The 57,671-nt window shown below is 68.6% G+C and carries 50 protein-coding genes (1 of these 50 running past the window's edge); 21 read left to right on the forward strand and 29 right to left on the reverse strand.

The annotated features are described in order from the left end of the window. Nucleotides 1–363 precede the first annotated feature (363 nt). Nucleotides 364–1,365, reverse strand: a complete 1,002-nt coding sequence (locus NM2_RS34645; protein WP_067677886.1) for an alpha/beta fold hydrolase — start codon at nucleotides 1,363–1,365, stop codon at nucleotides 364–366. 22 nt (nucleotides 1,366–1,387) lie between these two features. Between NM2_RS34645 and NM2_RS34650 the strand changes: the two genes are divergently transcribed. From NM2_RS34650 to pnuC, 3 genes are all read left to right on the forward strand, one after another. After that, a complete protein-coding gene (locus tag NM2_RS34650; RefSeq protein WP_067677889.1) occupies nucleotides 1,388–2,227 on the forward strand; it encodes an SDR family NAD(P)-dependent oxidoreductase in 840 nt (279 codons plus the stop codon). A gap of 185 nt (nucleotides 2,228–2,412) precedes the next feature. Continuing rightward, complete coding sequence (locus tag NM2_RS34655; RefSeq protein WP_067677892.1) at nucleotides 2,413–2,661, forward strand: S1 RNA-binding domain-containing protein; 249 nt, start codon at nucleotides 2,413–2,415, stop codon at nucleotides 2,659–2,661. 113 nt (nucleotides 2,662–2,774) lie between these two features. Continuing rightward, nucleotides 2,775–3,476: a nicotinamide riboside transporter PnuC gene (gene pnuC / locus NM2_RS34660; protein ID WP_067677895.1), complete on the forward strand. Its 702-nt coding sequence runs from the start codon at nucleotides 2,775–2,777 to the stop codon at nucleotides 3,474–3,476. 416 nt (nucleotides 3,477–3,892) lie between these two features. On the opposite strand, the gene secG is transcribed toward pnuC, so the two are convergent. Next, nucleotides 3,893–4,126, reverse strand: coding sequence for a preprotein translocase subunit SecG (gene secG, locus NM2_RS34670; protein WP_067677901.1), 234 nt, complete (start codon nucleotides 4,124–4,126; stop codon nucleotides 3,893–3,895). Between the two features lie 303 nt (nucleotides 4,127–4,429). On the opposite strand from secG, the gene NM2_RS34675 reads away from it, so the two are divergent. Beyond that, the gene (locus NM2_RS34675) at nucleotides 4,430–5,200 is read left to right on the forward strand and encodes an META domain-containing protein (RefSeq protein WP_084531867.1); all 771 of its coding nucleotides are present in this window, start codon (nucleotides 4,430–4,432) and stop codon (nucleotides 5,198–5,200) included. 41 nt (nucleotides 5,201–5,241) lie between these two features. After that, nucleotides 5,242–7,551 (forward strand): thiamine pyrophosphate-dependent enzyme, encoded by a 2,310-nt coding sequence (locus NM2_RS34680; protein WP_245718351.1) that lies wholly within the window; start codon nucleotides 5,242–5,244, stop codon nucleotides 7,549–7,551. 265 nt (nucleotides 7,552–7,816) lie between these two features. Here NM2_RS34680 and NM2_RS34685 read toward each other — a convergent pair whose 3' ends face one another. Continuing rightward, complete coding sequence (locus NM2_RS34685) at nucleotides 7,817–9,016, reverse strand: cytochrome P450 (protein ID WP_067678016.1); 1,200 nt, start codon at nucleotides 9,014–9,016, stop codon at nucleotides 7,817–7,819. Nucleotides 9,017–9,107: 91 nt separating this feature from the next. Here NM2_RS34685 and NM2_RS34690 point away from each other — a divergent pair, with 91 nt between their 5' ends. Next, on the forward strand, nucleotides 9,108–9,920 hold the full coding sequence (locus NM2_RS34690) for an SAM-dependent methyltransferase (RefSeq protein WP_218026050.1): 813 nt from the start codon (nucleotides 9,108–9,110) through the stop codon (nucleotides 9,918–9,920). Between the two features lie 283 nt (nucleotides 9,921–10,203). Here NM2_RS34690 and tpiA read toward each other — a convergent pair whose 3' ends face one another. The 8 genes from tpiA to NM2_RS34730 form a co-directional block, all read right to left on the reverse strand. Beyond that, nucleotides 10,204–10,989, reverse strand: coding sequence for a triose-phosphate isomerase (gene tpiA / locus NM2_RS34695; RefSeq protein WP_067677907.1), 786 nt, complete (start codon nucleotides 10,987–10,989; stop codon nucleotides 10,204–10,206). Nucleotides 10,990–10,991: 2 nt separating this feature from the next. Next, on the reverse strand, nucleotides 10,992–12,203 hold the full coding sequence (locus NM2_RS34700) for a phosphoglycerate kinase (RefSeq protein WP_067677910.1): 1,212 nt from the start codon (nucleotides 12,201–12,203) through the stop codon (nucleotides 10,992–10,994). Nucleotides 12,204–12,207: 4 nt separating this feature from the next. Further along, entirely contained in the window at nucleotides 12,208–13,227 is a 1,020-nt protein-coding gene (gap, locus tag NM2_RS34705; RefSeq protein ID WP_067677913.1) for a type I glyceraldehyde-3-phosphate dehydrogenase, read from the reverse strand. A 254-nt stretch (nucleotides 13,228–13,481) separates the two neighbouring features. Continuing rightward, nucleotides 13,482–14,459 carry a DNA-binding protein WhiA gene (gene whiA / locus NM2_RS34710; protein ID WP_174575719.1) on the reverse strand — a complete coding sequence of 326 codons (978 nt, stop codon included), beginning with the start codon at nucleotides 14,457–14,459 and terminating at the stop codon, nucleotides 13,482–13,484. Next, the gene (locus NM2_RS34715) at nucleotides 14,456–15,466 is read right to left on the reverse strand and encodes a gluconeogenesis factor YvcK family protein (RefSeq protein ID WP_084531878.1); all 1,011 of its coding nucleotides are present in this window, start codon (nucleotides 15,464–15,466) and stop codon (nucleotides 14,456–14,458) included. Before NM2_RS34715 ends, whiA begins: the two co-directional genes overlap by 4 nt. Nucleotides 15,467–15,498: 32 nt before the next feature. Continuing rightward, the gene (gene rapZ / locus NM2_RS34720) at nucleotides 15,499–16,434 is read right to left on the reverse strand and encodes an RNase adapter RapZ (protein WP_067677921.1); all 936 of its coding nucleotides are present in this window, start codon (nucleotides 16,432–16,434) and stop codon (nucleotides 15,499–15,501) included. Nucleotides 16,435–16,556: 122 nt separating this feature from the next. Beyond that, on the reverse strand, nucleotides 16,557–18,674 hold the full coding sequence (gene uvrC, locus NM2_RS34725; protein WP_067677924.1) for an excinuclease ABC subunit UvrC: 2,118 nt from the start codon (nucleotides 18,672–18,674) through the stop codon (nucleotides 16,557–16,559). A gap of 53 nt (nucleotides 18,675–18,727) precedes the next feature. Then, nucleotides 18,728–19,603 (reverse strand): LysR family transcriptional regulator, encoded by an 876-nt coding sequence (locus tag NM2_RS34730; RefSeq protein WP_067678020.1) that lies wholly within the window; start codon nucleotides 19,601–19,603, stop codon nucleotides 18,728–18,730. Nucleotides 19,604–19,674: 71 nt separating this feature from the next. On the opposite strand from NM2_RS34730, the gene NM2_RS34735 reads away from it, so the two are divergent. Further along, nucleotides 19,675–20,691 (forward strand): bile acid:sodium symporter family protein, encoded by a 1,017-nt coding sequence (locus NM2_RS34735; protein ID WP_067677928.1) that lies wholly within the window; start codon nucleotides 19,675–19,677, stop codon nucleotides 20,689–20,691. 6 nt (nucleotides 20,692–20,697) lie between these two features. On the opposite strand, the gene NM2_RS34740 is transcribed toward NM2_RS34735, so the two are convergent. Together NM2_RS34740 and NM2_RS34745 are read right to left on the reverse strand one after the other, a co-directional pair. Beyond that, complete coding sequence (locus NM2_RS34740) at nucleotides 20,698–22,593, reverse strand: CocE/NonD family hydrolase (RefSeq protein ID WP_067677931.1); 1,896 nt, start codon at nucleotides 22,591–22,593, stop codon at nucleotides 20,698–20,700. Between the two features lie 101 nt (nucleotides 22,594–22,694). Next, nucleotides 22,695–23,909, reverse strand: coding sequence for a winged helix-turn-helix domain-containing protein (locus tag NM2_RS34745; RefSeq protein ID WP_067678023.1), 1,215 nt, complete (start codon nucleotides 23,907–23,909; stop codon nucleotides 22,695–22,697). 145 nt (nucleotides 23,910–24,054) lie between these two features. Between NM2_RS34745 and NM2_RS34750 the strand changes: the two genes are divergently transcribed. Beyond that, entirely contained in the window at nucleotides 24,055–25,770 is a 1,716-nt protein-coding gene (locus NM2_RS34750; protein ID WP_084531868.1) for an FAD-binding dehydrogenase, read from the forward strand. Between the two features lie 118 nt (nucleotides 25,771–25,888). Here NM2_RS34750 and NM2_RS34755 read toward each other — a convergent pair whose 3' ends face one another. Next, nucleotides 25,889–26,572: an HAD family hydrolase gene (locus NM2_RS34755; protein WP_067677934.1), complete on the reverse strand. Its 684-nt coding sequence runs from the start codon at nucleotides 26,570–26,572 to the stop codon at nucleotides 25,889–25,891. Between the two features lie 76 nt (nucleotides 26,573–26,648). Between NM2_RS34755 and NM2_RS34760 the strand changes: the two genes are divergently transcribed. Next, a complete protein-coding gene (locus NM2_RS34760) occupies nucleotides 26,649–27,449 on the forward strand; it encodes an ABC transporter ATP-binding protein (protein ID WP_067677937.1) in 801 nt (266 codons plus the stop codon). Here NM2_RS34760 and NM2_RS34765 read toward each other — a convergent pair. Continuing rightward, the gene (locus tag NM2_RS34765) at nucleotides 27,446–28,921 is read right to left on the reverse strand and encodes an amino acid permease (RefSeq protein ID WP_067677940.1); all 1,476 of its coding nucleotides are present in this window, start codon (nucleotides 28,919–28,921) and stop codon (nucleotides 27,446–27,448) included. The two genes, NM2_RS34760 and NM2_RS34765, sit on opposite strands and share 4 nt — an antisense overlap. A 213-nt stretch (nucleotides 28,922–29,134) precedes the next feature. On the opposite strand from NM2_RS34765, the gene ggt reads away from it, so the two are divergent. Further along, entirely contained in the window at nucleotides 29,135–31,072 is a 1,938-nt protein-coding gene (gene ggt, locus NM2_RS34770; protein WP_084531869.1) for a gamma-glutamyltransferase, read from the forward strand. A 241-nt stretch (nucleotides 31,073–31,313) separates the two neighbouring features. Here the strand turns inward: ggt and NM2_RS34775 are convergent, their stop codons facing one another. The 4 genes from NM2_RS34775 to NM2_RS34790 all read right to left on the reverse strand — a co-directional run bounded on the left by NM2_RS34775 (nucleotide 31,314) and on the right by NM2_RS34790 (nucleotide 34,378). Beyond that, entirely contained in the window at nucleotides 31,314–31,820 is a 507-nt protein-coding gene (locus NM2_RS34775) for a PH domain-containing protein (protein ID WP_067677943.1), read from the reverse strand. A gap of 4 nt (nucleotides 31,821–31,824) precedes the next feature. After that, complete coding sequence (ribH, locus tag NM2_RS34780) at nucleotides 31,825–32,304, reverse strand: 6,7-dimethyl-8-ribityllumazine synthase (protein WP_067677946.1); 480 nt, start codon at nucleotides 32,302–32,304, stop codon at nucleotides 31,825–31,827. Between the two features lie 127 nt (nucleotides 32,305–32,431). Continuing rightward, nucleotides 32,432–33,682: a bifunctional 3,4-dihydroxy-2-butanone-4-phosphate synthase/GTP cyclohydrolase II gene (locus tag NM2_RS34785; protein WP_067677949.1), complete on the reverse strand. Its 1,251-nt coding sequence runs from the start codon at nucleotides 33,680–33,682 to the stop codon at nucleotides 32,432–32,434. 75 nt (nucleotides 33,683–33,757) lie between these two features. Beyond that, nucleotides 33,758–34,378 carry a riboflavin synthase gene (locus tag NM2_RS34790; RefSeq protein WP_067677952.1) on the reverse strand — a complete coding sequence of 207 codons (621 nt, stop codon included), beginning with the start codon at nucleotides 34,376–34,378 and terminating at the stop codon, nucleotides 33,758–33,760. Nucleotides 34,379–34,896: 518 nt separating this feature from the next. On the opposite strand from NM2_RS34790, the gene NM2_RS34795 reads away from it, so the two are divergent. Next, nucleotides 34,897–35,361 (forward strand): hypothetical protein, encoded by a 465-nt coding sequence (locus tag NM2_RS34795; protein ID WP_067678031.1) that lies wholly within the window; start codon nucleotides 34,897–34,899, stop codon nucleotides 35,359–35,361. 16 nt (nucleotides 35,362–35,377) lie between these two features. On the opposite strand, the gene rpe is transcribed toward NM2_RS34795, so the two are convergent. Next, nucleotides 35,378–36,031 carry a ribulose-phosphate 3-epimerase gene (rpe, locus tag NM2_RS34800; RefSeq protein ID WP_067678033.1) on the reverse strand — a complete coding sequence of 218 codons (654 nt, stop codon included), beginning with the start codon at nucleotides 36,029–36,031 and terminating at the stop codon, nucleotides 35,378–35,380. 225 nt (nucleotides 36,032–36,256) lie between these two features. Between rpe and NM2_RS34805 the strand changes: the two genes are divergently transcribed. From NM2_RS34805 to NM2_RS34815, 3 genes are all read left to right on the forward strand, one after another. Then, entirely contained in the window at nucleotides 36,257–36,679 is a 423-nt protein-coding gene (locus tag NM2_RS34805; RefSeq protein WP_067677955.1) for an ATP-binding protein, read from the forward strand. Next, entirely contained in the window at nucleotides 36,679–37,602 is a 924-nt protein-coding gene (locus NM2_RS34810; protein WP_439956957.1) for a SigB/SigF/SigG family RNA polymerase sigma factor, read from the forward strand. Before NM2_RS34805 ends, NM2_RS34810 begins: the two co-directional genes overlap by 1 nt. A 174-nt stretch (nucleotides 37,603–37,776) precedes the next feature. Continuing rightward, a complete protein-coding gene (locus NM2_RS34815; protein WP_084531870.1) occupies nucleotides 37,777–39,849 on the forward strand; it encodes an NAD(+) synthase in 2,073 nt (690 codons plus the stop codon). Nucleotides 39,850–39,882: 33 nt separating this feature from the next. Here the strand turns inward: NM2_RS34815 and NM2_RS34820 are convergent, their stop codons facing one another. Further along, entirely contained in the window at nucleotides 39,883–41,223 is a 1,341-nt protein-coding gene (locus NM2_RS34820) for a M1 family metallopeptidase (RefSeq protein WP_084531880.1), read from the reverse strand. After that, complete coding sequence (locus NM2_RS34825; protein WP_067678042.1) at nucleotides 41,223–45,080, reverse strand: Pls/PosA family non-ribosomal peptide synthetase; 3,858 nt, start codon at nucleotides 45,078–45,080, stop codon at nucleotides 41,223–41,225. Before NM2_RS34825 ends, NM2_RS34820 begins: the two co-directional genes overlap by 1 nt. Before the next feature lie 478 nt (nucleotides 45,081–45,558). On the opposite strand from NM2_RS34825, the gene NM2_RS34830 reads away from it, so the two are divergent. From NM2_RS34830 to NM2_RS34850, 5 genes are all read left to right on the forward strand, one after another. Further along, on the forward strand, nucleotides 45,559–45,834 hold the full coding sequence (locus tag NM2_RS34830) for a hypothetical protein (protein ID WP_157121503.1): 276 nt from the start codon (nucleotides 45,559–45,561) through the stop codon (nucleotides 45,832–45,834). Next, nucleotides 45,831–46,763, forward strand: coding sequence for an FAD:protein FMN transferase (locus tag NM2_RS34835; RefSeq protein ID WP_067677961.1), 933 nt, complete (start codon nucleotides 45,831–45,833; stop codon nucleotides 46,761–46,763). The genes NM2_RS34830 and NM2_RS34835 overlap by 4 nt, the downstream gene beginning before the upstream one ends. Before the next feature lie 24 nt (nucleotides 46,764–46,787). Beyond that, nucleotides 46,788–47,342: a ferric reductase-like transmembrane domain-containing protein gene (locus NM2_RS34840; protein WP_067677964.1), complete on the forward strand. Its 555-nt coding sequence runs from the start codon at nucleotides 46,788–46,790 to the stop codon at nucleotides 47,340–47,342. Continuing rightward, nucleotides 47,339–48,580 carry an NADH-ubiquinone oxidoreductase-F iron-sulfur binding region domain-containing protein gene (locus NM2_RS34845; RefSeq protein WP_084531872.1) on the forward strand — a complete coding sequence of 414 codons (1,242 nt, stop codon included), beginning with the start codon at nucleotides 47,339–47,341 and terminating at the stop codon, nucleotides 48,578–48,580. Before NM2_RS34840 ends, NM2_RS34845 begins: the two co-directional genes overlap by 4 nt. Before the next feature lie 229 nt (nucleotides 48,581–48,809). Next, complete coding sequence (locus NM2_RS34850; RefSeq protein ID WP_067677967.1) at nucleotides 48,810–49,052, forward strand: ferredoxin; 243 nt, start codon at nucleotides 48,810–48,812, stop codon at nucleotides 49,050–49,052. A 52-nt stretch (nucleotides 49,053–49,104) separates the two neighbouring features. On the opposite strand, the gene NM2_RS34855 is transcribed toward NM2_RS34850, so the two are convergent. The 6 genes from NM2_RS34855 to NM2_RS34880 all read right to left on the reverse strand — a co-directional run bounded on the left by NM2_RS34855 (nucleotide 49,105) and on the right by NM2_RS34880 (nucleotide 56,033). Further along, nucleotides 49,105–50,433, reverse strand: coding sequence for an RsmB/NOP family class I SAM-dependent RNA methyltransferase (locus NM2_RS34855; RefSeq protein WP_439956958.1), 1,329 nt, complete (start codon nucleotides 50,431–50,433; stop codon nucleotides 49,105–49,107). Between the two features lie 671 nt (nucleotides 50,434–51,104). Beyond that, nucleotides 51,105–52,028, reverse strand: a complete 924-nt coding sequence (fmt, locus tag NM2_RS34860) for a methionyl-tRNA formyltransferase (protein ID WP_067677970.1) — start codon at nucleotides 52,026–52,028, stop codon at nucleotides 51,105–51,107. Continuing rightward, the gene (gene def / locus NM2_RS34865; protein WP_067677972.1) at nucleotides 52,028–52,612 is read right to left on the reverse strand and encodes a peptide deformylase; all 585 of its coding nucleotides are present in this window, start codon (nucleotides 52,610–52,612) and stop codon (nucleotides 52,028–52,030) included. The genes fmt and def overlap by 1 nt, the downstream gene beginning before the upstream one ends. A gap of 90 nt (nucleotides 52,613–52,702) precedes the next feature. Continuing rightward, complete coding sequence (locus tag NM2_RS34870) at nucleotides 52,703–53,662, reverse strand: esterase/lipase family protein (protein ID WP_245718352.1); 960 nt, start codon at nucleotides 53,660–53,662, stop codon at nucleotides 52,703–52,705. Between the two features lie 165 nt (nucleotides 53,663–53,827). Continuing rightward, the gene (locus NM2_RS34875; RefSeq protein ID WP_067677975.1) at nucleotides 53,828–54,499 is read right to left on the reverse strand and encodes a PadR family transcriptional regulator; all 672 of its coding nucleotides are present in this window, start codon (nucleotides 54,497–54,499) and stop codon (nucleotides 53,828–53,830) included. Between the two features lie 100 nt (nucleotides 54,500–54,599). After that, nucleotides 54,600–56,033 carry a carotenoid oxygenase family protein gene (locus NM2_RS34880; RefSeq protein ID WP_067677977.1) on the reverse strand — a complete coding sequence of 478 codons (1,434 nt, stop codon included), beginning with the start codon at nucleotides 56,031–56,033 and terminating at the stop codon, nucleotides 54,600–54,602. A 67-nt stretch (nucleotides 56,034–56,100) separates the two neighbouring features. On the opposite strand from NM2_RS34880, the gene NM2_RS34885 reads away from it, so the two are divergent. Beyond that, nucleotides 56,101–56,829: a TetR/AcrR family transcriptional regulator gene (locus NM2_RS34885; protein ID WP_245718353.1), complete on the forward strand. Its 729-nt coding sequence runs from the start codon at nucleotides 56,101–56,103 to the stop codon at nucleotides 56,827–56,829. Nucleotides 56,830–56,836: 7 nt separating this feature from the next. Here the strand turns inward: NM2_RS34885 and NM2_RS34890 are convergent, their stop codons facing one another. Continuing rightward, the gene (locus tag NM2_RS34890; protein ID WP_067677983.1) at nucleotides 56,837–57,415 is read right to left on the reverse strand and encodes a TetR/AcrR family transcriptional regulator; all 579 of its coding nucleotides are present in this window, start codon (nucleotides 57,413–57,415) and stop codon (nucleotides 56,837–56,839) included. A gap of 72 nt (nucleotides 57,416–57,487) precedes the next feature. On the opposite strand from NM2_RS34890, the gene NM2_RS34895 reads away from it, so the two are divergent. Then, nucleotides 57,488–57,671, forward strand: partial view of an NAD(P)H-binding protein gene (locus NM2_RS34895; protein ID WP_067678057.1) — the 5' portion only. 662 nt of this gene lie beyond the right edge of the window; 184 of the gene's 846 nt are visible here — the first part of the coding sequence; its start codon is at nucleotides 57,488–57,490; its stop codon lies off the right edge, out of view.

Here is a 57,671-nt window from a genome sequence, read left to right on the forward strand (position 1 = left end):
GAGGCGGCGGGCGCGCGGCCGACGTACACAAGTCGTGCCCCCGCCGCGCCGGGGACCCTCACTCTCGGTGTAACCCCTTGTCCGGGCTGGTCTCGACACCACTCCGGCCGCACGGCTTGGTGGACCGCACCCGACATCGAATTCCTCTGTCCCCCATCGTCTTTCGACGCACCACCAAGGCCGGACCCGCCCATCCGGCGGCGACCGCACCTCGCGGGGCCCTGCCTGTTCCGGCGGATCCCGGGTCCCGGAATGCCCCCGCGGCACGGCGAGCGGAAGTCTCCTCACCTGTCGAGTCGAGCGGCATTCCGGTCACCGAGCCTGCGGGCCGTCGCCGCGGTTATCAGTTGTGCGCAGAGGTGATCAGGCGGATGCGGGATCGAGAGCACGCAGGTGCCGGGTGAGGAATTCGTTCACCGCGTCGGTACGTTCCCATTGCACGAGATGTCCCGCGCCCGAGATCTTTTCGACCGCGCGCAGATCCGGGACGTTCGCGCGGAGGGTGGCCAGCGGGTCACGGCCGCTGAAACCCTCCATATCCGGGTCGTTCTCGCCGTACAGGAAGTAGGCGGGGACCGGCACTGTGGTCGGGAGATCTGCGCTGAGCTCCCAGTTGCGGTCCAGGGCGCGGTACCAGTTCAGACCGCCGGTGAATCCGGTGCGTTCGAATTCCGTTACCTGGGCGTCGAATTCGGCCTCGGACAACCACGACCACGGCAGCGCGGGCGCGGTCGGCAGTGCGTCGAGATAGCCGATGCCGGGCGGATTCTTCCAGGTGTCCAGGTAGTGGTAGTCACCGCTGAGCGAGTAGTACACCCGGGCCAGGAATTCGCGCGGACGCCCGGCCAGTTCGGCGTCGGCGACACCGGGCGTCTGGAAATAGGACAGATGCAGGAAGTGACGTTCGGCCGCCTTCGTCCAGAATGCCGACGGCGGCTTGGGCGGACGCGGCGCATACGGATTGTTCAAGACGAACACCGCCGCGACACGCTCGGGCGCGCGCAGCGACAGCTCCCACACCAATTGTGCGCCGAAGTCCAGGCCGACGAAGACCGCGTGCGCGGCCCCGATCTCGTCCAGCAGGCCGAGCAGATCCCCGATCACGGCCTGATTCGTGGTGGCCTCGACTCCGTCGGGGGCTTCGGTGCGACCGTATCCGCGCAGGTCGGGGGCGATGGCGTGATATCCCGCCGTAGCCAGCGCGCCGAGCTGGCGAGCCCACACCGACCAGCCGTGCGGGAATCCGTGACAGAAGATCACCGGATATCCGGTGCCCTGTTCCGCGATGTGCATCGAGATCCCGTTCGTGCCCACCTGCCGATGTGTCGGCTCCACTCCGCCTCCATAACTAGAACGTGTTCTCATCTCAAGGTAGTGTCCTGAAGTCGTGAAAGGAATACTCGCCGGAAAGGTCGCGGTCGTCACCGGCGCCAGCCGCGGCATCGGCAAGGGCATCGCGCTGGAACTGGGTGCGGCGGGCGCGACGGTCTACCTCACCGGCCGATCGGCCACGCCGGGCCGCCTGCCGGGCACCGTGGCGCAGACCGCCGCGGAGATCGGCGAACTCGGCGGCATCGGGGTGCCGTACGTGTGCGATCACGCCGACGACGACGCGGTGCAGGCCCTGTTCGACCGGATCCGCTCCGACGACGGCCGCCTGGACGTGCTGGTCAACAACGTCTACAACGCCCCCGCCTCCTCGCGCTGGCTGGGCCGCCCGTTCTGGGAGGTGCCCCCGCAGGCGTGGGACGAGAGCTTCGACATCGGCGTCCGATCCCATTACGTGGCAAGCGTTTTCGCCGCACCGGCGTTGATCGAATCGGGCGGACTGATCGTGAGCATCTCCTCCCCCGGCGCGGAGCACTACACCCACAACACCGTCTACGGCGTCGCCAAGTGCGCGGTGGACCGGCTCACCGCCGATATGGCGCACGATCTGGCCGACACCGGCGTCACCGCGGTCTCGCTGTGGCCGGGCATCGTGAATACCGAACTGCTGCAGATGGTTCCGGCCGATGCGCAGGGCCGCCGGATGATCACGCTGCCCGGTGAGGGCACCTTCGATCTGAACGAGGCCGAGACACCGCGTTTTCCCGGACGCGCCGTCGTCGCCCTGGCCGCTGATCCGGATCGTCGCGCCCGCACCGGAAAGGCTTGGCGGGTACGCGATCTCGCCGACGCCTACGGTTTCACCGACGTCGACGGCCGCATCCCGCGACTGGGCTGAGATCCACCCCGGGCTTGACCGCCGACGCGACTTCGGCTTAGCCTTGCCCGCGTGACTGCCGGGTCGGCGACAAGCCGCGCACAGACAGGTTTCCCGGCCGCGAGGTGATCGCGGCGCGGGCCAGAGGCCCGCCCTCCGAACGCGTCCCGTTGTACTTCCAGGGACCGCGAGAGGAGGTGAATCACATGTCCCACGAACCAGTTTCGCCCCAGGAATGGGCGGCGTTCCGCGCTGCCCGCACCCCGGGTGGCACCCTCGCGGCGACCGTCGTCTCGGTCGTTCCGTTCGGTGCGTTCCTCGAGGTGGCCCCGGGCATCCACGGCCTGCTGCACACGCGGGAGTGGCGCGGCGAGCCGCAGGTCGGATCGACGCTGAACGTCCGGATCCTGCAACTCGACGACGAGAACCGCCGCCTGAGCCTGACCCAGGCGTAGTAGTGCGGGTGTGGGGCCGGAATGCGGCCGGCCCCACACCCGTTCAGCATAAAACCCGAGCACACCGCCACACTGCCAGGATGAGAATCCCGAGGCTCGGGGTTACAGGTGAGGTGAATCCTGTGTCAGCGCTGCTCGATGCCGAACTCCATGTCGCCGGGTCGACGATCCTGTGGCGTGAGGTCGTGGGCAACGGCTTCGGCCTTGCCTCCGCGATCGGCGGGATGCGGCGGCGGGTGTGGGCGTGGCCGGTCGGAATCGCCGGAAACGCGCTGCTGTTCACCGTCTTCGTCGGGGGCGTGTTCAATACCCCGCAGCATCTGAACATGGCCGGTCAGGCCGGACGTCAGCTGATGTTCGTCGTGGTGAGCGTCTACGGCTGGTGGGGGTGGTATCGACACTCCCGGCGCGAGACCGGACTCGAACATCGCGCCGTGGTACCGCGCTGGGCGAGCACCCGGGAACGCTGGATCCTGGTCGCCTCGATGCTTCTGGGCACCCTGATCTGCACCAGGCTGTTCGCCTGGCTCGGATCGTACGGACCGTGGGCCGAGGCGTGGATCTTCACCGGCTCGGTCCTGGCCACCTACGGAATGGCCCGCGGCCTCGCCGAATTCTGGCTGCTGTGGATCGCCGTGGATCTGGTCGGTGTGCCGTTGCTGCTGCGAGCCGGGTACTATCCGTCGGCGGTGCTGTATCTCGTCTACGCCGGATTCGTGGCCTGGGGTTTCGCGGTGTGGGTCCGGACCATGCGCCGCGATGCGGCCGTCCGGGCGGACACCCGGCCACGCGAGCCTCTCGGACTGCCGGATTAACGGTTCCCTGCCTGAAGGGCGGGGATTTCCAGCTCAGACCGCAATTTTTCGGTGGCCGCGCTGCAATCCCCGGGACACCGATCGCTCGGTACGCCGATGTGGGTGGTCGTCGGCGTGACCGCCGCACCCGCGACCCTGCTGTGGGATCTGATCGCCCGACGCTGGTCCGCCGAGACCGCGCTGATCTCCGCGGCGCTGTTCGGGGCGACGTCCACCGGAATCAACCACCATGCTCGCGATCTAGGTCGGCGGCGAACTTACCGGGCCCGGCGCCGCGGCCACGCTCACCGCGGGCTACGGCCTTGGTCAGGTCCTCGGTCCGCCGGGGGTGACTCCGATGCTGGGTGACGGATACGGGACGGCTTTCGCGATCGCCGCGGTGATTCTCGCCGTGGCGACCGCCGGTGCGCTGGTGATCAGGCGAACTTGATCTCCAGGCCGATGCCCAGAATGGCGATCAGCCAGATCACGCCGGTGAAGACGGTGATGCGGTCGAGGTTCTTCTCGACAACGGTGGACCCGGACAGGCTCGACTGCACGCCGCCGCCGAACAGGTTGGACAGGCCCCCGCCCTTCGCGCGGTGGAGCAGCACCAGCAACACCAGCAACACACTGGTGATCACCAGGAGGATATCCAGGAACATGCGCATGCCCGACAGTTTATGCACAACCCCGCGACACCCCCGCATCAGGTGATCCCCCGCACCGCGCTTCGCTCGCCCACACAACCGCAACACTGCGCCCGATATACATCCACACAGCACACACCTCCCCGTCGGGGAGCCGCTCGGGCGAGATTCTCGGCGACATCGCGACCGCGTCCGGTTCTGCCGCAGACCGCGCCCAGAAGTTCGGCGTAGGCCGATGCCCGATCAGGCGCAGCATCGCAATCGCGGCTCGGCACACACGCTCGATTGCCCGGGCGTCATGGTCCTCACCGGTACCATCGCGGCATGTCGGCCAAGGTGCTGTGGGGCCCGGTGGTGCTCGTGTGCGGACTGCTGGCCGCGTGTTCGGGCGGGTCTTCGGGACCCGGTCCGACGCCGATGGGACACACCTACATCTCCACGGAGGTGAAGGGGACGCCCATTCCGGGCGGCGGGCCGCTGACGCTGAGCTTCACCGACGGGCGGGTCTCGGCCGATGCCGGATGCAACAGCAGCAGCGGCCCGGTGACCTTCGACGGCTCGGCGCTGCGCGTCTCGCGGATGGCCACGACCATGATGGCCTGCATCGGCGACAGATCGGGGGCGGACGGCTGGCAGACCGCGTTACTGCAGTCCGCGCCGAAGTGGTCGCTGTCGGGCAGCACGCTCACTCTCACCGGACACGACGTCACCGTCACCCTGCGGGACAAACGGGTGCTGCACCCGGATCTGCCGTTGACCGGGACCACGTGGGTGGTCACGACATTGCTCCGGCAGGAGGGGCAGGTCCGGTCGCAGGCATTGGACGCCGCGCGACCCACACTCACCATCGCACCCGACGGCCAGGTCTCCGGCAACGCCGGATGCAACCGGATGACCGGTACCGCCGAGATCTCCGGTTCGGCGGTCACATTTCATCTGGCCACCACCCGGATGATGTGCGCCCCCGATGTCATGCAGGTCGAGCAGCAGGTGCTCGAGGCGCTGAACGGCACGACCGAGGCCACCGTGGACTCGGACACCCTGACCATCCACAATCGGGCCGACGACAACGGCCTGATCCTGCGCTCCGAGTGAAACCGCCACCCGGCGGCCCGCCGCGGGGCAGCATGGGGCGGGTGATCAACGAACGAGAGGCAGAACTCGATCGGCGGTTCCGCGCGGCGGTGGCGGCCGTGCGACCCGGATCTCCCCGCGCCGCAACCGAATCCGTGCTGCCGGGCAGCCCGCACACCGCGGGCGCGGTGCTGGAACTGTTCGACGCGCAGGCCACGAGCCGACATCTGGATCTGGCGGCCCGCGCGCTGACCGCCGCCGGACACGGGTACTACAGCATCGGATCGTCGGGGCACGAGGGGAACGCCGCACTCGCCGCGGCGCTGCGCCCGACCGATCCCGCGCTGCCGCACTATCGTTCGGGCGCGTTCTTCGTCCATCGCTGCCGCCGGGTCGGCGGCTCCGATCCCATCCGGGATGTGCTGCTGGGTGTGGTCGCCGCGGCCGCGGATCCGATATCCGGTGGGCGGCACAAGGTGTTCGGCAGCAAGGCCGCCGCGATCCTGCCGCAGACCTCCACCATCGCCTCGCATCTGCCGCGGGCGGTCGGGCTGGCGTTCGCGCTGGACCGGGCTGCTCGGCTGGGCAGATTCACGCCCTGGCCGTTCGATTCGGTGGTGGTGTGCACGTTCGGCGACGCCTCGGCCAATCATTCGACCGCGACCGGGGCGATCAACACGGCCGTGCACACCGCCCATCAACACGTCCCGATGCCGGTGCTGTTCGTCTGCGAGGACAACGGGATCGGCCTGAGCGTGCCCACTCCCCCGGACTGGATCGGCCGCGCCTACGGAACTCGGCCCGGTCTGCGATATTTCGACGTCGACGGCTCCGATGCGCTTGCGGCGCTGACGGTTTCGGCTGAGGCCGCGGACTGGGTGCGGGAGAATCGGCTCCCGGCCTTCCTGCGCTTGCGCACCACCCGGCTGCTGGGCCATGCGGGCTCGGATGTGGAGTCGGCGTATCGCCGCGGGGGCGATATCGCCGAGGAACTGCGCCGGGATCCGGTGACCGCGACCGCGCGCCTGCTGGTCGGCTCGGGCAGTATCGGCGCGCGGGAGATCATCGCCCGGTACGACGCCATCGGCGCCGAGGTCGCGACCGTCGCCGAGCAGGTCACCGGGGAGGCCACGCTCGATTCCGCCGCCGCCGTCATCGCGCCCCTGGCCCCGGATCATCCCGACCTCGTGCGCGCGGACGCCGTGCGCACCGAACCGCTGACCGACCCCGCACCGCCGCCGGGGGCTCGCATCTTCGACACCCGCAAGCGCGCACCGGCCGACCCCGCCGGTCCGGATCGCGCGAGCAATGCCGGTGCGTCCTCGAATCACGCTGCGACAGGGCAGGATTCAGCCGAGAGAACCCCCGCGACGACGCTCGCGCAGTCGATCAACCACACCCTGACGCAGTTGCTCGAACGCGATGGCGACCTGCTCGTCTTCGGCGAGGACGTCGGCCGTAAGGGCGGCGTCTACGGGGTGACGAAGGGGCTGCAACGCCGGTTCGGCGCGCGACGCGTCTTCGATACGCTGCTGGACGAGCAGAGTGTCCTGGGCACCGCCCTCGGTGCGGGCGCGGCCGGATTCGTCCCGATTCCGGAAATCCAATATCTGGCCTATGTGCACAATGCGCTCGATCAGATCCGGGGCGAGGCCGCCACGCAGCAATTCTTCTCCGCTGGACAGTTCCGCAACCCGATGGTCGTGCGCATCGCCTCCTACGCCTACCAGAAGGGTTTCGGCGGACACTTCCACAACGACGATTCCGTTGCGGCCCTGCGGGATATCCCGGGCCTGGTGGTCGCCTCCCCCGCCCGCCCCGACGACGCCGCGGCCATGCTGCGCACCTGTGTCGCCGCCGCCCGGATCGACGGCCGGGTCTGCGTCTTCCTCGAGCCGATCGCCCTCTACCACACCCGCGACCTGCACCAGCCCGGCGACGACGGCTGGCTGGCCGCTCCCGGCGACGCCCCGGTCGATATCGGCCGCGCCCGAATCCACGGCGACGGAACCGATCTCACGATCATCACCTTCGCCAACGGCCTGCGCATGAGTCTGCGCGTCGCACAACGCCTGTCCCAGCGGGGAATTCACGCCCGAATCCTCGACCTACGTTGGCTAGCACCACTTCCCGTCGAAGACATCCTGCATCACGCCCGCGCAACGGGCCGCGTCCTCATCGCCGACGAAACCCGCCGCAGCGGCGGCGTCTCCGAATCGGTCTGCACCGCCCTGATCGACGCCGGATTCACCGGCCCGATCACCCGCGTCACCAGCGCCGACAGCTTCGTCCCCCTGGGCCCGGCCACCGCACACGTGCTGTTGAACGAGGCCACCATAGCGCAGGCGGCCGCCGAACTGGTCACGGCATGAGCAATTCTCCGTAGCGCAACGGTGCTCGGATTCCGTGCACACCACCCACCCGAGCCCGGCAGCCGCCGGCACTACGGGTCGAGATCACCACGTTTGTACGACGGGAACCCGTATGCATCCGCATCACGGACGAATTCGCGGGTCATCCCGTCCATGCGGCGTACGAATCTCATATCCGATCGTCGGCGAACACACCATCGCGGCTCCACCGCTCCCGCACTCGGCGCACACCGCAGATCGTAGATCGCCGGAGCCGCAGATACGGTCAGCGCGCGGTGACGGTGGTGGGCAGGGCGGTGAAACCGCGGTTGTTCGAGGAGTGGATGCGGCGCAGGCCGGCCGGGTCCACCTCGAAGTCGGCGATGCGCAAGACGATCTCCTGCAACGCGATACGCAATTCCAGCAGCCCGAGATTCGAACCCAGACAATGGTGGCGGCCGCTGCCGAAGGCCACCGCGTCGCCCGTGTCACGGTCCAGATCGAACCGGTCCGGATTCTCGAACACTCGGGGGTCGCGATTCGCCGAACCGCTCAGCAGCAGGACGCGCGCGTCGGCGGGAATCTTCACACCGTGCACTTCCATCGGTTCGGTGGTGGTCCGCAGAATCACCTGATTCGACGGGTCGTACCGCATCGCCTCATCGATCCAGTCCTCGATGCGGCCCACCGGTGACTGGGACTGCCCGCCCAGCGCGATCCGGCGCTGATCGGGATGCCGCCAGGCCGCGTGCCACAGATTGCCCAGGGTCAGCATGGCCGTCTCGATACCCGCGCCGACCAGCAGGATCACCACGCCCACGATCTCCTCGGGGGTGAGCCGGTCGTCGCCGTCGGCCGCGTCGAGCAGGGCCGAGAGCAGATCCTCGCCCCGGTGCGCGGCACGTTCGGCGGTCAGCTCGGTGTAGTAGCCGACCAGGGCCCCGATCGCCTGCATGGCCTCGGGCCGCAGATCAGTGGACTCCTCCTCGGTGTACATGATCTCCATGCCGAGCTTGCGGACCATGGCCCGATCGGCCGCGGGCACGCCCACCAGCTCGGAGATCACCTCGGTCGGGTAGGGGCCGGCGAAGTCGGACATCAGGTCGAAACTGCCTCGTTCGAGCAGCGGCTCGAGCAGCCCGCGCGCGATCTCACGCAGCCGCGGCTCCAGGGACTGCACCCGATGCTGGGTGAACGCCCGCACCACCAGCCCCCGCATGCGCGTGTGCTTGGGCGGATCCATCGCCACGAAGGAGAAGAACCGCTCCGCCTGCGGTCCCCAGAAAGCGGGCTCCATCCGAAGGCCGTTCGCACTAGAGAAACGATCCGAATCGCGCAGGGCGGCCAGCACATCCGCGTGCCGGGACAACGCCCAGAAATCGTCCGTCTCGTTGCGGAACACAGGTGACTGCTCGCGCAGCTGTTCGTAATACGGATACGGATCGTCGTGGACATCGAAATCGTATGGGCTGTACTGCAACTGCATGAGGAAGCCTTCCGGACGGTGCGGCATTTACCGCTACCGGTTCACTATCCGAGCTGACATGATCACAGTAGTCGACAGGAAAGAGGACGTCGTGCAGTCTGAATTCGCACCTGCCGGAATCGATATCACCACCCCGCATCCGGCCCGCCGCTACGACTACTGGCTCGGTGGCGAGAACAATTTCGAGGCCGACCGAGAATCGGCCGAACTCGTCGCCGAGGCCTTCCCCACGATCCGCTTCGCCTGCCTGGAGAATCGCAAATTCCTGCGCCGCGCGGTCACCTATCTCACCGAGGAGGCCGGGATCCGGCAGTTCCTCGACATCGGGGCCGGGCTCCCCACCGCGGGTAACGTGCACGAGATCGCCCAGGGGATCGCCCCGGATTCACGGATCGTCTATGTGGACAACGACCCCATCGTGCTGATCCACGCCCGCACACTACTGGACAGCTCACCCGAGGGCGCCACTGCTTACCTGGATGCCGACGTGCGCGATCCGGCGAAGATCCTGTCCCATCCGGATCTGCTGTCCACCCTGGACCTGACTCAGCCCGTCGCGCTGATGCTGCTGGCGGTCATGCACTTCATCACCGACGAGGAGAAGCCGCACGAGTTGGTCCGGCAGTTGCTCGAAACACTGCCCCCCGGTAGCTATCTGGTGATGACCCACGCCACCGACGACCACCTCACCCAGGAGGATCTGACCGAGACCCGCAAGGCCAACGAGCGCAGCGGCATCCCGTTCCGATTACGGTCCACCGCCGAATTCGAACGCTTCTTCACCGGCCTGGACCTGGTGCCGCCGGGAATCAGCTCGGTGATGACGTGGCGTCCGGAGACCTGGCGCGCCCATCCCCGGCCCGAGGCCGTCTCCATGCTCAGCGCGGTCGCGCGCATCGGTTAGGCCGGGCCACTGCCCGGCGTCGTACAGATAGTGGCCGCTCCCATCGAGCGGGGACCGCATCCACTCGGCGAAATCGCCGGAAGTCGTGGCGTTTGACGGCGGTGTGCCGGTGACCGGCTGCATGGGCAGGTCAGCATCGGTCAGATGCTCGGCCACCAGCTCTGCGCGGGTCTCGACGGAAATCCCCACACCCTGAGCTGGGGCGAGATCGCCTGGGACGCAACGCAGGTCACATCTCGGCGGTTTCGGCCCGGTCGCGGGGATCGCGACCGGGCCGCATTCCTTACGGCAGCGGACCACCCGCGGCGATCGCCGAGAGGGTGGCGAACTCGTCACCCTTGAGCGAAGCGCCGCCGACGAGCGCGCCGTCGACGTCGGTCTGCGAAACCAGCTCGCCGACGTTCTTGGCGTTCACCGAACCGCCGTACAGCACCCGGACCGACGCGGCCACCTGCGGATTCGCCAGCTCGGCCAGCTCACCGCGGATCGCGCCGCACACCTCCTGCGCGTCGGCGGGAGTGGCGACCCGGCCGGTGCCGATCGCCCAGACCGGTTCGTACGCGATGACGACCTTGGCGATCTCGTCGGCCGTGAGCCCCTTCAGCGAACCGCGCAGCTGCTCGAGGTTGTAGGCCACGTGCTCGCTCACCTCGCGCACGCCCAGGCCCTCGCCGATGCACACGATCGGGGTGATCCCGTGCTTGAGCGCCTGCTTGGCCTTGGCCAGCACGGTCGCGTCGTCCTCGTTGTGGTACTGCCGGCGCTCCGAATGCCCGACCACGACGAACGAGCAGCCCAGCTTGGCCAGCATCGACGCGCTGATCTCACCGGTGTACGCGCCCGACTCGTGCACCGAGACATCCTGGGCGCCGAAGGTGACCAGCAGCCGGTCGCCCTCCACCAGGGTCTGCACACTGCGAATGTCCACGAACGGCGGAAGCACCGTCACGTCGACCTTGTCGAAGTACTTGTCCGGCAAGGCGAATGCGATCTTCTGCACCAGGGCGATGGCCTCGAGGTGATTGAGGTTCATCTTCCAGTTGCCCGCGATGAGCGGTTTGCGTGCCACCCTCAGCCCTCCAATACCGCGATGCCGGGCAGTTCCTTGCCCTCCAGATATTCCAGTGACGCACCGCCACCGGTGGAGATGTGCGAGAAACCGTCCTCCGGCAGACCCAGCGACCGCACCGCGGCGGCCGAATCGCCACCGCCGACAACGGTGAACGCGCCCTTCTCGGTGGCCTGCACGATCGCCTCGGCGACACCGCGCGTACCCGCGGCGAACTTCTCGAACTCGAACACGCCCATCGGGCCGTTCCAGAACACCGTGCGGGCCTCGGTCAACAGCGCGCCGAAGCGGGCCGCCGAATCCGGGCCGATGTCCAGGCCCATCCAGCCGTCGGGAATCTCGTTGGCGGACACCACCTTCGACTCCGCATCAGCGGCGAACTTGTCGGCCACCACGATGTCGCGCGGGAGGTGGATGACATCGCCGTACCGGTCCAGCAGCCCACGGCAGGTCTCGATCATCTCCTCCTGCAACAGCGAGGAACCCACCGGAAGACCCTGTGCGGCAAGGAATGTGAAGCACATGCCGCCGCCGATGACCAGGGTGTCGACCTTCGGGGCCAGCGCCTCGATGACCGCCAGCTTGTCCGAGACCTTCGACCCGCCCAGCACGACCGCGTACGGCCGTTCGGTGTCGGTCGTCAGCTTGCGCAGCACCTCCACCTCGGCCGCGACCAGCGTGCCCGCATAGTGCGGCAGCAGCTCGGCCACGTCGTAGACCGAGGCCTGCTTGCGGTGCACGACGCCGAAGCCGTCGGAGACGAAAGCGCCGTCGTCGCCGACCAATTCGACCAGGGCGCGGGCCAGCTTGCCGCGCGCGGCATCGTCCTTGCTGGTCTCACGCGGATCGAAACGGATGTTCTCCAGCAGCAGCACATCGCCGTCGGTCAGGCCCTCCGAACGCGCCAGCGCGTCCTGGCCGACCACGTCACCGGCGAGCTGGACGTTGCGACCCAGCTCCTGCGCCAGACGCTCGGCCACCGGCGCGAGCGACAGCGCCGGATCGGGCTCGCCCTTCGGGCGGCCCAGGTGCGCGGTCAGCACCACCTTGGCGCCCGCCTCGACCAGCGCCTTGATGGTCGGGACCGAGGCGATGATGCGGCCCGGATCGGTGATGACCCCGTTGTCCAAGGGGACGTTCAGGTCGGAGCGCACGAGCACGCCCCGACCCTCGACACCCTCGTCCAGGAGATCCTGAAGTGTCTTGACCGCCATTGTCTTACAGCGACTTACCGACGAGACCGATGAGGTCGGCGAGGCGGTTGGAGTAACCCCACTCATTGTCGTACCAGGACACGACCTTCACCTGGTCGTCGATGACCTTGGTCAACGGCGCGTCGTAGATCGACGAGTGCGGGTCGGTGACGATGTCGCTCGACACGATCGGGTCGACGTTGTACTTCAGGATGCCCTTCAGCGGGCCCTCGGCGGCGGCCTTGAACGCGGCGTTGATCTCCTCCAGCGAGGCCTTGGTGCGCAGGTTCGCGGTCAGGTCGGTGACCGAACCGGTCGGCACCGGCACGCGCAGCGCGTAACCGTCCAGCTTGCCCAGCAGGTCGGGCAGCACCAGGCCGATGGCCTTGGCCGCGCCGGTGCCGGTCGGCACGATGTTCAGCGCGGCGGCGCGGGCGCGGCGCAGGTCGCTGTGCGGGCCGTCCTGCAGGTTCTGGTCCTGGGTGTAGGCGTGGATCGTGGTCATCAGGCCACGCTCGATGCCGAAGCTGTCGTTGAGCACCTTGGCCAGCGGGCCCAGGCAGTTGGTGGTGCACGAGGCGTTGGAGATGATGTTCTGGCTGCCGTCGTACTTGTCGTCGTTGACGCCCATCACGACGGTCAGGTCCTCACCCTTGGCGGGCGCGGAGATGATGACCTTCTTGGCACCGGCGGCGAGGTGGCCCTTGGCCTTGGTCGCGTCGGTGAAGATACCGGTCGATTCCACCACCACGTCGACGCCCAGCTCGCCCCACGGCAGCGCCGCCGGGCCCTCCTTGATGGCCAGCGCCTTGATGCGCTGATCGCCGACCACGATGGTGTCGTCGCCGTCGAGCGAGACATCCTGCGGCAGGCGACCCAGGATCGAGTCGTACTTGAGCAGGGTCGCCAGGGTTGCGTTGTCGGTGAGGTCGTTGACCGCGACGACTTCGATCTCCGTTGTGCCGAGCGCCTTCTGCGCCTCGACCGCCCTGAAGAAGTTACGCCCGATGCGGCCGAAGCCGTTGATGCCTACCCGGACAGTCACGTTATCGCTCCTCAGCTTTCTGCGGATTCTTCTCCGTTGTCGATCCACCCTAATGCCCGGCCGTGATGTCACAGACACGCCCCTGGTCACGGTGAGAACGCCGGGCACCACCCCGTCCTCGCGACGCTGCGAGCACTCCCTGCGCAGAATACCGACCCGGACCGACAAGATATCGGGCGATGTACGTGAAAGTGACGAAAGCCGCCGTGGCGCAAAGGTGTTCGCACCACGGCGGCTATCGGTCAGCGTATGTCTCAGGCGTCTTCGAGCAATTCGGCGGTGACCGCGGACTCGGTGTCCGGAATGCCGAGCTCCTTGGCGCGGCGATCCGCCATCGATAGCAGCCGCCGGATACGGCCCGCGACCGCGTCCTTGGTCATCGGCGGATCTGCCAGCTGGCCCAGTTCCTCGAGTGAGGCCTGACGATGCTCCACGCGCAGCTTCCCGGCCGCGGCCAGATGGTCGGGCACATCGTCGCCGAGAATCTCCAGGGCGCGTTCGACCCGCGCGGCCGCGGCCACCGCGGCCCGGGCCGAACGGCGCAGATTCGCGTCGTCGAAGTTGGCCAGGCGGTTGGCGGTCGCCCGGACCTCGCGGCGCATCCGCCGCTCTTCCCAGGTCAGCCGGGTGTCCTGCGCACCCATCCGAGTCAGCAGCGCGCCGATGGCCTCGCCGTCGCGCACCACCACCCGATCGGTGCCGCGGATCTCGCGATTGCGGGCCTGGATGCCCATCCGGCGCGCCGCGCCGACCAGGGCCAGGGCGGCCTCGGGCCCCGGGCAGCTCACCTCGAGCGCCGAGGAGCGGCCGGGTTCGGTGAGCGAGCCGTGCGCGAGGAACGCACCCCGCCACGCGGCCTCCGCATCGGTGATGCTGCCGCCCACGACCTGCGCGGGCAAACCGCGCACCGGGCGACCGCGCACGTCCAGCAGACCGGTCTGGCGCGCGAGCGCCTCGCCCTCCTTGGACACCCGCACCACGTACCGGGACGTCTTGCGTAACCCGCCGGCGCCCAGCACGTGCACATCCGAGCCGTAGCCGTACAGCTCGAAGATCTCGCGGCGCAGGCGCCGGGCGATGGAACCCATATCCACCTCCGCCTCGACGATCACCCGCCCGCCGACGATGTGCAGCCCGCCGGCGAACCGTAGTAGCGCCGACAATTCGGCCTTGCGAGATGAGACCTGCGAGACGGACAGACGGCTCAGCTCGTCTTTCACCTCGGCTGTCATCGCCACGAGACCCGCTCCTTTCCACCCAACGCGGACCGCACATCCTGGCCCATGTGCCGTCCTTCGACTCGAAGCCCTGCTGATTCCGGCCGAGGCGCCCGGATCACCTGATCCAGTGCGGCGGCCAACTTTCCAGGGTGGTGCCGGTCCGTCCCCGCCTCGGCGACATCAGCGAAGGTTACTCGCGCACGCAGCTGTTCGGCAGCTCTTGCCACATGTTCGCGTTCCCTACCCTCGGGTACGGACCCGGAGTCCACCACCACGTGGTCCACCGCGAAATCCGGTGCGTGCTGGGACAATACATGTAAATGGCGCTCCGCGGAGAATCCGGCCGTCTCGCCGGGCTCCGCAGCGAGGTTGAGTACCAGCACTTTCCGGGCACGCGTGTGCACCAGAGCCTCGTGCAAGCCCGGGACCAGCACATGCGGGATGACGCTGGTGAACCACGATCCGGGACCCAGGATCACCACGTCGGCGTGTTCGATGGCCGAGGTCGCCTCGGGACTCGCCGGCGGGTCCGAGGGGATCAGGCGCACCCGCCGCACCTTTCCGGGCGTGGTGGCGACCGCGACCTGTCCGCGAATGCACCGGCTCACCCGGGGATCGGCCTCGAGCCCGGACACGTCGGCCTCGATGGTGAGCGCGGCCGGCGACATCGGCAGCACCCGCCCGGTACAGCGCAGCAGCGAACCCACGGTGTCCAGCGCGGCCACCGGATCGCCGAGCACCTCGGTCAGCACGGCCAGGATCAGGTTTCCCGCCGAATGCCCTGCCAGCGCACCTGTTCCGCCGAAACGGTGCTGGACGCTGCGCGTCCATACGCCGTCGGGCTCCTCGGCCAGCGCCGCGAGCGCCATGCGCAGATCACCCGGCGGCAACATGCCCAGCTCCGCGCGTAGCCGCCCGGACGAGCCGCCGTCGTCGGCGACCGTCACCACGGCGGTGACCTCCGAGGTGAGCCGGCGCGCAGCGGTCAGCGTCGCGTACAGCCCGTGCCCGCCGCCCATGGCGACCAGGGCCGGATTCGGCCCCTCCGCACTCACTCGCGCCCCAGGTCTCGATGCACCACGCGCACCGGGTCCGCGCTCGATTCGCCGAGTGCCTCACCCAGCGCTTCCGATACGGCCACACTGCGGTGCTTTCCACCGGTACAGCCCACTGCCACGGTCATGTAACGCTTCCCCTCTTGGCGGTAACCGTCGGTCGTCAGGTCTATCAGGTGGCGGCACGTCCGCAGATAGTCCTGTGCACCCGGGCGGGACAGCACGTATTCGCTGACCACCGCGTCCTGTCCGGTGTGCTCACGTAATTCCGGTACCCAATGTGGGTTGGGCAGGAAACGCAAGTCGAACACCATATCCGCATCCAGCGGTACTCCGTACTTGAAACCGAAGGACTGGATGGTGACCTGCAGTGCCTTGGGCGCACCGCCGCCGTACGCCTCCTCCAATTTGCGGTGCAGCTGATGCACCGACAGCGCGGTCGTATCGATCACCAGGTCGGCCGCCGTTTTCACCGAGTCGAGCCGGGCTCGCTCGGCGGCGATGCCCGCGGACAGCGTGCCGTCGGCGCTCTCGCTCTGCAGCGGGTGACGCCTTCGCGCGAAACCGAACCGGCGGATGAGCACATCGTCGGATGCCTCGAGGAACAGTACCCGGGTTCGTACACCCCCGGAGCGCAACTGCTCGGTGACCGCGGAGAGGTTACCGGTGAAGAAGCGGCTGCGCACATCCATCACCAGCGCGAGGCGTCGGATCGGCGGATCCGCGGAGACGCCCAGCTCGATCATCCGCTCGATCAGCTCGGGCGGCAGATTGTCCGCGACGTACCAGCCCAGATCCTCGAGCACCCGCGCCGCGGTGCCACGTCCCGCACCGGACAGACCGGTGACGATGACGACCTCGACCGCCCGGTCCGCCGCCGGATCGGACGCGGACGCCTCCGCCGCACTACCGTTCGATTCCACGCTGGTCATGTCCTACCGGATCCGTTGCTGGCGCTCATGCGATCATCCTGCCTTTTTCCCGTATCCAGCGCCCGATACGCACGCCGGGCGACATCGAGACGTAACCGTGCCATCCGATTGATAGGCGGCGACTATTCGCCGTGCAGGGCCGCGAGCACCGCCTTCGCTGTTGCCACCCCGATGCCCGGAACCTGTGTGATCTCCTCCACCGTAGCCTGCTCGAGCCGGGCGACGGACCCGAAATGCGTGACCAGCGCGGTGCGGCGCGTCTCGCCGAGCCCGGGGACCGCGTCCAGCGCCGAGGCCGTCATGCGCCGGGAGCGTTTGCTGCGATGGAAGGTGATGGCGAATCGGTGCGCCTCGTCGCGCACTCGCTGCAGTAGATACAGCGACTCGCTGTTGCGGGGCATGATGACCGGATCGGGCTCGCCCGGAACCCACACCTCCTCGAGGCGTTTGGCCAGCCCGATCACCGCGACGTCGGTGATGCCGAGATCGTCCAGTACCTCCGCGGCGGCCGCGACCTGGGGTGCGCCGCCGTCGACGACGTACAGATTGGGCGGATACGAGAATCTGCGGGGTTTGCCCGTCTTCGGATCGATGCCCGGCGTGGGGTTGTCCTCGGCCTCGAGCACCTCCAGATCGCGGCGCAGTCGCTGGAACCGGCGGCGGGTGACCTCCGCGATGCTCGCGACGTCGTCCGAGCGGCCTTCGCCCGCGGCCTCCTTGATCGCGTAGTGCCGGTATTCGGATTTGCGTGCCAGCCCGTCCTCGAAGACGACGAGGGAGGCGACCACATCGGTGCCCTGCACATGGCTGATGTCCACGCACTCGATCCGCAGCGGTGCGGTGTCGAGCTCGAGTGCGTCCTGAATACCTTGCAGCGCGGCCGATCTCGCGGTCAGGTCCCCGGCGCGCTTGAGCTTGTGCTGAGCCAGCGCCTCGGACGCGTTGCGCTGGACGGTCTCCATCAGGGCCTTCTTGTCCCCGCGCCGGGGCACCCGCAGTTGCACCGCGGAACCGCGCAGCCCCGAGAGCCAGCCCTGCACCTGTTCGGCGTCACCGGGCAACGCGGGCACCAGGACCTCGCGCGGCACGGCCGTCCCCGCGGGCTCGGCGCCGGTCTGCTCGGCGAAGGCGGCCTGCTCACCGTAGAACTGCATGAGGAACTGCTCGACCAGCGCGGCCAGTTCGCCGCTGGACTCCGTCGCCGGGACCGCATCACCTGGTTCGATGTCCCGGGCCGCGTCGTCACCGGGTTCCGCGGAATTCCCTCCGGCACCGAGGCCCGCGGATTCCTGATCGGCACCGCCGGAATCCCGGCCATCGCCGAGTTGCGCGGCATCCTGCTGGACCAGGTCGACCGCGTCACCCGATTTGTCCACCACCCAGCCGCGCTGACCGCGAACCCGGCCGTCGCGGACGTGGAAGATCTGCACCGCGGCCTCGAGTTCGTCGGTGGCGAAGGCGACCACATCGGCATCGGTGCCCGTGCCCAGCACCACGGCCTGCTTCTCCAGCGCGCGGCGCAGCGCCTGCACGTCGTCGCGCAGGCGGGCGGCGGTCTCGAAGTCCAATTCCTCCGCCGCGGCGTGCATTCGGCGTTCCAGCTCGCGGACCATGCGATCGGTCTTACCGGCCAGGAAATCGCAGAAGTCCTCGGCGATGCGACGGTGCTCCTCGGCGCTGACCCGGTCGATGCACGGCGCGGAGCACTTGTCGATGTAGCCGAGCAGGCACGGGCGGCCGATCTGACTGTGCCGCTTGAAGACTCCGGCCGAGCAGGTACGCACCGGGAACACCCGCAGCAGCAGATCCACCGTCTCGCGGATCGCCCACGCGTGCGCGTACGGGCCGAAGTACCGCACGCCCTTCTTACGCGGGCCGCGATAGACGAATACCCGCGGGTACTCCTCGTTCATGCTCACCGCGAGCATGGGGTAGGTCTTGTCGTCGCGGTAGCGGACGTTGAACCGCGGATCGAATTCCTTGATCCAGTTGTATTCCAGCTGAAGGGCTTCCACCTCAGTGGACACCACGGTCCACTCCACGCTCGCGGCGGTGGTCACCATCTGGCGGGTGCGCGGATGCAGCGCGGTGATGTCGGCGAAATACGAATTCAACCGGCTGCGCAGACTCTTGGCCTTGCCGACGTAGATGACCTGCCCGAAGGAATCCCGGAACTTGTACACACCGGGATCGACGGGGATGGTGCCCGGCGCGGGCCGGTACGTCGCTGGATCTGCCACGAAACCAGATTAGCGACGTGCACCGACAGGTGATCGGGCCGACTCCGGCGCGCTCATCCGGCGCGCCGGGGCAGGGTCGCGTGCTCACGCCGGGCGCCCGCCTCGATCGCATCGCACAGCGCCCGCTCCGGCTCGGATAGCCGGCTGCGACGGCGCAGCAGCACGAACTCCAGATCACCCAGCGTCGGCAGCCGATCGTCCGCGACCGCGAAAAGCCCTGCGGGAAGCAGACTTTCCGCATGCACGATGACGCCCAGCCCGGCCAGCACCGCCGCCCGCAGGCCCAGCTGACTGTCGCTCACGCACGCGATCCGCCAGGTGCGTCCCTCCCGTTCGAGCGCCTGCAGCGCCGCCTGTCGGGTCATACTCGGCGGCGGATAGGTGACCAGCGGCACCGGATCGGCGAAACCCGTCGCGCCCGAACGCGCCGCCCACACCAGCCGGTCGCGCCACAGCAGCTCACCGTGCTGTTCCCCCGGCCGCCGCTTGGCCACCATCAGATCCAGCTCCCCGGCCGCGAGCCGGGTCCGCAGCGTCTCGCTGAGCCCGACGGTCAGCTCCAGATCCACACCCGGATGGCTGCGCTGGAATTCCAGCAGCACATCGGGCAACTCGCGGGCCATCACGTCGTCCGAGGCGCCCAACCGGATCAGCCCGGACAGCCGGGACTCGGAGAAATAGCGGTCGGCGTGCGCCTGGGCATCCAGGATGCTGCGCGCGAAACCGACCATCGCCGCACCATCCGCGGTGAGCGCCAGATTGCGGGTGTCCCGGCGGAACAGCGCCCGCCCGGCCGCCTGCTCGAGCTTGGCGATATGACCGCTGACGGTGGACTGACGCAGCCCGAGGATGCGGCCCGCGGCGGTGAAGCCACCGGCCCGCTCGACGGCGAGGAAGGTGCGCAGCTGATCCGGATCGAACACATTCATCATGATATCCGTTCAGAGATATCGAATCGAACGACTTTCGCGATCATTCAGCCGGAACGTATCGTTCGTCTGTGCAGCTACTCGCCAAATTCCGGATCGACGCCTTCATGCTCGGCCTGCTCGCCGCCGTCCTGGTCGGCGCGCTCCTGCCCGCGCGCGGCGAGGCCGCCGACGTCCTGAGCTGGGCCACCAAGGTCGCGATCGGGATCCTGTTCCTGCTGTACGGCGCGCGGTTGAAGCCGCGCGAGGCGCTGGACGGGCTCAAGCACTGGCGACTGCACTCGAGCGTGCTGGCGGTGACCTATCTGGTCTTCCCGCTGATCGGGCTGGCGCTGCGCCTGCTGGTCCCCTCGGTGCTCACCGACGACCTGTACACCGGCGTGCTCTACCTGTGCCTGCTGCCCTCGACCGTGCAGTCCTCGATCGCCTTCACCTCGATTGCGCGGGGCAATGTGGCCGGTGCGGTGGTCAGCGCGTCGCTGTCCAATCTGCTCGGCGTGTTCGTTACGCCGCTGCTGGTCATGCTGCTGATGAACACCACCGGCGGGGCGACGGTGTCGGCGGGATCGATAGTGGCGATCGTGTTGCAGCTGCTGGTGCCCTTCCTGGCCGGGCAGTTGCTGCGGACTCCGCTGCAGGTGCTCATGCGTCACGCCACCGTCACCAAGGTGGTCGATCGCGGTTCGGTCTACTTGGTCGTCTACGCCGCGTTCAGCGACAGCATGGTGGAGCACATCTGGGGAGGCATTTCGGCGCTGTCCCTGGTGACGGTGGTCGCGGTGTGCGTCGTGGTGCTCGCCGCGGTGCTGTCCCTGACCACGCTCGCGAGTCGGCTGCTCGGATTCGATCGCGGCGATCGCATCGTCATGATCTTCTGCGGTTCGAAGAAGAGCCTGGCCAGCGGGCTGCCGATGGCCACGGTCCTGTTCGCCGGGCATGCGGTCGGCCTGATCGTGCTGCCGCTGATGATCTTCCACCAGATCCAGTTGTTCGTCTGCGCCTGGCTGGCCGGACGGTGGGAGCGCAAGGCCGACGCAGCGGAAGCAGCGGCCGCGCGCGAGGAACCGATCGCCACCGAGGCCGCCTGAACAACGCTATCTCGTTGCGTCCATGGGGAATCGGCTCGATGCCGCGCCGCCCGCCGGGATGATCGGCAGCACCACCGAGGACGGATGCGCCGCATCGTGCAGGATGGTCTGGGTCGCGATCTGCGTATCGGCACTGGCCCCGAAGGGCTGACCGGTGTTGGGATTCGGGGCGAACTGCGGATAGTCGCTGCTGGAGATCTCCACGCGAATGCGTGAACCGGCTTTCACCAGGTAGCTGGTCGGCCAGATCCTGATCGTGTACTGGTACGTCTGACCGGGCGCCGCGGGGGTTGGGTCGTCCAGCGAATCGCGGAACGGGGTCCGGATGATCCCGTTGTTCAGGTTGATCGTGGATCCGTCCGGCGCGACCGCGACCAGTTTCGCGGTGAAATCGGTATCCGGCGCGGTGGACGAGGCCCACAGTTTCACCTCGGTCGGCCCGGTCAGCTCGGTGTCGGCGGACATCGGGGCGGTGGTGTAGGTCAGCACGTCGGAGCGCTGTTCGACGACGTACTGGTCATACGGCCCCTGCGGCCCCGAGGACGCGCCGCAGCAGGAGTGCCCGCCGGCGCTGGGCACCGGATTCAGCGGATCGTAATCGTAGGTGTCCGGCGGTTGCGGATCCTTCGGCGGCTCGGCGCTCAGCGCGCCCAGCCGTCCGGACAGGCCGTTGGCGCCGCTGCCGGACAGGTAATAGGTGGTCCAGTGGGTGTTCGGCAGCGGCCACGCGGTCGCTGTCTTCCACTTGTTCGCACCCATCAGGAAGTAGTTCACCGTGGGCTGCCCGGCGACCCTGTTGTCCTGCCCCTTCAAGAAGTGGTCGAACCAGGCCAGCATCAGATCGTTCACCGGACTGTCCCCAGCGGGCCCGGCGGCGGCGAGCAGCGGCGCGGATACGCCGCTGCCCGGACGTCCCCAGCCCACGTGATCCCACGGTCCGATGACCAGCCGCTGATTGCTCCGGGCCCGCGGGGTGCCGCCGTCGTGCACCATCCCGCTGAAATTCTCGGTTCCACCGGCCAGGAACGCGTCGTACCAGCCCTCGAAATCGAGTACCGGAACCCGCACGTTCGGATAGCGGTCGCGAATGCTCCACTGCTTCCAGTAGTTGTCGCGCGCGGAATGCCGGATCCAGTCGAAGAACCACGGCGCGACCGCCGGATCGCCCGGGTGCATCGGCGGGAATTGTTGATACGGCCGGTATCCCATCCAGCGGGTGTACTGCGCAGCATCGGCCGCCAGCTGCTTCGCGGTGGCGGTGTCGCCGCGATTGATCGCGGCGGTCTCCGCGATCGTCCCCGTGGCCCAGGGCTCGACGAAGGCGAGCCGGAATTCCCCGCCCTGGTAGGTCCAGCCGTCGTAATAGTCCGAGGCGGTGTTCGAGGGCACGATGGTGACCAGGTGCGGTGGCGCGGTGACCGCCGAAAGCCATTGTGTGGCACCCACATACGACGATCCGTACATGCCGACCTTGCCGTTGGAGCCGGGCAGCCGCGCGGCCCACTCGACCGAGTCGTATCCGTCGTCGCGATCGTTGGCGAATTCGGTGAACGTGCCGCCAGAGGCCCCCTGCCCCCGAATATCCTGCACGACAACGAGATAGCAGTGCGAGGCGAACCAATCCGGGGTCTGGTACCGATACGGCTTCACCTGTGCTCCGGATTTGCCGTACTGGGTGCGCATCAGGATCACCGGCACCGGATCGGTGGTCTCGGGGCGGTACACATCGGCCTTCAACACGACCCCGTCGCGCATGGTCGCGGGTACGTTCTCCTGCTTGCCGACCGCGCATTTCCCGCGCCCCCGCGACGGCGGCCAGGCGCCGGACGCGGACTGCCCGCCGGAGGGGCCGCTCGTCGATCCGCCGCATCCGCTCAGGACCAGTATCGTGGCGGCCAGCATCGCGCCACCACGCAGAATTCGATTGCGCCGCGCCCGATTCCACGACATCCACCGACGTTAGCACCGGGCGGCGGCGGTCATGATCGGGTTCGGCCGACCGGTCACACCACTGCCGCGAGCAGACTCGCCAGATCCCCCCGCTCGCCCACCTCGATCGTGTCCAACTCCAGCCAGTCGGCGAGTTCGCGCAGCGACCGCGCCAGTTCGGCCGCGACGTACGGCGCGTCGCGATCCGGCTCGGCGAAGACACCGGGCACCAGCAGCCGCCCGGAGGACCGCTCGGCGCGCAGATCCACCCGCGCCACGAGCTCACCGTCCAGCAGGAACGCGAACACGTAATAGCCGTGCACGCGTTTGTGTTCGGGGGTGTAGATCTCGATCCGGTAGTGGAAGTCGAAGATCCGCTCGGTGCGCGGGCGGAAGAAGATCAGCGGATCGAACGGGCACAGCAGCGCGGCCCCGGTGACGCGCCGCGGGATGCGCGCACCGGCACGCAGATACGCCGGGCGATCCCAGCCGTCCACCCGAACCTGTTCCAGCTCACCGGAATCCATCAGATCCGCGATGGCGGGCTCGGTCTGGCTGCGGTGCAGGCGGTAGTAGTCGCGCAGGTCGGGTTCGGTACCGATACCCAGGGCCGTGGCCGATCTGCGGACGAGTTCGCGTACCGCGTCGGACTCATCGATTTCGCGGGAATGCACCTGCGGCGGCAGAACTCGCTCGGTGAGGTCGTAGTGGCGCTGGAATCCGACGCGCCTGCCCACCGACAACTCGCCGGTGGCGAACAACTGCTCGCACACCACCTTGGTGTCGCTGTAGTTCCAGCCCCAGTGGTCCTTGCTGCGCGGCCGGTCCAGCTCGAGATGCTTCTCCACCTCCCCCGCCGTGCACGCGCCGAACTCGCGCACCACCTCGAGCACGTCCTTGGGCAGTGACGGATTGCGTTCGAGCACCTGACGCGCACCACCCCACCGGCCATTGCGGTACCGGGTCATGCGCCAGCGCAGCAGCGGCCAATCCTCGACCGGCATCATCGCGGCCTCGTGTGCCCAGTACTCCACCAGCCGACGGGGACGTCGCGCGGAATCGCTCCAGGCGGCCTCGTCCAGCAGCGCGCGATCGTACGGGCCGATGCGGCTGAACACCGGCGCGTAGTGCGCCCGCACCACCGCCGACACCGAATCCAGTTGCAGCACCTGCGTTCTCTCCAGGACGCGCAGCACGGTCCGGCGATCGGGCGAGGCGGGGCGCGGCGCGGCGAAGCCCTGGGCGGCCAGGGCGGTCCGGCGAGCCGCGACGGCGGTCATGGTACGCACCACCGCACCATGCCACGTGGTACCGACAGATTTCGCCGGGACCGGTCACCACCTGCTCGAATCCTTTCGAGCCGCACCCCGGAACCGGCTACCCGCAACCACCGGTCTGCTAGGTTGGGAACAGTTCGATACATCCGTGTATCCGATGCGCGGCGACCCGGCCGCGCGCCCCCGACCCGGAGGAGTTCCCGTGGCATCGTCACCGCAGCCGGACGCCATCGTCATCGGGGCCGGTCTAGCCGGACTCGTGGCCACCTACGAACTCACCCGCGCCGGACGCCGGGTGCTGGTACTGGACCAGGAGAACCGCAACAACCTGGGCGCACAGGCGTTCTGGTCGCTGGGCGGCCTGTTCCTGGTCGACAGCCCCGAGCAACGCCGCCTCGGCATCAAGGACTCGCTCGAACTGGCCTGGCAGGACTGGCAGGGCTCGGCCGGATTCGACCGCGAGGACGAGGATCTGTGGGGCCGCCGCTGGGCCCGCGCCTACGTCGAGTTCGCCGCCACCGAGAAGCGGCAGTACCTGCACGATCTGGGCCTGCGGCTCACTCCCCTGGTGGGCTGGGCCGAACGCGGCGGTTCCACCGCCGACGGGCACGGCAACTCGGTGCCACGTTTCCATCTCACCTGGGGCACCGGTCCGGAGGTCGTGCGGGTATTCCTGGAACCGGTCCTGGCCGCCGAACGACTCGGCCTGGTCGAATTCGCCTTCCGGCACCGGGTGGACGAGCTGATCGTCGAGGACGGCGCGGTGGTCGGCGCGCGCGGCGCGGTCCTGGAACCCACCGATCTCGACCGCGGCAAGGCTTCCTCACGAAATACGGTGGGCGAGTTCGAATTCCGCGCACCCGCCGTGCTCGTCTCCTCCGGCGGCATCGGTCACAATCACGATCTGATCCGCCGCAACTGGCCCACCGAACGACTCGGCCCCTGTCCGGAGACGATGATTCCCGGCGTGCCCGCCCACGTCGACGGGCGCATGCTGGGCATCACCGAACAGGCCGGCGGCCGGATCGTGAACCGCGACCGCATGTGGCATTACACCGAGGGCCTGCACAACTGGGATCCGATCTGGCCCGACCACGCCATCCGGATCATCCCCGGACCGTCCTCGATGTGGTTCGACGCCAACGGAAAACGCCTGCCGGCACCGTCGTTCCCCGGCTTCGACACCAACGCCTCGATGCGCGACATCCTGGCCACCGGATACGACTACTCGTGGTTCGTGCTGAACCAGTCGATCGTGGAGAAGGAGTTCATGCTCTCGGGTTCGGAGCAGAATCCGGACATCACCGGCAAGGACCGCAGACTGCTGTTCGAGAGCCGTATCCGCAAGGGCGCGACCCCGCCGGTGGACGCGTTCCTGCGGCACGGGGTCGATTTCGTCGTCGCCGATACCCTGCCCGAACTGGTCGCGGGCATGAACAAGCTCGCCCGCGGCCCGCAGCTCGACCTCGCCGACCTCGAACGCCAGATCGTCGCGCGGGACCGGGAGGTGGCGAACAAGTACAGCAAGGACGCCCAGATCATGGCCATCGCCAACGCCCGCCGGGCCCTCGGGGACAAGCTCGCCCGCGTCGCGTCACCGCATCGCATCCTGGATCCCGCACACGGCCCGCTGATCGGCGTCCGGCTCAACATCCTGACCCGAAAAACCCTGGGCGGCATCCAGACCGATCTGGACTCCCAGGTGATCGGTTCGGACGGAACACCTTTCGCGGGCCTGTACGCCGCGGGCGAGGTCGCCGGATTCGGCGGCGGCGGCGTCCACGGCTACAACGCCCTGGAAGGCACCTTCCTCGGCGGCTGCATCTTCTCCGGCCGTTCGGCCGGACGCGCGATCGCCCGCCTGCCGCGCTGAGTCTGCGCACAGGCCGACGGCGCGACCGTCCCGGCCGCGGGTCCGGACTCTGCCGACGAGCTCGGCTACCCGCGGCAACCGCGTGGCCCCGGCGATACGAGCGGAGGCGACGCGGCGGTCAGAGCACGTCGTGCCTGGCCAGAGCGTCGAGCAAACCGGTCCGGCGATCGGCGGTGGGAGCCGGATCCACCCATTCGTAGGCGCAGCCGACCTCGATCGCGGCACCGTCGTTCTCGCGGCTGTCGCCGACCATCAGCGTCGCCTCGGGAGGCAGGCCGAGGCGGTCGAGCGTCCATTCGAAGATCGGCCGATCCGGCTTGACCGCGCCGAGTTCGAACGACAGCGCGTAGACCTCGACGTACCGGTCCCAGTCGTGCGCGAGGAAGGCCGGTCGGATGTCGAACGGGATGTTGCTGACCACCGCGACGCGGATTCCGTTGGCCGACAACGCCTCCAGCACCTTGCCGGTGTCGGGATAGGGCGTCCACAGCAACGGATCGACCATGCGCGCGTACAGCCGCTGAGCGGGATCGCCCTCGACGCCGCTCTGCCGCAACACTTCCCGATACACCTCGCGATGCCGGGCCGGTTCCAGATCCCGCTGCTCCCAGGCATGCTGGTGATGGGCGTCGAATTGCACCGCCTGATGAACCGGAGTGGTCATCCGGTCCAGGATCTCGGCCGATTCCGCCTCGTCGAAGGGACATCCGTCGGCCGTCACCAGATCGGGAGCCCAGCTCTCGTCGGCCTCGAGCCGGAACAACGTCCCCGAGAAATCGAACAGCACCGCGCGAATGGTCACGCCGCACAGCGTACCGAAGTCATCCCATGACCCAGATCACCTATCAGCTTGTCTGAGGACTTGTTACCGTGGACACATGGTCGACTCCCCTATCCTGCAGGTCACCGCCGTCGATTTCGTGCGCAACGGCAACGCGATCCTGTCCGATATCTCGCTCACGGTGCGCGCGGGCGAGCACTGGGCGCTGCTGGGCCCCAACGGCGCGGGCAAGACCACCCTGCTGAAGATGGCCGGGGCATTCGAACATCCCACCCGCGGCACGGTCGAGGTGCTCGGCAAGCGGCTGGGCCGGGTGGACATGCGCGAGTTGCGCACATCCATCGGACACGTGGATCCCCGGCACACCCTGCCGTATCCGCTGCGGGTGCATGAGGTCGTGCTGACGGGCCTGACCAATACCGCCGATCTGCAACAGCGCTGGACGCCGACCGCCGAGCAGATCGCCGAGGCGGACCGGCTGGTCGAGTTGCTCGGCCTCGCCCATCGCCGGGACGCCCGCTGGCCCACCCTGTCCCAGGGCGAACGCGGTCGTGCGCTGATCGCCCGCGCCCTCATGGCCGATCCCAGCCTGCTGCTGCTGGACGAGCCCGCCACGGGACTCGACGTGGCCGGACGCGAACAGCTCATCGACCGGATCGACCGCCTGCAGGCCGCGCATCCGGACCTGGCCTCGATCCTGGTCACCCACCACCTCGAGGAACTGCCGCCCGGCATCACGCACGCCATGCTGCTGCGCGACGGCCGCCGGATCGCCGCCGGACCCGTCGACGACGTGCTGACCAGCGAGAACATCAGCGCCTGCTTCGACCATCCGATCCGGCTGACCCGGACCGACGGCCGCTGGCAGGTCCGCAGCGACCGGACCGTCCCGGCCTAGCGGTCGGCCTCGCCGTCGATGGGAATGTTGGCGACGACGGGGAACTCCCCGGTGTACCCCGTACGCTGCCGCGCGATGACCAGCACCCGCTTGCGGGCGACGAACCAGCCGATGATCAGCGCCGGAACGATCACCACGAAACTGGCGACTGTCCACGTGCCGACCGGATAGTCGAATGCCGTCAGCACCAGCACGGCCGCCAGGAACACCAGCGTGAGAATCCCGGTGTAGGGCGCGCCGAACATCCGGAAGCTCGGGCGTTCCACCCGCCCGGCCCGCGCCCACCGCCACATCTGCAACTGACACAGCACGATCGTCGCCCAGCACGCGAGAATGCCCAGCGAGGCCACGTTCAGCACGATCTCGAACGCCTGCGAGGGCACCAGATAGTTGAGCCAGATGCCGAACAGCGCCACCACGGCCGTGAGCATGATGCCGCCGTACGGCACGCCCCTGCGGTTCATCCGGCCGGTGAACTTCGGCGCGCTGCCGTTCATCGACATCGAGCGCAGGATGCGCCCGGTGGAGTACAGCCCGGCGTTCAGACTGGAGAACGCCGCGGTGAGCACGACGAAGTTCATCACCGAACCGGCATGCGGCACACCGAGTTTGGAGAAGAAGGTGACGAACGGGCTCTCCCCCGCCGAATAGGCGGTGTAGGGCAGCAGCAGTGCCAGCAGCACCAGTGAGCCGATGTAGAACAGAGCGATCCGGATCAGCACCGAGTTGATCGCGCGCGGCATGATCTTCTCGGGGTTTTCCGTCTCGCCCGCGGCGGTGCCGACCAATTCCACTGCGGCATAGGCGAATACGACACCGGAGGTGACGGTGACCAGGGGTAGTATCCCGGTCGGGAACAGGCCGCCGGTGTGATTGATCACCCCGAGACCGGTGCTGTACCCCTGAACCGTGAAACGCCCGCCCAGGAACACCACGCCGACGCCGAGGAACCCGGCCAGCGCGACGACCTTCACCAGCGCGGCCCAGAATTCCAGCTCACCGAACCATTTCACCGAGATCAGGTTGATGCTCAGCACGATGACCAGCGCGATCAACGCCAGGAGCCACTGGGCGACGGGTTTGAACGCGCCCCAGTAGTGCAGATATGTCGCGATGGCGGTGGTGTCCACGATTCCGGTCATCGACCAGTTCAGGAAGTACATCCATCCCGCGACGAAGGCGGCCTTCTCACCGAAGAACTCGCGGGCGTAGGAGACGAACGACCCGGAGGACGGCCGGTGCAACACCAGCTCGCCCAGCGCTCGCAGAATGAAGAAGACGAAGATGCCGCATACGCCGTAGACCAGGAACAACCCCGGTCCGGCGCTGGCGAGACGACCACCGGCACCCAGGAACAACCCGGTGCCGATCGCCCCGCCGATGGCGATCATCTGCAACTGACGCGGTTTGAGGCTCTTGTGATAGCCGCTGTCCTCCGCGCCGAGGAAATCCTTTTCCCGTACCTGGGTCATATGACAGTTCGATCCTTAGCGTTCGATGGTCGAGGGCAGAGGTTACCCGGCCGATAGCCAGGTGGCGGATATCGGCCTCTACCGAAACAGCTTCCACCGAATGATACTGGTAACGATGGTAGATTGCGTCGGTACAAAAGTAGCCGAGCGGCAACGCAATTGGCTTCCCGCCGCTGGCAGGAGCCTCCTGCCCGATCCCGATACAGTCCGATCATGACGCATACCCGACACCTCACCGGCACAGCCGCGGCCACCCTGCTGCTCATCGCGGGTGTGCTGACAGGTTGCTCGGACCAATCCAGCGGCGCGAGCGGACCCTGTGCCGATACGCAGAACGGCACCCATATCGCCGCCGCCGCGCCGACCGCCTCCGGGGATATCGCCAACAACCCGGAGGTCGGGACCGGATACCGCACCGATATGACGCCGGTGCGCACCCGCACCTACGCCGTCTCGGCCGCGAATCCCCTTGCCACACAGGCGGCTTGCCGGGTGCTCGCCTCCGGTGGGACCGCCGCGGACGCGCTGGTGGCGGTGCAGACGGTGCTCGGCCTGGTGGAACCGCAGGCCACCGGCATCGGCGGCGGCGCGTTCCTGCTCTACTACGACGCCGCGACCAGGACCATCGACGCCTACGACGGCCGCGAGACCGCCCCCGCCACCGCGACGGAGAACTATCTGCGCTGGGTCAGCGACACCGATCGCACCACGCCACAGCCGAATACCCGCGCCAGCGGCCGATCCATCGGCGTGCCCGGCGTGCTGCGACTGCTCGAGCGAGCGCACGCCGACCACGGCAAGCAGCCCTGGCACGACCTGTTCACCCCGGCGATCGATCTGGCCGACCGCGGTTTCGCGATCAGTCCGCGGATGGCCGCCGAAATCGCCGCCTCCGCTTCGGATCTCGCCCGGGACGACAACGCCAAGGCATATTTCCTGCGGCCCGACGGCTCGCCGAAACCCGCCGGCACCACCATCACCAATCCGGCGATGGCCAAGACGCTGGGCACGATCGCCGACGACGGTGCGAACGCCTTCTACACCGGCCCGATCGCCCGGGACATCGTCGCGGCCGCCGCGACCACCTCGGGCGGGCGCACTCCCGGACAGCTGACCCTCGCGGATCTGAGCGACTACCAGGCGAAGAAACGCACCGCGATCTGCACGAACTACCGCACGCACGAGTTGTGCGGTATGCCCGGCCCTTCCTCCGGTGGCATCACCGTGGCCGCCGCCCTCGGCATCCTGCAGAACTTCGACATGGCTTCCCTCGCGCCACAGCACCTCGATCGCAACGGCGGAATTCCCACCGCCCGCGCGGTACACCTGATCTCCGAGGCCGAACGGCTCGCGTACGCCGACCGCGACAAATACGTCGCCGATCCCGACTTCGTCCCGCTCCCGGGAAACTCACCGGACACGTTGCTGAACGAGAACTACCTCAAACAGCGTGCGGCACTGATCGATCCGGCGCACAGCATGGGCACCGCGCAGCCCGGTGACTTCGGGCCGATTCCGGTGGCGGCCGGGCCGCAGCAGCCCGAGCACGGTACGAGCCACATCTCCGTGGTGGACCGGTACGGCAATGCCGCGACCATGACCACCACGGTCGAATCGGCGTTCGGCTCGTTCCACATCGTCGACGGTTTCGTACTCAACAATCAGCTCACCGATTTCAGCGCGAGTCCCACCGCCGCCGACGGCACCCCGGTCGCCAATCGGGTCCAACCCGGTAAGCGCCCGCGCAGCTCGATGAGCCCCACCCTGGTCTTCGACCGTGCTCCCGACGGATCCCGCGGCCAGCTCAGCTATGTCACCGGCTCGCCGGGCGGTGGGATGATTCCGCAGTTCGTCGTGAAAACCCTTGTTGGACTGCTCGATTGGGGTCTGGACCCGCAGCAGGCGGTATCCCTGGCCGATTTCGGGGCCGCCAACACGCCGGTGACCGGTATCGGCGGTGAGGATCCGGATATCGACGCCACGTCCAACGGCGATCACAACCCACTCGTGCAGCAGCTACGTGCGATGGGCCATCAGGTCTCGGTGGTCCAGCAGTCCAGCGGACTCAGCGCCCTGAAACGCATACCGGGCGGCTGGATCGGGGGCGCCGATCCGCGACGCGAGGGCGCGGTCGAGGGAGATGCCAACTGATCGGCCGCCAGCCTCCCCGGACCCTGGCCTGGAAATCAGCGTCCTCGGGATGGCGATAACGCATCGGGCAACACCCGCGCGGCCCGCCACCCGATGAGGCAGCGACCCGAGCGACGTCGCACTGGCCCATCCCAGCGGTTCCGCGACAGCTCGGCCCGGCCGAGCCGATGGCACCCGCCGCATCTGGGATCGGGAGTACCCGCAGGGGTTCCACATCGGCGTGAACGGTGGACGTTCGCGCTCACTCCCCCTGTTCGGCAGTGTATTTCGCGCCCAGCTCGCGGAAGCGGTCCATCGCCTGCGCGGCGTAGTCCTTGTCGTTGACCCGAATGGCCAGCATCGGCACGTACTCGTCGCCTGCCAATTCGAGCCTGGCCCAGGCCTTCTTGTCCGGAATCGACACCCCGCGAATGTCCTGCCAGTCGAACTCGTTGTCCCCCAGGATGTTACGCACGACCACGCCGCGCGCACCGACCCGCACGCGCGGCCGGGTCAGCAGGAGCACCGCCGCGGCCAGCAGCAGGCCGAACACGATGACCGCCACCTGATCCGCGCCGCGGAAATTCACCCCGGTATGACTGTGGTTCGACAGCACCCCGGCCAGGATGAACACGATCGCGATCACCGCGGCGACGATGCGGGAGGTCCGCACCGCACGACGCGGGCGCACCTCCAGATCCCAACCGGCATCGGCGGTTTCGCGCGCCGCCTGCGGTGTGCGCTTCCAGATTCGGACGACCGGCGTCATCGGATCAGACGGCCTGCCGCAGCGCGCGCAACGTCAGCGCCGCATCCAGAGCGGCCGCGGCGGCCTGCTCACCCTTGTTCTCCGCCGAATCGGGCAGTCCGGCCCGGTCCAGGGCCTGCGCCTCGGTGTTCACCGTCAGCACGCCATTGGTGACCGGGGTGCTCTCGTCCAGCGAGACGCGGGTGAGCCCGGCGGTCACCGAATCGCAGACGTACTCGAAATGCGGTGTCTCGCCGCGGATCACGACGCCCAGCGCGATCACCGCGTCGTGCGTGCGGGCCAGCGCCTGTGCGACGACCGGAAGTTCCATCGCCCCGGCGCAGCGCACCACGGTCAGCTGATCCACGCCCGCCGCTCGCGCCACCTGCTCGGCATTGGCGAGCAGGGTGTCGCAGATCGTGGTGTGCCACCGCGACGCGACGACGCCGACCTTCAGGTCCTTGGCATCGTCGAGATCGAAGGCCGGTACTCCGGTACCGCTCACGACTCCGCCTCGCCGACGCTCGGCTCCATCGTGCGCGGTGCGCGCTGTGCACATGATTCGCTGCGCTGCGCTACGCTCATCGGCTTCCTTCCTCTAACCTACAGCCGCACAACGCGGCCCGATGGTCCTACTGCGCGGTCTCGCCCAGGTCCAGGTCGTCGAGCCCGACCAGGTCGTGGCCCATGCGGTCGCGTTTGGTGCGCAGGTACCGCAGGTTCTCGGCGTTGGCGCGCACCGGCATAGGCACCCGTTCGGTGATGCTCAACCCGTAGCCGTCCAGGCCGACGCGCTTGGCCGGATTGTTGGTCAGCAGGCGCATCGAGGTGATGCCGAGATCGACGAGAATCTGTGCGCCGGTGCCGTAGTCGCGGGCGTCGGCGGGCAGGCCCAGTTCGATGTTCGCATCGACGGTGTCATGGCCGTTGTCCTGCAACTGATATGCCTGCAGCTTGTGCATCAGGCCGATGCCGCGGCCCTCGTGCCCGCGCATGTAGAGCACCACGCCGCGGCCCTCGGCGGCGACCATCTCCATCGCCGCGTGCAGCTGTGGACCGCAGTCACACCGCAGCGAACCGAACACGTCGCCGGTGAGGCATTCCGAATGCACGCGCACCAGCACGTCCTCGCCACCGTCCACCGCGACGTCGCCGAGCACCAGCGCGACGTGCTCGACCTCGTCGTAGATGCTCTTGTAGCCGACGGCCTTGAAACTGCCGTAGCGGGTGGGGATTCGCGCCTCGGCGATCCGCTCCACCTGCTTCTCGTGCTTGCGCCGCCAGGCGATCATGTCGGCGATGGAGATCAGTGCCAGCTCGTGTTCGTCGGCGAAGACCCGCAACTCCTCGGTGCGGGCCATATCGCCCTCGTTCTTCTGGCTGACGATCTCGCAGATGACACCAGCCGCGGACAGTCCCGCCAGACGGGCCAGATCCACCGCGGCCTCGGTGTGCCCGGGACGGCGCAGGACTCCACCCTCCTTGGCGCGCAACGGAACCACGTGCCCGGGGCGGTTGAACTGATCGGCCGTGGCCGACGGGTCGGCGAGCAGGCGCATGGTCCGTGCGCGGTCCGCGCCGGAGATGCCCGTGGTGACGCCCTCGCGCGCGTCCACCGACACGGTGTAGGCGGTGCCGTGCTTGTCCTGGTTGATCGAGTACATCGGCGGCAGACCCAGCCGGTCGCAGTCGGTGCCGGTCAGCGGCACACAGATGTAACCGGAGGTGTAGCGGATCATGAAGGCCACCAGTTCGGGGGTGGCCTTTTCCGCGGCGAAGATGAGGTCGCCCTCGTTCTCCCTGCCCTCGTCGTCGACGACGACGACCGCCTTACCCGCGGCGATATCGGCGACTGCGCGCTCGATGGTGTCGAACCTGGTCACGTCTGCTGTGCTCCGTCTCGATATGGATGCCAATTACAGTACGGCGTCGCCCGGCTGGGTTGTTCGCCACCCGAACTATCCGCGCTGCATGAGGCGCTCCACATACTTCGCGATGATGTCCACCTCGAGGTTGACCGTCGTTCCTACCGGGGCGGACCCCAGCGTGGTGAGCTCACGGGTCGTCGGGATGAGCGAGACCTCCAGCCAGTCGAGGTGACCAGGTTCACCCTCGGTATCGGTGCCGATGCCCGAGACCGTCAGCGAGATGCCGTCGATGGTGATCGAGCCCTTCTCCACGATGTAGCGGGCCAGCGCGTCGGGCACCGAGACTCGCACGACCTCCCAGTTCTCCTGCGGGCTCCGGGAGACGATGGTGCCGGTGCCATCCACGTGGCCCTGCACGATGTGCCCGCCGAGACGGCTGTCGACCGCGGCGGCGCGCTCGAGGTTCACCTTCGCGCCGAGGTCGAGTTTGCCGATGCCGGAGCGGTTGAGTGTCTCGCCCATCACGTCGGTGGTGAAGCTGTCCCCGTCGACGATGTCGACCACGGTCAGGCAGACGCCGTTCACGGCGATGGAGTCGCCGTGCCGGGCATCGGAGGTCACGAGCTTGCCTCGGATGGTCAGTCGCGCCGCGTCGGCCAGCGGCTCGGCCGCCACGATTTCGCCGAGTTCCTCGACGATGCCTGTGAACATGCCCGCTCTCCTTCTCACCCGGTGCTCGCCTCCACCAACGGTCCGGACCGTCGGCGATATTCCCTGCCGGGCCGGTGTGTTCTCAGCCTAACGAGGCCGGTTCGGCCGCGACACTCGCCGTCCCGCCCGACGGACTCCGGACCGCGACTCCGGCGAATCGGACATAAGCCGACGCCGCGCCCGGATGAATCCGTACGCTCCGGTTATTGCTGCGGAATAAATGGCCGAATCGGGAAATAGTTGCACGATTCAGGCGCTGATCGAGATGATCGTCGGCAATACGAATGCTTTCTCGTATCACCGGATCGATATAACCGTTCGGATAACAACTCGACCTTGCTGGTTACCCAATTCGCAACGCGCTGACACCTCGCGCTTGCGTTTCGAATCAATCGGAAGCAACATTGTTATGCAGTTGATTCCCATGATTCGTGCCACGTTCCGGCCGAAGGAAGGTTGAGGCCCGCAAGGGCTGGATCAAGGTTGAACGACTACACAGACGGGGGTGCGGTGTGACCATGATTCTCGATTCGACACTCGAAATTCGCTGTGTGCAGTACCGCTGTGAATCTCATCTGCCGGCATCGGTCGATCCGGCGTCGCATCACATCCTGCTCGAGGTCGGCTCGCGCTACGGCGCCATCACCATGCCCGCGGACCTCGGCGAACGCGTTCAGCGGCGACTCGACCGGGCCGGCGTCGCCGGACCCGTCGTCGACCACCCCCGCGCCCGCCGGTGGACGTTCATCACCGGTCCGGGCAGCCCGAGCACCTCGGTCTCGGCCGAATTGTTCCGGCTCTACGCGACCGTGGCCTGCGCGGGCAGTCCGGTGGTGCTGCCCTCGGCGGACGACGAGCGCACCGGATATCGCGTCTGGGTACAGCCCCCGGGCGAGGCCGATGCGGTGCCGCCGCTGGAGACGGTGATCGAGGCCGCCCGCGCCGAGTCCGGCGGATCGCCTCGACCCCGGTCCAGGTGGTAGCGATCCACCCGCGAAACTAGTTCCCGGCTTGGATGGCCTTGCGGCGCAAGGCTTCTACGGTCGCCGCGCGATCCGGGGTGCCGTACACCGCGGATCCGGCGACGAAACAATCCACGCCCGCCTCGGCGGACTGCTCGATGGTGTCCATATTGATGCCGCCGTCGATCTCCACCACCAGACGGAGCTCGCCGGAGTCCACCAGACGACGCACGGCGCGGGCCTTGTCCAGCACGTGCGCGATGAACGACTGGCCGCCGAAACCGGGTTCGACGCTCATCACCAGCAGAGTGTCGAAATTGCGCAGAATCTCCAGATACGGCTCGATCGGGGTGTTCGGCTTCACCGCCAGCCCGGCCTTACCGCCCGCCGCGTGAATATCGCGGGCCACCGCGACCGGGTCGTCGGTCGCCTCGGCGTGGAAGGTGACGTTGTACGCTCCCGCCTCCGCGTACGGCGGAGCCCACCGGCCCGGATCGGTGATCATCAGGTGGCAGTCCAGCGGAATGTCCGTCGCCTTCAGCAGGCTCTGCACCACGGGCAGGCCGATGGTCAGATTCGGCACGAAATGGTTGTCCATCACATCGACGTGCACCCAGTCCGCCCCCGCGATCTCCGCGGTGTCCCTGGCGAGATTGGCGAAATCGGCCGACAGGATCGAGGGCGCGATCATCGGGGCCGGGCGGTGGAAGTTCGTCATGGTGCGGGTGGCGGTCTCGGTGCTGGAGGTATCGGAGGCGGGCACAGCGCGAAGTGTAGCGGCCCGCGGTAACGTCCCCAGCCCGGCCGCCGCGGCCGCACAACGGTTTGCCTCGGCAACACGTTTGCGTCGTCGTCGAGTGCCGCAATTCGGGCACGGATTCGATTGTGGCCGGGTTATTTGGGTAGCCTTCACCTCGTGATCAATATTTCGGCGGAACAGGGACTGCGCGGCACCCCGGTGGAGATCGGCGTGGCCGCGGCCGTGTCGCAACTCCCGATCGTGCGCGGGCTCGCCGAAACCCTGGTTCTCCTCAGCGATTTCACCCTCGACGAGGTGGCCGACGTCCGGCTCGCGGTCGACGAGGTGTGCTCGACACTGATCGGTCTCGCGGCCCCCGACACCACCCTGCAATGCCGATTCTCGGTCGGCGAGACGGATCTGGTGGTGCGCGTGCGCGGTATCGCCGCCGCGGAGGGGTTACCCGATCAGCGCAGCTTCGGCTGGCACGTGCTGCGCACCCTCAGCGACGAGGTGCAGGCCACGCAGGACCCCTATGACCAGGCCGCTTTCGGCTACCCGACGATCGTGGAGTTCCGGCGGGCCCGGGGGAAGGCATAGTGACCGGCGAGGACACCGTGTTCGAATCCGGCGATGCCGTGGAATCTCGTGACCCGCAGGCTCCGAAGGACACGGCTGCTGCCGGCAGCCGGGGAGCCGACGAGCCCGAGGCGACCACGACCGAGGAGGAGGTGGCCGCCGACGAGGTCGAGGAGGTCACCCAGTCCGTTTCCGGATACGACGATGTCGCAATCCTTTTCGAGCGCCTCGCCGCCGCCGATGAGGGCAGCGCGCAACGCGGCGAGTTGCGTTCCCAGCTGATCAGCCGGTGTATCCCGCTGGCCGATCACATCGCGCGCAAATTCAGTGGCCGGGGTGAGCCCTTCGACGATCTCACTCAGGTCGCGCGGGTCGGTCTGGTGCACGCGGTGGACCGGTTCGACGTCTCGCGGGGCTCGAACTTCCTGTCCTTCGCGGTGCCCACGATCATGGGCGAGGTGCGTCGTTATTTCCGCGACAACACCTGGGCGATGCGAGTTCCCCGCCGGGTCAAGGAGACTCATCTGCGCATCGGTTCCGCGATCGACGCGCTGTCGCAATCGCTGGGCCGCTCACCCACCGCCAAGGAGATCGCCGCCGAACTCGACATCGATCCGGACGAGGTGACCCAGGCGGTCATCGCCGGTAACGCGTACCAGCCCAGTTCGATCGATGCGGTGTCGGTGGGCCGCGATACCGAAGCCTCGCTGCTGGACACCCTCGGCGAGGAGGAGTCCCAGTTCGACCGGGTCGAGGAATACGTGGCGATCCGGCCGCTGCTGGCCGGACTGCCCGAACGCGAGCGCCGCATCCTGACCATGCGCTTCTTCGAGTCGATGACCCAGACACAGATCGCCCAGCGGATGGGCATCTCGCAGATGCACGTCTCCCGCATTCTCGCGAAAACCCTTGCGCGCCTGCGGGAACAGACCTCCCGCGAATAGCGGTCCCCACGAATTGCCGGTTCGCCGACCGTATCGGTCCTCGTCCCGGCCCGAATCCGCCCGCGGCGCGGTGCCGCATCGGATGGTCGGGATCGACGCCGCGGTCGAGACAAGTCCGCTCGTGCCGTAGATTCAGGGCGATCATGATCACCGCGCCGAGGTGAGGTTGGTGAAATGCTGTTGCCGTTCGATTCGCTGTACCGGCACGGGTTCGCGCGGGTGGCGGTGGCCGTGCCGTCGGTGCGGGTCGCCGATCCGGCGTACAACGCCGAACAGACTCTCGGGCTCGCGCGGCGGGCGGCCGCGGACGGGGCGGCGCTGACGGTGTTCCCCGAACTCGGGCTGTCCAGCTACACCGCCGACGATCTGTTCCATTCCGATGCGCTCGATTACGCCGTCGAGCAGGCGGTGCGGCGGATCGTCCAGGAGAGCATCGGCATCGAGACGGTTCTCGTGGTGGGTGCGCCGGTGCGGGCGCAGGGGCGGCTGTTCAACTGCGGGATCGTGATCGACCGCGGCCGGGTCCTCGGTGTCGCGCCCAAGAGTTATCTGCCCAATTATCGTGAGTTCTACGAGAAGCGGCAGTTCGCGGCGGCGCGGGAGGCGATCGAGGATCGCATCACCGTTGCGGGACAACGCGTTCCGTTCGGGACGGATCTGCTTTTCACCGCGACGAATCTGCCCGGATTCGTCTTTCACCTGGAAATCTGCGAGGACGGCTGGGTTCCATTGCCGCCCAGCGGTTTCGCGGCCCTGGCCGGGGCGACCGTGCTGGTGAACCTGTCGGCGAGCAATATCGTCATCGGCAAGGCCGACTATCGCAGGCAATTGTGCGCCTCCCATTCCGCGCGCTATATCGCGGCCTATCTGTATTCGGCCGCCGGATACGGCGAGTCGACCACCGATATGGCCTGGGACGGCCAGGCCCTGGTCTGCGAGAACGGCGAATTGCTCGCCGAGGGTGAGCGTTTCAGCGAAGAGCAGCAGCTTGTGATCGCCGATGTGGATCTGCGCCGGCTGGCCGCGGACCGGCTGCGGATGACCAGTTTCGCCGATACCGCGCACGATCACCGGGAACGGCTGGCGGGCATGCGGCGCATCGATGTCGACCTGCCGGTGCCCGCCGACGCGGTGGCATTGCGGCGGGCCATACCTCGATTCCCTTATGTGCCAGCCGATTCCGCGATGCGCAACGAGCGCTGCGCGGAGGTGCATCACATTCAGGTGGCGGGCCTGAGCACCCGGCTGGCGGCGACCGGATCACAGCGCGTGGTGATCGGCGTCTCCGGCGGACTGGACTCGACGCTGGCGTTGATCGTCGCGGTGAAGACGATGGATCGGCTCGGCCTGCCGCGCTCGAATGTGCTGGCGTACACCATGCCCGGCTTCGCCACCGGTTCGCGCACGCGCACCGACGCGCATCGGCTGATGCGGGCGCTGGGCGTAACGGCGCACGAGATCGATATCCGCCCCTCGGCCACCCAGATGCTGCGTGATCTGAATCATCCTGCGGCCGAGGGCATTGCGCAGTACGACGTGACCTACGAGAACGTGCAGGCCGGGGAACGCACCTCGCACCTGTTCCGCCTGGCCAATCAGAACGGCGCGATCGTCGTGGGCACCGGCGATCTGAGCGAACTGGCGCTGGGCTGGTGCACCTTCGGCGTCGGAGATCATATGGCGCACTACAGCGTCAACGCCTCGGTGCCCAAGACCCTGATCAAGTATCTGATCGCCTGGGCCGTGCAAACCGGCGAACTCGGACCGGACGCGGACGAGGTGCTGCGCTCGATCCTGGCCACCGAGATCTCACCCGAGCTCGTACCCGTTGCGGCGCAGGATGATCCGGCGTCGCAGGATCAGCCCGGACAGAGTTCGGAGGCGGTGGTGGGCCCGTACGAACTACAGGACTTCCACCTGTACTACCTGCTGCGATTCGGCTATCTCCCCAGCCGCATCGCCTATCTGGCCCGGCACGCCTGGTCCGACCGAACGCGTGGCGCGTGGCCGGATCTGATTCCCGAGGCCGATCGTCACGAGTACGACCTGCCCACGATCAAACACTGGCTCGCGGAATTCCTGCGCCGCTTCGTGCAGACCAGCCAGTTCAAACGCTCCACGCTGCCCAATGCGCCCAAGGTCGGTTCGGGCGGTTCACTGTCTCCGCGCGGGGACTGGCGCGCACCCAGCGACGCCGTCGCGACCGCGTGGCTGGACGAGCTGGCCCGGAACGTCCCCGACGCCTGAGCCCATGTACCGTCCCCGTGACGAAGATCCGCGTTACCTCGTCGCGCCGGACGCGGGCAGCTCCGGCAGCGCGGTCTCGTACAACCACCGGTTCCACAGCGGCCGCAGCGATGCGGTGCTGTAGCGCCCGGCGAGATCGGCGAAGTCCTCGCTGCTGACCGTCGAATGCCGGTAGCGCGCAGTCCATTCCCGCAGCAACCCGAGGAATCCGGGATCGCCCAGGGACAGCCGCAGGGCGTGCAGGGTCAGCGCGCCGCGCTTGTAGACCCGGTCGTCGAACATCAGCCGCGGGCCCGGATCACCGACCACGATGTCCTGCGGCGAGCGGGCGAGATTCTGCCGCGCGGCGCGGGCCATCTGGTCCGCGCTCGGACCGCCGCTGGCCTGCGACCAGATCCACTCGGCGTAACAGGCGAAACCCTCGTGCAGCCAGATGTCGCGCCACTGCCCGACGGTCAGGCTGTTGCCGAACCATTGGTGGGCCAATTCGTGCGCGACCAGGCGTTCGGCTCCGCGCCGCCCGTCGCAGTGGTTCGCCCCGAAGATGGACATCCCCTGCGCCTCGATCGGAATCTCGAGTTCGTCGTCGGTGACCACGACCGTGTACGCCCCGAACGGATACGGCCCGAAACGTTCGATGAACTCGGCCATCATCTCGGGCTGGCGGGCGAAGTCGTGATCGAAGTTCGCCCGCAGCCGCGCGGGCAGGACCGCCTGCATCGGCACGCCCTCGTGCACCGAACCGACCCGGTACTTGCGATAGGGCCCGATCTGGATCGTCGCCAGATAGCTGGCCATCGGCTCGGGTTGGTCGTACACCCAGGTGGTCTGGCTGGCCTTGGTCTGTTTGCGGACCAGTTCGCCGTTGGCGACGGCGTAGTAGGGCGAGTCGGTGGTGATCGAGATCCGGTAGCTCGCTTTGGAACTCGGATGGTCGTCACACGGGAACCAGGACGCGGCCCCGTTGGGCTGACTGGCCACCAGCGCGCCCTCGGTCAGCTCCTCCCAGCCGACCTCACCCCACGGTCCGCGCACCGGGGCGGGCGTGCCCGTGTACTGGACCACGACGACCAGCGCGCCGCCCGCGGGCACCTTGTGCGCCGGGGTGACGGTGAGTTTGCCGCGATGGTGCGTGTACTTCGCCGCCTTGGATCCGTTGACGAAAACCTTGGTCACACCGAGGGATTGCGACAGATCCAGCGCGAACCGCGGCTGCACCGCGGTGGTCACGGCGGTGATCGTCGCGCGACCCGAGAGCCGGTTGCTGGACACCTTGTAGACCAGGTCCAGCTCGTACCTGGAGACCCGATAGCCGCGATTGCCGTTCTGGGGCAGGTATTCGTCGATGGGCGGTGCGTAGAACTTGTCCGCCATCAACGGCGCCCCTGCCGATCCGGCCACGGCGCGATCGGATTGCCCTGCCACCGGGTGGAATCGGGAACCGTATCGCCGCGCATCACCAGCGAGGCCGGTCCGACGGTCCCACCGGCCCCGATCCGGGCAGCGGGCAGCGCCACGCAGTGCGGGCCCAGCGTCGCCCCCGCCTCGAGTGTCACCGTATCCATGGCCATGATCCGATCATGAAACAGGTGCGTCTGCACGACACATCCGCGTTCCACCGTCGCGCCGTCGCCGAGCGTCACCAGATCCGCCTCGGGCAGCCAATAGGATTCGCACCACACACCGCGTCCGATCTTCGCGCCCAGGCCGCGCAACCAGATGTTCATCACCGCGGTACCGGTGGCCGCCCGCGCGAACCACGGCGCGGCAACGGTCTCCACGAAGGCATCCGACACCTCGTTACGCCAGACGAACGAACTCCACAGCGGATGTTCCACCTGGTCGATCCGGCCCACCAGCAACCATTTCGCCGTCACCGCGACCGCGCCCGCGAAAAGACCCGCGAAGATCAGGACCACACCGGAAACCAGTGCGGCGAACCAGTATCCGACCGTCGCGGCCAACCAGGCCAGCGTGAACAGCACGCCCAGGCCGATGCCGAAGGTCACCATCACGGGAATCAACCGGCAGGTCTCCACGATGCCGCGCGCCATCCGCAGCCGCGCGGGCGGATCGAACGTGCGCGCGGTGTCGGAGTCACCGGCGGTGCGCCGCAACCGGACCGGGGGGCTGCCCAGCCAGGACGAACCCGCCTTGGCTTTCTCCGGCGCGGCGGACAGGACCGCGACCAGACCGTTCTTCGGCACGCGGCGGCCCGGCGCGGTCATCCCGGAGTTGCCGAGGAAGGCGCGCTTGCCCACCTTCGCCTCGCCGATGCGCATCCAGCCGCCGCCCAGCTCGTAACTGGCGATCATGGTGTCGTCGGCGAGGAACGCGCCGTCCGCGACGGTGGTGAACTTGGGCAGCAGCAGCACCGTCGAGGCTTCCACGTCCTTGCCGATCGATGCGCCCAGCAGACGCAGCCACACCGGCGTCAGCAGGCTCGCGTACAGCGGGAACAGGAACGTTCGCGCGGAGTCCATCAGACGCTCGGTGGTCCACACCTGCCAGCCGACCCGGCTGCGGACCGGGTAGTAGCCGTCGTGCAGGCCGATGCTCAGCAGCCGCACCGCGATGACCGTCGCGACCGCGAAGACCGCCAGACTCAGCACCGTGGCGACCGGCAACATCGCGTACGCGTGTACGAGCGCGGCCGCACCCGTGCGATCGTCGCGAATCCACCACGCCAGCAGCGCACCGCCGACCGCCAGGCCCAGCACCGGCATGGCCGCCAGCGCCATCGAGGTCAGGCCGAAGACGATCACCCAGTGCGCGGCCCGCGCGGGCGTGCGCGGCGGCCACGGATGTTCGGCCTTACCGACCTTCACCGCGGGCGAACCCGCCCACTCCTGGGCCGCCTTGACCTTCCCGAAGACCGCCGAACCGGGCGCCACGACGGCGTTCTTGCCGACCACCGCGCCGGGCAGCAGCGTCGAGCGCGAGCCGATCACCGCGCCCGCGCCGATCCGGACGCCGCCGATGTGCACCACGTCGCCGTCGATCCAGTGCCCGGCCAGATCGACCTCGGGTTCGACGCTGCAGCCGTCGCCGAGTTCGAGCATGCCGGTCACCGGCGGCAGCGTGTGCAGATCGACGCCCTTGCCGACCTTGGCGCCCAGGGCTCGCGCGAACGGCACCATCCACGGTGCGCCGGACAGGTTCTCCGCACCGCTGGCCTCGGACAGCCGCACCGCGGTCCACAGTCGCAGATGGACCGCGCCGCCGCGCGGATAGCTCCCGGGTCGCACACCGAACAGCAACGCGCGGGCACCGGCGACGCAGATCGTCATGCGCCCCAGCGGGGTGATGAACAGTACGAATGCCACCAGCAGCCACCACCACGACAGCACCGGCAGCCACGGCAGCGAACCGGACCAGCTGGCGATGTCGGTCACGATGCCGAGCCAGGTCAGCCACTGCAATCCGGTCAGCGTCGTCAGCGGCACCAGCGTGAGCACCTGCGCCCACTGTGCCAGGCGCGGTGTGGGTTTCACGAAACGCGGCAGCACCGCGGCAGCCGGTTCCGCGGCGTCGAGCCGCTCCGCGAGCGCGCCCAGCCGCGGATGATCGTACAGGTCCGCGACGGTCACCTCCGGAAAACGCTCGCGCAGCGCGGTCACCAGCTGCGCCGCCGACAGCGAGCCGCCGCCGAGGTCGAAGAAATCGGCCTGCGGGCCGGTGACCTCCGCGCCGAGAATCGAATTCCACAGTCCGGCAAGCCATTGCGCGGTGCCCTCGAGTTCGCTCGAGGATTCGGGGGCCGAGCCCGCACCGGGCAGCGGCCAGGGCAGCGCGTCCCGATCGACCTTGCCCGAGGTCCGGGTCGGCAGTTCGCCCAGCACGGCCAGGCGCGGCACCAGGGGTGCGGGCAGCTGCTCGGCCAGCAGCGCGCGGGCAGCCTGAACGTCGAACTCCGGATTCGCGCTGGCGAGATATCCGACCAGAATCCGGTTGCCCGCCTTGGTGGTTCGCACCGCGCACGCCGCACCGCTGACGCCGGGCAGGTTCTGCAGCGCGGTATCGATCTCGCCGAGTTCGATTCGGCGGCCGCCGATCTTGACCTGATCGTCCGCCCGGCCCAGGAAGATCAGCGCGGTGCCGTCGAAACGGACCAGATCACCGCTGCGGTACGCCCGCTGCCAGCCGAGAGTCGGCATGGGCGCGTACTTCTCGGCGTCCTTGGCGGCATCCAGATAGCGCGCCAGGCCGACGCCGCCGATCACGAGTTCGCCCGAATCCCCCTCTGCCACCGGCCTTCCCGAGGCCGGGTCGACCACGGCCAGGTCCCAGCCGTCCAGCGGCAAGCCGATCCGCACCGGTCCCTGCCCCGTCAGCAGAGCCGCGCAGGCCACGACGGTGGCCTCGGTGGGACCGTAGGTGTTCCACACCTCCCGCTCGCCGCTGCCCGCGAGCCGCTCGGCCAGTTCCGGGGGCACGGCCTCACCGCCGAAGATCAACAGCCGCACCGCGTCGAGCGCCTCGGCGGGCCACATCGCCGCCAGCGTCGGGACCGTGGACACGACGCTGATCTCCCGGCGCACCAGCCACGGACCCAGATCCATGCCGCTGCGCACCAGCGCGCGGGGCGCGGGCACCAGGCACGCGCCGTGCCGCCAGGCCAGCCACATCTCCTCGCAGGAGGCGTCGAAGGCGACCGAGAGCCCGGCCAATACGCGGTCACCGGGGCCGATCGGCTTGTCCTGCAGGAACATCCGGGCCTCGGCGTCGACGAAGGCGGCGGCGTTGCGGTGGCTGACCGCCACCCCCTTCGGCGTCCCGGTGGAACCGGAGGTGAAGATGATCCAGGCGTCGTCATCGGGCTCGGGCGCGGCCTCGGGTGTGGGCCGGATCCCGCTCGCGACGCCCGTCGCGGCGATTCCGGCGGCCGTCACGATCGCGCTGACGCGAGCCTCCCCGAAGACGAGCTGAGCACGCTCGTCCGGATCGTCGGCGTCGACGGGGACGTACGCGGCCCCGGCGTACAGCACCGCGAGGATGGTCACGTACAGCTCGGCGGTGCCCGAGGGAATGCGGACCCCGACCCGGTCGCCACGGCGCACCCCGGCCGCGCGCAGGCGGTCGGCGATGTCGTCCACCTCGGCGAGCAGTTCGGCATAGCTGAGCACATCGGAGCCGTCGTCGAGGGCCGGCGCCTCGGGATGGCCCTGCGCGGTCGCGGCCAGGACGTCGACGAGGGTGCGTGGCGGCGCGGCCTGCGCGGAACGCAGCAGGGGCGAGGGCGACGAGCCCTGCTGCCCCGGGACCTGCGGCCGTGAAACGTCCCACTGGAGCGTCACGTACTGTCCACCTTTCCGGATCGGCGCCGAGTGCGCGCAACCCGTTGTCTCACGTCAGGGTTACCGATGCGCAAACGCGATACTTCGGTTCGGCTCACCCCGCGCGGGGGCGGGACATCCCTGCCGGGCGGATCAGCTCGATTCGCCCGCGCTATTGTCCCAGGTCGGCGGAATGGTTGCGGCAGAGGGTTGTCGCGTACACGGCGGCAGCCCGCGAATCGAGGCCACGCATCGGCGCCCGTATCGCCGGAATCCCTCGTCGGTCATCCACATGCCGGTCGGTTGGGTATTTGCCCGAGATCAGCTCGCACAGGCGACACCGGACGAATTCTCACGATCCTCCCAGCCCGGGCCCGGATGCTCGTCCTCACGTGAGCGGAACGTCGCGCTCGCACGAGGGAACAGGAATACCATGCCGTCATCGGATCCAGGCCGCCGAGCCGGTCGCACCGCAACCCGAGTGCTGGCGGCGCTCGGCGTCGCCGGAACCCTCGGCGCGGCCGCTCTGGCCTACAGCGACACCCATACCGCGAGCGCTACCACCAGCACGAGCAGCAGCGATACCGGTACGAGCACCGCGAACCAGAGCAGCAGCACCTCCTCCGACGATTCCGGTACCTCGTCGGCGACAGCCCCGCAGGTCGCGACCGGGTCGGGCGAATCACACGCGCAGTCGGCCGGATCATGACCGCGCGCACCCTCGAACCGGATCGCATCGCGACGGCCGACTGGTCGGTGTGGAGTACCACCGCCAGGCTGGTGGTCACCGACCCGGCACATCTCACCGCCGCACAGGAGGCGGTGCGCGAATATCTCGACGCCGTGGACCGCGCCTGCAGCCGATTCCGCGACGATTCCGAACTCAGCAGGCTGACCGCGCATCAGGGTCGCCCGGCCGTCATCGGTCCCGTGTTCGCGGAGTATCTGCACGCGGCGCTCACGGTCGCCGAGGAAACCGCGGGGGACGTGGACCCGACGGTCGGCGCGGCGCTGGCGCGGCTGGGTTACGACCGCGATTACGCGCTCATCGCGGGAACCGATACGAGCGGCCCGATCCAGGTGACGTTCACCCCGCGCACCGACTGGACGACGGTGCTGCTCCGCGAGCGAACCGTCACCGTGCCCCGCGATGTGCGGCTGGATCTGGGCGCGACCGCCAAGGCCGTCGCCGCCGACCGGTGCGCGCACATGATCGCCGAACGATTCGGCTGCGGAACGCTCGTCAGCCTCGGCGGCGACATCGCCACCGCTGGATCCGCACCCCGAGGCGGGTGGCAGATCGAGGTTCGCGACGGTGCGGGCGAACCGGGCTGCCGGATCAGCCTGCCCGCGGGCGCGGCGCTGGCCACCTCCAGCACGGTGCGCAGACAGTGGAAACGCGGCGGTCACCTCGTCCACCACATCGTCGATCCGCGAACGGGCGTCGTGGCCGAAACCGTCTGGCGCACAGTCTCGGTCGCGGCGAACACCTGCCTGGCGGCCAATGCCGCTGCCACGGCCGCCGTCGTCCGGGGCCGCGCCGCGCTCGGATCGCTGCGCCGGTCCGGGCTACCGGCCCGGCTGGTCGATCGCGACGGGCGGGTCAGCGCCCTCGGCGGCTGGCCCGAGGAACGATAGGCGGACGACATGAACCAAACGGCCATGACACAGGCTCTGTGGGCCCTGGGCCGCGGCAGCGGAATCGCCGCGCTGGTCGTGCTGACCGTCGCGGTGGTCGTCGGCATCGCGGCACGGTCGGGACGCGCTATCACCCTGCCGCGCAGCGCAATCGCCGAACTGCATCGTGGCGCGTCGCTCATCGCGTGCGCCCTGGTCGGCATTCACGTGCTGAGTCTGCTCGCCGATCCCGACGCGCAGTTGCGGCTGATCGACATCGTGCTGCCCTTCGTCGCGGACTACCGCCCGGTCTGGCTGGGCCTGGGGACCGTCGCGGTCGATCTGCTCCTCGCGGTGGTCGTCTCGGCGCTGCTGCGGCATCGGCTCGGCCCGCGGACATTCCGGCTGATCCATTGGGCCGCATACGGTCTGTGGCCGGTGGCGCTGATCCACTCGCTCGGCACCGGCACCGATGCGGCGCGGCCATGGCTGCTCACGGTCGCGGGGGTCTGCATTCTCGCCGTCGCCGGTGCGGTGACCTGGCGGGTCGGGGCGAACTTCACCGAATTCGGACGCATACAGCGAAGGAGCGCATCATGAGCCCCGCAACCACGATCGATCGGACCGGCGCGCCGGCCGGTACTCGGCGGCTACTTCTCGGTGGTCGCGAGTTGTCCTCGCACACAGAGCGTTTCGGCTCGATGCCCGCGATATCCGATCGCGCGGCATTCGTGGACGCCGTGGCCGCCGCCGGATTGCGCGGCCGGGGCGGGGCCGCGTTCCCGGCCGCGCGCAAACTCGCCGCGGTCGCCGCGGGACGCCGTGCCGTCGTCATCGCGAACGGGGCCGAGGGCGAGCCGGCCAGTCACAAGGACGCCGTATTGCTCTCCCGCGCACCGCATCTCGTGCTGGACGGGCTCGGCATCGCCGCGGACGTCGTCGGCGCGCGTGACTGCCATTTCTATGCGCCCGGGGCCGTCCTGGACGGCGTGCGCCGCGCACTCGACGAACGCCGGGCGCGCGGTTACGACCGGCGGCCGGTCCGGCTCACCGCGTCGGCCCAGACCTTCCTGTCCGGGGAGAAAACCGCCGTCATCAACCGGATCGCGGGCCTGCCCGCGCTGCCCGGCGATCAGCTCGTCAGCACGTCGCAGGCCGGATTGCGCGGTCGTCCGACACTGGTGCACAACGTGGAGACCCTCGCGAATCTCGCCCTCATCGCCCGCTACGGACCCCGGTGGTTCCGAACCGCGGGCACTCCGGACGAACCCGGCACCATGCTGGTCACCCTGTCCGGAACCACGGAGACCGGCGTCGTCGAGGTGCCCCTGGGAATCCCGCTCCTGGACCTGATCGCCCGCCACGGACGAACCGACCCGCGAACCGTGCGCGCGGTCCTCATCGGCGGCTACCACGGCACCTGGATCCCCGCCGACGCGCTGCACCGGGCCACCCTGTCCGCCGCCGCGCTGCGACCCCTGCACGCCGCACCCGGCGCGGGTGTCGTGCGGGTGCTCTCCCGAACCGAGTGCGGCCTGCGGACATCCGCCGAGATCATCACCTATCTCGCCGCCCAGAGCGCCCGCCAGTGCGGCCCCTGCCGCAACGGCCTCCCGGCCCTCGCCGCGACATTCACCCCGCTCGCCACCGGCCACCCCGTCGATCCCCGCGAGATAGCCCGCCTGGCCAACCTGGTCGACGGCCGTGGCGCGTGCGCACACCCCGATGGCACCGCACGCCTGGTCCGATCCGCACTCGACGTCTTCGCACCGGACGTCGCGCTGCACCTGCACGGCAAATGCGAGATCATCGAAGCACAGATCGGAGCGCAGCTGTGAACCACAACCCATCGAGCACCAGCCAGCCAGGGTACTCCCCACCGAATGTCGCCACCGTGCGCGGTGCCGGGCGCCTCGACGTCGACGCACCGGTTGGAGTGATCGTGCCGTGCGACCGAGCGCACCCCACCCGGCCGAGATACGTCGCAGCGGACATCCGCACCGAAAACGCGACATCGCATCTGAGCAGTGTGTGCCGGGGCGCGCAGCCGGTATTCGAAACACGGTCATGAACCGCGCCGAAAGCAGCCATGGCGAGTGGCAATTGCATATCGACTGGACTCGGTGCGATGGGCGAGGCGTGTGTACCGAACTGCTGCCCGGGGTCCTCGGACGCGACGACTGGGGCTTTCCGCTCACTCGCGATCATCGGGATCCGGTCGTCGGGACGGATCGGATCGCCGCCGCCCGTGACGCCGTCGACCTGTGCCCACGGCTTGCGCTGCGACTGGATCGGACGCGGCGCACATGATCGTGGACCGGAGGATTTCCGTATGTCGTCGGGGGATCCTCCGGTCCGCGGCTCAGCGGGGTTTGCGCAGAGCCGCCACGAACATCGCGTCGGTGCCGTGCCGGTGCGGCCACAGTTGCGCGGCGGGGCCGTCGCCCAGCTCGGTGACACCGGGCAGCAGTGGGCGGGTGTCGAGTTCCTCCGCGCCGGTGCGGCGTACGACGTCGGCCACCACCGCGACGGTTTCGGGCAGGTGCGGCGAGCACGTCGAGTACACGACCACTCCGCCGGGACGCAGCAGATCCCATGCGGCGGTGAGCAATTCGCGTTGCAGCACGGTGAGCTCGCGCACATCGGCCGGGGTGCGCCGCCAGCGCGCCTCGGGACGACGACGCAGCGCGCCCAGGCCGGTGCAGGGTGCGTCGACCAGGATGCGGTCGTAGCCCGGGACCAGTCCGCTGTCGCGGCCGTCGGCGACGTGGACGGTCACCGGCAGGTCGCGGGTCGCCTTGCGCACCAACTCGGCCCGGTGCTCCGCGGGCTCGACCGCATCGACGCGGTAGCCATCGATATCGGCCAGCGAACCCAGCAGCGCGGCCTTACCTCCGGGCCCCGCGCACAGATCGAGCCAGCGACCGCCGTCCGGACCGAGCAGTTCGGCCCGGGTGAGCGCGAGCGCCACCAGCTGACTGCCCTCGTCCTGCACACCGGCCAAGCCCTCGCGCACCGGCTCCAGCGCACCGGGATCGCCGCCGACGAGGTAGACCGCGTAGGGCGACCAGCGTCCCGGTTCGCCGCCGGTCACCAGAGCCAGTTCCTCGGCGGTGATCGCACCGGGCCGCGCGATCAGATGTACGGCCGGGCGCTCGTCGTCGGCGGCCAGCAGCTCACCCAACTCCGCCGCCGACGCGCCGAGCGCGTCGGCGAACGCCTGCGCGATCCACACCGGATGCGCGTACTCGAAGGCCATGTGCCCCAACGGATCCTGCGGCGCGAGCCGGTCCACCCACTCCCCCTGCTCGCGCTCCCCTGCCCGGCGCAGCACGGCGTTCACGAAACCCGCCTTGCCGGAACCGAATTCGGCCCGCACCAACTCCACCGACGTATCCACCGCCGCATGCGCGCCGACCCGCGTCCGCAGCAACTGGTACACGCCCAGCCGCAACACATCCAGCAGCGGGCCGTCGATCTCCTCGACCGCACGCCCCGCACACGCCTCGATCACCGCGTCCAGCATCCCGATCGATCGGCACGCCCCGTACGCCAACTCGGTCGCGAACGCCGCATCCCGCCCCGACACCCGCCGCTCCCGAAGCAACCCGGGCAATACGAGATTCGCGTACGCATCCCGCTCCCGCACCGCCCGCAACACATCCCGAGCGACTTCCCGAGGCGCGTCCACCAGAGCGGACTTCCGCCCGCCCCCGCGATGCGAACGTCCCGGAGCATCCCGGTCCCGCCCGGCGGGCCGCTGCCCACCCCGGGCACGAATCTCCTTATCGCCCTGCGATTTCTGTCGACCTGACCGGTCGGCACCCTGCCCGCCCGCAGTACGAGCCGACGAATCCGCATCGTTCGCATCGGGCCGCCGCCGCGGACCGGAATCCGCCCCCGGCTGCCGCGATGAATCCGACCGGCGTGCGATTCGGCCACCGCCGTCCCGGCCACCGGAACCGCCACCCCCGGTCCGGTCATCACCGGCCCGCCGCTCCGAATCCCGCTGGTACGCAGGATCGTTCGCCCGGCCTCGCGCATTCGACGCGCGATCAAAGGCCCCGGGACCTCCTCGCCCGGCCGATGAACGATCCGAGCCGCCCACGCCCGCATCGCCCCGGCGCGAGTCATCGTACCGACGTCCACCGGATCGACCCCGCTCCGAGTCCACCGGACGGGCCCTGTCACGGGCGCGGTCGTCCGTGGCGCGTCCCGTCTTCCCAGCACCTCTGCGGTCCGAATCCCCTTGGCGCACAGCATTTTCACCACTTCGACGGTCGGCTGCCGAACCGCCTGTCGACGCGCCGCGCCGACGCGGCGCACCCGAGGTGTCGTCGTTCCCGTCCCGCTTCGGCCGGGTCATCCGATCACCGCGCCGGGCTGCAGGCGCGCGCCGCGGGCCCAGTCGAGGGCGGGCATCATGCGTTTGCCCGGGGGCTGGATGTGGTCCAGGCGAACCGCGGTGGTGGCGGTGCCGACGAAGACGCCCGATTTGCGGACCTCGATCACGCGCGGCGGCAGCACCTCCTCGACCAGTTCCACTGGGCCGAGTTTGATTCGCTTACCGTCGATTTCGGTCCATGCGCCGGGTGCGGGGGTGACCGAGCGGATGCGCCGGCTCACCGCCAGCGCGGGCTGATCCCAGCGCACGTGTGCGGCCTCGACATCGACCTTCGGCGCGTACGACACGCCCTCGACGGCCTGCGGAACGGCCTGCAGCACGCCGTCCTGGATCCCGTCCATGGTCGAATCCAGCAGTCGCGCACCGGATTCGGCGAGCCGTTCCAGCAGCACTCCGGCGGTGTCGGTGACGCCGATCTTCTCGGTGACCACCCCGAAGACGGGCCCGGTGTCCAGACCCCTCTCGATCAGGAAGGTGCACGCGCCGGTGATCTCGTCCCCGGCCAGGATCGCGGCCTGCACCGGCGCGGCTCCGCGCCAGGCGGGCAGCAGCGAGAAATGCAGATTCACCCAGCCGTGCCGCGGGATGTCGAGCACCTGCTGCGGCAGCAGCGCGCCGTAGGCCACCACCGGACAGCAGTCCGGGGCCAATTCGGTGAGCTGCGCGACGAATTCGGGATCCGCGGGCTTGTGCGGGGTGAGCACCGGAATGCCGTGCTCGTCGGCCAGGCGGCCGATCGGCGAACGCGACACCTTGCGCCCCCGGCCCGCAACCGCGTCCGGACGGGTCACCACCGCGACCACCTCGTGCCGCGTGGATTCGAGCAGCCGCCGCAGCGAGGGCACCGCGGGCTCGGGCGTACCGGCGAAGACCAGCCGCATCAGTCCCCCTGCCCCGCCGAGGCCACACGGGCCCCGGCCACCTCGGCCGCCGACATGACGGTCTTGCCCGCACCGAACCACTCGGATTCGCGCACCTCGCGCAGGGCCGCCTTGCGCGCGGCCGGGTCGAGCCGGTCGAGGTAGAGCACACCGTCGAGATGATCGGATTCGTGCTGCACGCAGCGTGCCAGCAGTCCCTCGGCCTCGAATTCCACCGCGGCGCCGTCCGCGTCGACGCCCCTGGCCCGCACCCGCAGCGATCGGGTGACGTCGTAGCGCAGTCCCGGAATCGACAGGCATCCCTCCGCCCCGGTCTGCTCCTCGTCCCCGAGCACCTCGTAGGACGGGTTGATCAGATGTCCGGCGCGAGGCGTGCCGGCGCGTGTCGCACCGAGCGTGTCGTAGACGAACACCCGCAGGCCGACCCCGATCTGCGGCGCGGCCATCCCGACGCCGCCGCTGGCATGCATGGTGTCGGTCAGGTCGGTTACCAGTTGACGCAACTCCCGGTCGAAGGAGGTGGCCTCGTCCGCGCGGGCGCGCAGGACGGGGTCGCCGAAAAGGCGAACGGGCTGGACGGTCACGGTAACTCCCCGAGGCGATGAAAGAATGCGGTCGCCTCATTTTACGGATGGCCCCGACAGCTCCCGCGCGGAATACCCGACCCGCCCGGCTCAGGTGTACGCGCCCAGGATCACCTCGGGGATTCCGGTGCCCAGCGGCACGAACCGGCATTCCGGCGGGCGAGCGTGCGCCGGGTCCAGCACATTGCGCAGCAACTGCTGCACGAACGGGTCGTACACCATGTGGAAATGCCCGGTCAGATCGATCGGGCACAGATCCTGCAGCACGAGATTACGCGCTCCCGGACCACGCAGTTTCATACTGTCGAAGGGCTGGACCATCTCGTCGACACGGGTGATGATCGTCGTGTAGTCCACTCCCGGCACAGTGTCCCCGCCCTCGTTCAGCTGCCGGATGAACGGCGAGCCCGCGGCCTGTTGAACCGCGGCCAGCGAGGTCAGATCCCGATAGACCGGCCACAATCCGGGCAGCGCGTCGGCGAGCGGGACCAGCCCGTACATGATCCCGCCGTTAGTCGGCGAGGCGAGACCGACCCATCGCGCCACCTTGGACGCGCCGCCGAGTTTGTCGATGTAGTACCGGGTCACGTTGGCGCCCTGGGAGAATCCGACCAGGTCGACCTGCCGCGCACCGGTCGCGGCCAGCACCTGATCGACGAAGTCGCCGATCTGATACGAGGAGATCCACAGATCCTCGGTGCCATAACTGGTGGCGCCGGGCTTGCCGCCGTAATTCGGCGCGAAGACGCAGAATCCGGCCTGCACCAGCTGCGGCCCGATCCCCGCCCAGTTGATATAGGCCGAGGCGTCGGTGCCGTGCGCCAGAATCACCGGACGCGGATGCTCGGCGGTCGGGCGGCAGCCGAAGTCGTTGGTGCCCTCCGGAGTCACGCCGGGGTGGGCCCTCTGATAGCGCACCGCGTCCAGATGTCCCTGCTGCGGCGGGCCCGGCAGGGTGGGGACGACGGGTGGGCGATATGCGGGCGGCCGCGGCGGTTCGGCCTCGCCGGGTGTGCCGATCCCGAGGATCAGCGCACCCGCCAGTGCCACCGCCGCGGCCGTCCGACGTGATCGGTTCTGGCGACGCGATCGTCCCGAATGCTGTGACCAGCCCCGATCAATGCGGGGACCGCATTGTGCCATGTCCCGATCATTGCGCACCGGACCGGAAATCCGTGCCGCGGCACGGCGATCTGCCCGGCCCGAAGTCGCGGTTCACTTCTCGCCGGTCTCATCGTCGGCGAGGATCCGGTAGAGCGAGCGGCGCGCCTCGGTGAGCACCTCGGCGGCCTTGGCCGCCTGCTCCGCGGTGCCCGCACGAGCCACCTGCGCGACCGCACCCATCAGCTGCCCGACGAGCTCGCGCAGATCCAGGGCCTGATCCCCGACGCCGTCGCGGACCTCCTGCCAGGGATCGCCGAGTTCGGCCGCGTGCTGCTCGACGTATTCGACGCCGGACTCGGTGAGCTTGGCGGTCTTGCGACCGGCCACCTTGTCGATGAGCACCAGACCCTCGTCCTCGAGCTGGGACAGCGCCGGGTAGATCGACCCCGGGCTGGGCCGCCAGACATCGCCGCTACGCTCGCGGATCTGCTGGATCAGCTCGTACCCGTGCATCGGACGGTCCCGCAGCAACAGCAGGATCGCCGCACGCACATCACCGCGCCGACCCCGTCCGCCGCGGCCCCGGCCACGACCGAAACCACGGCCGAAGCCGGGACCGAAATCGCCACCGAACGGGCCGAATTCCGGACCGAAGCCCGAACCGCCGTGCGGGTGCCGACGGAAGTGCTCACGACCGCCCGGACCGCGGCCCTCCCATCGGCGATCAGCGGGGCGCGGGCCGCGACGGCGGCCGCGCATATCCATGTTCTCCATGTTCTCCATGGCAGCCTCCTCAGGCTTGTTCTTACGATTACTTAATCGACGATATATCGACAATGCATCTTAGACAAGTGTGAGGAGAGCCACGAACCGACCATTCGGCTCAGTTCGAGGGTAGCCAGTTGCCGTGGAATCCGGCGGGCACCCGATGTGGCAGGGCGATACTCGCCACGGTCTCGAGGGTTCCGGCGTCCAGGATGGCCAGCTCACTCCGATCGGTCGGCGCGTCGTACACGAAACCCATCAGCACGCCCTCGTCCTCGGCCGCATCCGGCGAGGAGGGCTCGAACACGAACTCCCCCAACCCTTTTCTCGCGCCGAAGGAACGTTCGGTGGTGTCGCCGGTGCTCAGATCGTGCTTGTACAGCACCGCGCCGCCCTCCAGATCACGCCCGACCGCGGGCGCGTAGCCGTACCGGTGCCGGCGCCCCACGAGACGCTCGTCCACCCGCGGGAACTCCTGCGGGCGATCGTCCAGACGAGACTGCCGCACCTTGCCCGCACCCAGGTCGACCTCCCAGCGATCCAGGGCCGCACGCCCGGACGGACCGCGATGCCCCTGCTCGAACATCGTGTCGTAGCGGACCACGTCCAGCACGATCACGCCGTCCTCGTCGTAGGCGTTCATCGGATGAAACACGTAGCACGGCTCGATGTCGAACCACCGCACGTCCGCGGAGCCGCCCGCGCGGGGCATCACCCCGATCCGGGCCGGATATTTCGGATCCCAGCTGTACGGCATCCGCCGATCCCGCAGGGGCGCAGGTGAATTCGGCGTCGGCGGCGTCGGCACCCGCACCCGGCCGACCATGGCCGAGAGCATCAGCCGCACCGGCAGTCGCAGCCCCCGGGGCACGCTCATCTCCGACGCGATCCGAGCGTCGAAGGTGACCGGCAGGTCGTAGAACACCACGTGGTTCTCGGTGAGCGAGAAATCGTGCATCATCGGTGAGCCGCCGACCTCGATGTCGACCGTGCGCCGGGCCCGGCCGTCGACGCCGATCACCGAGTACTGCACCCGATTTCCGCGCTGGAACGAGTACGACACCGCGTGCAGCTCGCCGGTGGCCGGATCGCGTTTGGGATGTGCGGTGTATCCCCCGGTCAGCGTGCCGTCGAAATCGCAGGGCCCGACCGTGTCGAGTTCCTCGGTGAGTTCGTACGCCGGTCCGCCGGCCTCGACGATGGCCAGCGTCCGCCCGGCCACTCCGATCACGTTCGTATTCGGCCCATTCCCTCCGGCGGCCGAGTTGCCCGCCAGCGGCTGCTCACCGAGCGCGACCGAGGTCATCGGGCCGCGCACCCAGCGATTGCGGTACCACTCGGCGCGGCCCTCGCGCAGGCGGATGCCGTGCACCATGCCGTCGCCGCGGAACCAGTGATAGAGCTCCGGATCCAGATCACCGGCCGGATTCGGACCGTTGCGCAGATATCTGCCGTCGAGATGGTCCGGGATCGTGCCGGTCACCGGCAGATCCGTCAGCGTGAATTCCTTCTCGAGCGGCGCGAAGCCGCCCTCGAGGTAGCGATTTCCCATGCGAGACTCCTCCCGTATAACAACGTTATATGAGCTACGATAACCTTGTTATGGAGGTGCCGCAACAGTGAGTTCTCAACCCCGCCGATCGACCCGATCGACTCGGCAGACCGGCGCGCAGATGCGCGAACAACTGATCGAAGCCGGTCTCCGGCTGCTCGAGGAGGTCGGCCCCGAAGCGCTGCAGGCGCGCCGCGTCGCCGCGGAGGTGGGCACCTCGACGATGGCGGTCTACACCCACTTCGAGGGCATGCCCGGACTGCTCTCGGCGATCGTCGGCGAGGCGTTCACCCAGTTCGGCGCGGCGCTGGGCTCGGTCGCGCCGACCGAGGACCCGATCGCCGATTTCCTGGTGATGGGCGCGGCCTATCGGCAGTACGCCCTGGCCAGCCCCCAGCGCTACCGGCTGATGTTCGGCCTGACCTCACTGCACACCGGCTCGCTCCACGACTTCACCGCCGAAGCCCTGCCGGAGGGCAACGACACCGAGACATACCAGCAGCTCGTCAGAGTCGTACAACGGATGATCGATGCCGGTCGCATCCGCGCGGATCCGCCCCAGCAGGTTGCCGCGCGACTGTGGGGACTCATCCACGGGGTCGTCCTGCTCGAACTGACCGGCCTTCTCGGCAGCCAGGGCCAGGCCATGACCGCCGTCCTGGGCCCCGCAACCGTGGACCTGCTGATCGGAATGGGCAGCGACACAGCGGAATTGGATCGCTCGATCCAGCGCGCCCTGCGGACGATCACCGAGAGCCCCGGGCTCACCCTCGAGCACAGCAGCGACGAAACCTGACGCGCGGTCAGGCCGCCAGCGAATCGATCCACTTCTCCAATCGGCGGCCCTCCACGATCATCAGCTCCGGATCGCGAAAAGTGTTGGTGAGCAGTGAGATTCCCTGATAAGAGGCGATCAGCGCCATCGACAGCTCGGCGGCGTCGGGGCGACCCATCGCCGCGAACTGCGCGCGCACCCAGGTGATCAGCGCCCGCAGGACGACGGCCAGCTCACGATCGAGACCGTCGCCGCGCTTGTCCAGCTCGGTGGCCAGAGTTCCCGTGGGACAACCGAATCGGGCCGCGAGATCACTCCGGCCGATCCAGAGGCGAATGAGTCCCTTGAGCCGGTCGGCCGGGTCCTCGTACCGCTCGAGTTCCGCGACCACGTTGCGCATCCCCAGCGCGTGGGCGCCGATGGCCGCCTGCACGAGCTGATCCTTGGTCTTGTAGTAGTAGTAGACGTTGCCGACCGGCACGTCCGCGGCTCGCGCGATATCGGCGATGGTCGTCTTCTCCACACCCTGTTCGTGGAAGATGCGCGCGGCCGCCGTGGCCAACCGCTCCCGCTTGCCGACCCGCTTCACTTCGATTGAGTCAGTCATACAACTAAGTATAGACAACAACGGACTTCCGGCCGTACAGTCTTAGTCAGCCAACTAACTAAGGAGATGTCGATGATCGTGGTGACCGGGGCGACCGGCAATGTCGGCGAAGCGCTCGTGCAGGGTCTGGCCGCGCGGGGCGAGAAGGTGGTAGCGCTCTCGCGGGGCGTGAAGGAGAGCCGTCACCGGGAGGGAGTCGAGTACCGGCGCGCCGACCTGTCCGATTCGGACGAGCTCGCGGCGGCCGCTGCCGGTG

The organism is Nocardia miyunensis NBRC 108239, from assembly GCF_001613065.1.
Lineage (GTDB): Bacteria > Actinomycetota > Actinomycetes > Mycobacteriales > Mycobacteriaceae > Nocardia > Nocardia miyunensis.

Excerpts from the sequence above, each read along its gene's own strand:
- NM2_RS34685 (WP_067678016.1), bottom strand. The coding sequence starts at position 9,016 with ATGCAGTTGCAGTACAGCCCATACGATTTCGATGTCCACGACGATCCG.
- rapZ (WP_067677921.1), bottom strand. The coding sequence starts at position 16,434 with ATGACCAGCGTGGAATCGAACGGTAGTGCGGCGGAGGCGTCCGCGTCC.
- NM2_RS34675 (WP_084531867.1), top strand. The coding sequence starts at position 4,430 with ATGTCGGCCAAGGTGCTGTGGGGCCCGGTGGTGCTCGTGTGCGGACTG.
- NM2_RS34835 (WP_067677961.1), top strand. The coding sequence starts at position 45,831 with ATGACCGCGCGCACCCTCGAACCGGATCGCATCGCGACGGCCGACTGG.
- NM2_RS34830 (WP_157121503.1), top strand. The coding sequence starts at position 45,559 with ATGCCGTCATCGGATCCAGGCCGCCGAGCCGGTCGCACCGCAACCCGA.
- NM2_RS34750 (WP_084531868.1), top strand. The coding sequence starts at position 24,055 with ATGCGCGGCGACCCGGCCGCGCGCCCCCGACCCGGAGGAGTTCCCGTG.
- NM2_RS34850 (WP_067677967.1), top strand. The coding sequence starts at position 48,810 with ATGAACCGCGCCGAAAGCAGCCATGGCGAGTGGCAATTGCATATCGAC.
- NM2_RS34775 (WP_067677943.1), bottom strand. The coding sequence starts at position 31,820 with ATGACGCCGGTCGTCCGAATCTGGAAGCGCACACCGCAGGCGGCGCGC.
- NM2_RS34760 (WP_067677937.1), top strand. The coding sequence starts at position 26,649 with ATGGTCGACTCCCCTATCCTGCAGGTCACCGCCGTCGATTTCGTGCGC.
- NM2_RS34740 (WP_067677931.1), bottom strand. The coding sequence starts at position 22,593 with ATGCTGGCCGCCACGATACTGGTCCTGAGCGGATGCGGCGGATCGACG.
- NM2_RS34875 (WP_067677975.1), bottom strand. The coding sequence starts at position 54,499 with ATGGAGAACATGGAGAACATGGATATGCGCGGCCGCCGTCGCGGCCCG.
- NM2_RS34790 (WP_067677952.1), bottom strand. The coding sequence starts at position 34,378 with ATGTTCACAGGCATCGTCGAGGAACTCGGCGAAATCGTGGCGGCCGAG.
- ggt (WP_084531869.1), top strand. The coding sequence starts at position 29,135 with ATGACGCATACCCGACACCTCACCGGCACAGCCGCGGCCACCCTGCTG.
- NM2_RS34880 (WP_067677977.1), bottom strand. The coding sequence starts at position 56,033 with ATGGGAAATCGCTACCTCGAGGGCGGCTTCGCGCCGCTCGAGAAGGAA.
- rpe (WP_067678033.1), bottom strand. The coding sequence starts at position 36,031 with ATGATCGCGCCCTCGATCCTGTCGGCCGATTTCGCCAATCTCGCCAGG.
- NM2_RS34820 (WP_084531880.1), bottom strand. The coding sequence starts at position 41,223 with ATGGCGGACAAGTTCTACGCACCGCCCATCGACGAATACCTGCCCCAG.
- NM2_RS34730 (WP_067678020.1), bottom strand. The coding sequence starts at position 19,603 with ATGAATGTGTTCGATCCGGATCAGCTGCGCACCTTCCTCGCCGTCGAG.
- secG (WP_067677901.1), bottom strand. The coding sequence starts at position 4,126 with ATGCGCATGTTCCTGGATATCCTCCTGGTGATCACCAGTGTGTTGCTG.
- whiA (WP_174575719.1), bottom strand. The coding sequence starts at position 14,459 with ATGACAGCCGAGGTGAAAGACGAGCTGAGCCGTCTGTCCGTCTCGCAG.
- NM2_RS34815 (WP_084531870.1), top strand. The coding sequence starts at position 37,777 with ATGCTGTTGCCGTTCGATTCGCTGTACCGGCACGGGTTCGCGCGGGTG.
- NM2_RS34890 (WP_067677983.1), bottom strand. The coding sequence starts at position 57,415 with ATGACTGACTCAATCGAAGTGAAGCGGGTCGGCAAGCGGGAGCGGTTG.
- NM2_RS34715 (WP_084531878.1), bottom strand. The coding sequence starts at position 15,466 with ATGGGCGGCGGGCACGGGCTGTACGCGACGCTGACCGCTGCGCGCCGG.
- NM2_RS34845 (WP_084531872.1), top strand. The coding sequence starts at position 47,339 with ATGAGCCCCGCAACCACGATCGATCGGACCGGCGCGCCGGCCGGTACT.
- NM2_RS34840 (WP_067677964.1), top strand. The coding sequence starts at position 46,788 with ATGACACAGGCTCTGTGGGCCCTGGGCCGCGGCAGCGGAATCGCCGCG.
- NM2_RS34645 (WP_067677886.1), bottom strand. The coding sequence starts at position 1,365 with ATGAGAACACGTTCTAGTTATGGAGGCGGAGTGGAGCCGACACATCGG.
- fmt (WP_067677970.1), bottom strand. The coding sequence starts at position 52,028 with ATGCGGCTGGTCTTCGCCGGTACGCCCGAGCCCGCGGTGCCCTCGCTG.
- NM2_RS34795 (WP_067678031.1), top strand. The coding sequence starts at position 34,897 with ATGATTCTCGATTCGACACTCGAAATTCGCTGTGTGCAGTACCGCTGT.
- NM2_RS34765 (WP_067677940.1), bottom strand. The coding sequence starts at position 28,921 with ATGACCCAGGTACGGGAAAAGGATTTCCTCGGCGCGGAGGACAGCGGC.
- NM2_RS34700 (WP_067677910.1), bottom strand. The coding sequence starts at position 12,203 with ATGGCGGTCAAGACACTTCAGGATCTCCTGGACGAGGGTGTCGAGGGT.
- NM2_RS34655 (WP_067677892.1), top strand. The coding sequence starts at position 2,413 with ATGTCCCACGAACCAGTTTCGCCCCAGGAATGGGCGGCGTTCCGCGCT.